General features: G+C 38.4%; 43 protein-coding genes and 2 riboswitches (2 of these 45 cut by a window edge). Of the genes, 30 read left to right on the top strand and 13 right to left on the bottom strand.

Annotated features, from left to right (window positions below; translation table 11 throughout):
- On the bottom strand, positions 1-252 hold the 5' portion of the coding sequence (locus ACSLUO_RS13185) for an SPOR domain-containing protein (protein WP_448249103.1). 324 nt of this gene lie to the left of the window's left edge; only the first 252 of its 576 coding nucleotides appear in the window; it begins with the start codon at positions 250-252; the stop codon falls past the left edge of the window.
- Positions 253-332: 80 nt separating this feature from the next.
- Positions 333-2,552 carry a primosomal protein N' gene (gene priA / locus ACSLUO_RS13180; RefSeq protein WP_448249157.1) on the bottom strand — a complete coding sequence of 740 codons (2,220 nt, stop codon included), beginning with the start codon at positions 2,550-2,552 and terminating at the stop codon, positions 333-335.
- Between the two features lie 281 nt (positions 2,553-2,833).
- Here priA and rpmE point away from each other — a divergent pair, with 281 nt between their 5' ends.
- From rpmE to alr, 3 genes are all read left to right on the top strand, one after another.
- Positions 2,834-3,046 carry a 50S ribosomal protein L31 gene (rpmE, locus tag ACSLUO_RS13175; RefSeq protein ID WP_448249101.1) on the top strand — a complete coding sequence of 71 codons (213 nt, stop codon included), beginning with the start codon at positions 2,834-2,836 and terminating at the stop codon, positions 3,044-3,046.
- 156 nt (positions 3,047-3,202) lie between these two features.
- The gene (gene dnaB, locus ACSLUO_RS13170) at positions 3,203-4,621 is read left to right on the top strand and encodes a replicative DNA helicase (RefSeq protein WP_448249100.1); all 1,419 of its coding nucleotides are present in this window, start codon (positions 3,203-3,205) and stop codon (positions 4,619-4,621) included.
- A 9-nt stretch (positions 4,622-4,630) separates the two neighbouring features.
- Positions 4,631-5,722 (top strand): alanine racemase, encoded by a 1,092-nt coding sequence (alr, locus tag ACSLUO_RS13165; RefSeq protein WP_448249155.1) that lies wholly within the window; start codon positions 4,631-4,633, stop codon positions 5,720-5,722.
- A 39-nt stretch (positions 5,723-5,761) separates the two neighbouring features.
- On the opposite strand, the gene ACSLUO_RS13160 is transcribed toward alr, so the two are convergent.
- The 4 genes from ACSLUO_RS13160 to ACSLUO_RS13145 are packed head-to-tail and all read right to left on the bottom strand — an operon-like array spanning position 5,762 to position 8,228.
- The gene (locus ACSLUO_RS13160) at positions 5,762-6,364 is read right to left on the bottom strand and encodes a DNA-J related domain-containing protein (RefSeq protein WP_448249099.1); all 603 of its coding nucleotides are present in this window, start codon (positions 6,362-6,364) and stop codon (positions 5,762-5,764) included.
- A 30-nt stretch (positions 6,365-6,394) separates the two neighbouring features.
- Positions 6,395-6,913 (bottom strand): CC0125/CC1285 family lipoprotein, encoded by a 519-nt coding sequence (locus ACSLUO_RS13155; RefSeq protein ID WP_448249097.1) that lies wholly within the window; start codon positions 6,911-6,913, stop codon positions 6,395-6,397.
- Positions 6,914-6,960: 47 nt separating this feature from the next.
- Positions 6,961-7,743: an anti-sigma factor family protein gene (locus ACSLUO_RS13150; protein ID WP_448249096.1), complete on the bottom strand. Its 783-nt coding sequence runs from the start codon at positions 7,741-7,743 to the stop codon at positions 6,961-6,963.
- Positions 7,740-8,228 (bottom strand): RNA polymerase sigma factor, encoded by a 489-nt coding sequence (locus ACSLUO_RS13145; protein WP_448249094.1) that lies wholly within the window; start codon positions 8,226-8,228, stop codon positions 7,740-7,742. Before ACSLUO_RS13145 ends, ACSLUO_RS13150 begins: the two co-directional genes overlap by 4 nt.
- A 118-nt stretch (positions 8,229-8,346) precedes the next feature.
- Here ACSLUO_RS13145 and ACSLUO_RS13140 point away from each other — a divergent pair, with 118 nt between their 5' ends.
- Positions 8,347-9,777, top strand: coding sequence for a S8 family serine peptidase (locus ACSLUO_RS13140; protein WP_448249093.1), 1,431 nt, complete (start codon positions 8,347-8,349; stop codon positions 9,775-9,777).
- A 229-nt stretch (positions 9,778-10,006) separates the two neighbouring features.
- Complete coding sequence (locus ACSLUO_RS13135) at positions 10,007-11,023, top strand: hypothetical protein (RefSeq protein WP_448249091.1); 1,017 nt, start codon at positions 10,007-10,009, stop codon at positions 11,021-11,023.
- A 117-nt stretch (positions 11,024-11,140) separates the two neighbouring features.
- Here the strand turns inward: ACSLUO_RS13135 and ACSLUO_RS13130 are convergent, their stop codons facing one another.
- The 5 genes from ACSLUO_RS13130 to zur all read right to left on the bottom strand — a co-directional run bounded on the left by ACSLUO_RS13130 (position 11,141) and on the right by zur (position 15,534).
- A complete protein-coding gene (locus tag ACSLUO_RS13130; RefSeq protein ID WP_448249089.1) occupies positions 11,141-12,055 on the bottom strand; it encodes a hypothetical protein in 915 nt (304 codons plus the stop codon).
- Between the two features lie 95 nt (positions 12,056-12,150).
- The gene (locus ACSLUO_RS13125; RefSeq protein WP_448249088.1) at positions 12,151-13,122 is read right to left on the bottom strand and encodes a hypothetical protein; all 972 of its coding nucleotides are present in this window, start codon (positions 13,120-13,122) and stop codon (positions 12,151-12,153) included.
- Between the two features lie 467 nt (positions 13,123-13,589).
- Positions 13,590-14,012, bottom strand: coding sequence for a secondary thiamine-phosphate synthase enzyme YjbQ (locus ACSLUO_RS13120; RefSeq protein WP_448249153.1), 423 nt, complete (start codon positions 14,010-14,012; stop codon positions 13,590-13,592).
- Between the two features lie 120 nt (positions 14,013-14,132).
- Complete coding sequence (locus tag ACSLUO_RS13115) at positions 14,133-14,594, bottom strand: chemotaxis protein CheX (protein ID WP_448249086.1); 462 nt, start codon at positions 14,592-14,594, stop codon at positions 14,133-14,135.
- Between the two features lie 502 nt (positions 14,595-15,096).
- On the bottom strand, positions 15,097-15,534 hold the full coding sequence (zur, locus tag ACSLUO_RS13110; RefSeq protein WP_448249085.1) for a zinc uptake transcriptional repressor Zur: 438 nt from the start codon (positions 15,532-15,534) through the stop codon (positions 15,097-15,099).
- 145 nt (positions 15,535-15,679) lie between these two features.
- Here zur and ACSLUO_RS13105 point away from each other — a divergent pair, with 145 nt between their 5' ends.
- The 8 genes from ACSLUO_RS13105 to ACSLUO_RS13070 all read left to right on the top strand — a co-directional run bounded on the left by ACSLUO_RS13105 (position 15,680) and on the right by ACSLUO_RS13070 (position 29,971).
- On the top strand, positions 15,680-17,296 hold the full coding sequence (locus ACSLUO_RS13105) for a methyl-accepting chemotaxis protein (RefSeq protein ID WP_448249083.1): 1,617 nt from the start codon (positions 15,680-15,682) through the stop codon (positions 17,294-17,296).
- Between the two features lie 163 nt (positions 17,297-17,459).
- Positions 17,460-18,590 (top strand): S-(hydroxymethyl)glutathione dehydrogenase/class III alcohol dehydrogenase, encoded by a 1,131-nt coding sequence (locus ACSLUO_RS13100; protein ID WP_448249082.1) that lies wholly within the window; start codon positions 17,460-17,462, stop codon positions 18,588-18,590.
- Between the two features lie 103 nt (positions 18,591-18,693).
- Positions 18,694-19,545 (top strand): S-formylglutathione hydrolase, encoded by an 852-nt coding sequence (gene fghA / locus ACSLUO_RS13095; protein ID WP_448249151.1) that lies wholly within the window; start codon positions 18,694-18,696, stop codon positions 19,543-19,545.
- 198 nt (positions 19,546-19,743) lie between these two features.
- Positions 19,744-20,622: a substrate-binding periplasmic protein gene (locus tag ACSLUO_RS13090; protein WP_448249081.1), complete on the top strand. Its 879-nt coding sequence runs from the start codon at positions 19,744-19,746 to the stop codon at positions 20,620-20,622.
- 245 nt (positions 20,623-20,867) lie between these two features.
- Positions 20,868-22,625 (top strand): sulfatase family protein, encoded by a 1,758-nt coding sequence (locus ACSLUO_RS13085; RefSeq protein WP_448249080.1) that lies wholly within the window; start codon positions 20,868-20,870, stop codon positions 22,623-22,625.
- Between the two features lie 18 nt (positions 22,626-22,643).
- Positions 22,644-25,469 carry a family 78 glycoside hydrolase catalytic domain gene (locus ACSLUO_RS13080; protein WP_448249078.1) on the top strand — a complete coding sequence of 942 codons (2,826 nt, stop codon included), beginning with the start codon at positions 22,644-22,646 and terminating at the stop codon, positions 25,467-25,469.
- Between the two features lie 434 nt (positions 25,470-25,903).
- Positions 25,904-27,742: a BNR-4 repeat-containing protein gene (locus ACSLUO_RS13075; protein WP_448249077.1), complete on the top strand. Its 1,839-nt coding sequence runs from the start codon at positions 25,904-25,906 to the stop codon at positions 27,740-27,742.
- Between the two features lie 180 nt (positions 27,743-27,922).
- On the top strand, positions 27,923-29,971 hold the full coding sequence (locus ACSLUO_RS13070; protein ID WP_448249076.1) for a TonB-dependent receptor: 2,049 nt from the start codon (positions 27,923-27,925) through the stop codon (positions 29,969-29,971).
- A 58-nt stretch (positions 29,972-30,029) separates the two neighbouring features.
- Here ACSLUO_RS13070 and ACSLUO_RS13065 read toward each other — a convergent pair whose 3' ends face one another.
- Positions 30,030-31,577: a carbon-nitrogen hydrolase family protein gene (locus tag ACSLUO_RS13065; protein ID WP_448249075.1), complete on the bottom strand. Its 1,548-nt coding sequence runs from the start codon at positions 31,575-31,577 to the stop codon at positions 30,030-30,032.
- Positions 31,578-31,900: 323 nt separating this feature from the next.
- On the opposite strand from ACSLUO_RS13065, the gene nhaA reads away from it, so the two are divergent.
- From nhaA to ACSLUO_RS13040, 5 genes are all read left to right on the top strand, one after another.
- The gene (gene nhaA / locus ACSLUO_RS13060) at positions 31,901-33,292 is read left to right on the top strand and encodes a Na+/H+ antiporter NhaA (protein WP_448249073.1); all 1,392 of its coding nucleotides are present in this window, start codon (positions 31,901-31,903) and stop codon (positions 33,290-33,292) included.
- A gap of 314 nt (positions 33,293-33,606) precedes the next feature.
- Positions 33,607-34,692 carry an efflux RND transporter periplasmic adaptor subunit gene (locus tag ACSLUO_RS13055; protein ID WP_448249071.1) on the top strand — a complete coding sequence of 362 codons (1,086 nt, stop codon included), beginning with the start codon at positions 33,607-33,609 and terminating at the stop codon, positions 34,690-34,692.
- A gap of 10 nt (positions 34,693-34,702) precedes the next feature.
- Positions 34,703-37,849, top strand: a complete 3,147-nt coding sequence (locus ACSLUO_RS13050; RefSeq protein WP_448249069.1) for an efflux RND transporter permease subunit — start codon at positions 34,703-34,705, stop codon at positions 37,847-37,849.
- A gap of 267 nt (positions 37,850-38,116) precedes the next feature.
- Entirely contained in the window at positions 38,117-39,232 is a 1,116-nt protein-coding gene (locus tag ACSLUO_RS13045; RefSeq protein ID WP_448249067.1) for a phosphoserine transaminase, read from the top strand.
- A gap of 159 nt (positions 39,233-39,391) precedes the next feature.
- Complete coding sequence (locus ACSLUO_RS13040) at positions 39,392-40,561, top strand: phosphoglycerate dehydrogenase (RefSeq protein WP_448249065.1); 1,170 nt, start codon at positions 39,392-39,394, stop codon at positions 40,559-40,561.
- 199 nt (positions 40,562-40,760) lie between these two features.
- Here the strand turns inward: ACSLUO_RS13040 and pgi are convergent, their stop codons facing one another.
- On the bottom strand, positions 40,761-42,395 hold the full coding sequence (pgi, locus tag ACSLUO_RS13035; protein ID WP_448249064.1) for a glucose-6-phosphate isomerase: 1,635 nt from the start codon (positions 42,393-42,395) through the stop codon (positions 40,761-40,763).
- A 385-nt stretch (positions 42,396-42,780) separates the two neighbouring features.
- On the opposite strand from pgi, the gene ACSLUO_RS13030 reads away from it, so the two are divergent.
- From ACSLUO_RS13030 to htpX, 12 genes are all read left to right on the top strand, one after another.
- Positions 42,781-46,686 (top strand): response regulator, encoded by a 3,906-nt coding sequence (locus ACSLUO_RS13030; RefSeq protein ID WP_448249062.1) that lies wholly within the window; start codon positions 42,781-42,783, stop codon positions 46,684-46,686.
- Positions 46,687-46,696: 10 nt separating this feature from the next.
- Complete coding sequence (locus ACSLUO_RS13025; protein ID WP_448249060.1) at positions 46,697-47,299, top strand: histidine phosphatase family protein; 603 nt, start codon at positions 46,697-46,699, stop codon at positions 47,297-47,299.
- Between the two features lie 44 nt (positions 47,300-47,343).
- Positions 47,344-47,545, top strand: a riboswitch (cobalamin riboswitch).
- 166 nt (positions 47,546-47,711) lie between these two features.
- A complete protein-coding gene (locus tag ACSLUO_RS13020) occupies positions 47,712-48,566 on the top strand; it encodes an ABC transporter ATP-binding protein (protein ID WP_448249058.1) in 855 nt (284 codons plus the stop codon).
- The gene (locus ACSLUO_RS13015) at positions 48,559-49,608 is read left to right on the top strand and encodes a FecCD family ABC transporter permease (RefSeq protein WP_448249056.1); all 1,050 of its coding nucleotides are present in this window, start codon (positions 48,559-48,561) and stop codon (positions 49,606-49,608) included. The genes ACSLUO_RS13020 and ACSLUO_RS13015 overlap by 8 nt, the downstream gene beginning before the upstream one ends.
- A gap of 29 nt (positions 49,609-49,637) precedes the next feature.
- A complete protein-coding gene (cobT, locus tag ACSLUO_RS13010; protein WP_448249055.1) occupies positions 49,638-50,744 on the top strand; it encodes a nicotinate-nucleotide--dimethylbenzimidazole phosphoribosyltransferase in 1,107 nt (368 codons plus the stop codon).
- Between the two features lie 3 nt (positions 50,745-50,747).
- Positions 50,748-51,554 (top strand): adenosylcobinamide-GDP ribazoletransferase, encoded by an 807-nt coding sequence (locus ACSLUO_RS13005; RefSeq protein WP_448249053.1) that lies wholly within the window; start codon positions 50,748-50,750, stop codon positions 51,552-51,554.
- A gap of 20 nt (positions 51,555-51,574) precedes the next feature.
- Entirely contained in the window at positions 51,575-52,159 is a 585-nt protein-coding gene (cobU, locus tag ACSLUO_RS13000) for a bifunctional adenosylcobinamide kinase/adenosylcobinamide-phosphate guanylyltransferase (RefSeq protein WP_448249051.1), read from the top strand.
- 13 nt (positions 52,160-52,172) lie between these two features.
- Positions 52,173-53,663 carry a cobyric acid synthase gene (locus ACSLUO_RS12995; RefSeq protein WP_448249150.1) on the top strand — a complete coding sequence of 497 codons (1,491 nt, stop codon included), beginning with the start codon at positions 52,173-52,175 and terminating at the stop codon, positions 53,661-53,663.
- A 26-nt stretch (positions 53,664-53,689) separates the two neighbouring features.
- A complete protein-coding gene (gene cobO, locus ACSLUO_RS12990; RefSeq protein WP_448249049.1) occupies positions 53,690-54,340 on the top strand; it encodes a cob(I)yrinic acid a,c-diamide adenosyltransferase in 651 nt (216 codons plus the stop codon).
- On the top strand, positions 54,340-55,203 hold the full coding sequence (locus tag ACSLUO_RS12985; RefSeq protein WP_448249047.1) for a cobalamin-binding protein: 864 nt from the start codon (positions 54,340-54,342) through the stop codon (positions 55,201-55,203). Before cobO ends, ACSLUO_RS12985 begins: the two co-directional genes overlap by 1 nt.
- Positions 55,200-55,356, top strand: a riboswitch (cobalamin riboswitch). Its footprint overlaps the gene before it by 4 nt.
- A gap of 61 nt (positions 55,357-55,417) precedes the next feature.
- Positions 55,418-57,295 (top strand): TonB-dependent receptor domain-containing protein, encoded by a 1,878-nt coding sequence (locus ACSLUO_RS12980; RefSeq protein ID WP_448249045.1) that lies wholly within the window; start codon positions 55,418-55,420, stop codon positions 57,293-57,295.
- Between the two features lie 152 nt (positions 57,296-57,447).
- Positions 57,448-57,671 carry the beginning of a protease HtpX gene (htpX, locus tag ACSLUO_RS12975; RefSeq protein WP_448249043.1) on the top strand. 649 nt of this gene lie beyond the right edge of the window, so the window shows 224 of its 873 coding nt (coding positions 1-224); its start codon is at positions 57,448-57,450; the stop codon falls past the right edge of the window.

Below are 57,671 nucleotides of genomic sequence, written 5' to 3'. Positions count from 1 at the left end.
AATTTCAACTTTGTCTGTTTTTTTAATGGTTTCAGCAACAGGAGTAGAAGGTTGATCCGTTGCTGAGCTGGGTACATTATCTTTAATTGACCATAAACCGTAAGCAAAGCTTAATAATAAGATCACGGTAACAACTGCGATAACTTTAGCTTTAAATGACATGCCACTTGGCTCAGCAGGGGCTTTTTTATATGGGTTATGCTTTTTGTTTTTTTGTTGCTTTGAGCGAGCAACGTAATCTTGATGAGCCATGGAAAATATACTAAAGGGAAAATTTCGCTCTCATTTTAACTAAGCGTTTTTTAAAAATCAGTAAAAGTTGTAACTATTTTTTACCAAGTCAATTCTTGCGGGTCAATATCTAAACTCCAACGGACTTTTTTCGCTAACGGGTTATCCGGAATATGGTGTAATAATTGGTGAATATAGCGGTGTAAATCGCGTCGGTTTTTACTTTGTATTAATAAATGAAAGCGAAACTTGCCAGCTTTTTTTTCCATCGGTGCCGGCATGGGACCTGCCACCATACAAGTATCATTGTATTGCTCAGTTAATGAGCGTAAAAACTGCTCAGGATAAGAAGGGTAATTTGCTTCGGCCCGAATAAGTACTTGATGGCAAAATGGTGGCAACAAGGCTTGCTGGCGTTCAATTAAGGCTTGTGCGGCAAAATGTGGATAGCCATTATGGATAAGGTCTTGCAACAGTGGATGATCAGGATATTGTGTTTGCAATAGCACCTTACCGGGTTTACTTGCTCGTCCGGCACGACCCGCTACTTGAATTAATAATTGTGCGAGGTTTTCCGAAGCTCTAAAGTCATAACTGAATAAAGCACCGTCAGCATCTAATACCGCCACTAAAGTCACATTGGGAAAATGGTGACCTTTGGCTAACATTTGTGTACCCACTAACAATTGATGTTTGTTGTCGGCAACTTCTTGTAAAATTTTCGCTAGTTCACCTTTTTTTCGAGTACTGTCACGATCAATTCGGATAGCTTGGTAGTCAGGAAATAAACTTTGTAAGTGTTCTTCTAACTGCTCTGTACCTTGGCCTATGCCAGCCATACGGACACTGCCACATTGTTGGCATTGTTTAACCACCCGCATTTGATGAGCGCAATGGTGACAAATTAGCAGCTGTTGTTTTTTATGTAAGGTATAAGGGTGATTACAGCGAGTACATTCCGCCACCCAATGACATTCTTTACAAGCAATAGCCGGCGCAAAACCACGACGATTAATAAATACTAATACTTGCTCACCGCGGGCTAAGGTAGTTTTGATTTGATGAATCAGTTGGCCTGATAAACCATTTTCAACCTGTTGTTGAGCTAGGTCGATTAATTCAATGGTTGCTTGTTTACTGGTGCCCGGCCTTTTTAATAATTGATGATAACGATATTTACCTGACTTTGCATTTTGTAAGGTTTCAAAGCAGGGAGTGGCACTGCCTAATAATATCGGAATATTGAGCTGGCTAGCCCTCATAACGGCAATGTCTCGACCGTGATAACGAAAACTGTCTTGTTGTTTAAAAGATGCATCATGTTCTTCATCAACAATGATCAAACCTAAGTTCTTCAATGGCGTAAAAATGGCTGAACGGGTACCAATAATTATCGCGGCACTGCCTTGTTGGGCCGCCAACCAAGTTGATAAGCGTTCGCTATCGTTTAAGCCTGAATGATGTAAGTGAATAGGGACATTAAAGCGCTGCTCAAAGCGTGAAAGCGTTTGTGGTGTTAAGCCAATTTCGGGTACTAAAATGAGCACTTGTTTGCTGGCAAGGAGTATTTTTTCAATCGCTTGCAGATAAACTTCGGTTTTACCACTTCCTGTGATGCCATCAATTAAATGGCAAACATATTCATCATTTGATTGATTAATGCCAGCTACAATACTGGCCTGCTCCGGTGATAGTACTAATTTATTGCTTTCGTTAATAGTTGTTTCTGTGGCTTTAAAAGGCTGTGTTTCTCGTGGCCTCGCTGAAATATAAGACTTGCTTTCTAAAGCCTTTAATTGTGCTTTACTAAAACCTAAGGTGCGTAATTCTGGCCAACTTAAACCTTGATGTTGCTCAATTAAACTTAATAAGCTGGCCTGTTTAGCGGCTTTTTTTGTCAGTTTTTCTTTCGCTTCATCGGCAATTGTTTGCGCCGTGATATATTCAATTTCAGGTGTAATATCAGGTTGTTCAATATCGCGAAGCGCTACCGGTAATGCTTGTTTAAAAACATCACCAATGGGGTGGTGATAATAATTAGCTGCCAACTTTAACAGGTTTAATAATTGGCTATCAAAATGATACTTATCAGCGACGCGGGCAATAATGGGCTTTATTTTAGATAAATCAACGTCTTTGCTAAGCTGATCGTGTTTTGGTGTTGCCATCACAATACCAACTACTTTGCGAGGCCCAAAAGGGACAATGACACGTTCACCTAAAGTTATTGGCGAGTTGACCATTTTTTCAGGCACAGCGTAAGTAAATAGCTGCCTTAACGGAACAGGAATAGCAACTTCAACAAAAATAGCATTGGGCATGTCAGACAAGAAATAATCGCAGCATTAGTGAATTTTATTTAGTCATTCTGACGATTAGCATGCTTGCTGCCAAGTAAAAATCGAATAAAAACCAAGAAAAGTTTCGATAAAGTGATGATTCGTTAAAAAAGGCTGATAAATAGGTTATTTATTTACCGTTTTCTATTGCGGTTAAGTCGGCGATCCTTTATTATTCGCCACCATTATTTTTAACTCGTATGGTGCTTAGCTGGAACAATGTCTAGACTAAGTGGCGATACGGCCTTAACCGAGGTTACCCCATGAAAGACGGAATTCATCCAAATTACGTAGAGATCAAAGCAAATTGTTCTTGCGGAAATGTTATTACTACACGTTCAACTGTAGGTAAAGACTTACACTTAGACGTATGTTCAGAGTGTCACCCATTCTACACTGGTAAGCAAAAATCTGCTGAAACTGGTGGTCGTGTTGATAAATTCAACAAGCGTTTTGGTGCTCTTGGTAAAAAATAAGTCATTATTTATTACCGATAAAAAGCGTCTTTATGGCGCTTTTTTTATACCTGAAATTTAAAAAGAACCACAAGCTTTCGTAGTGTTCAGGTAAATAATTTGCTACATTAATTGGCTTAGAATTAATCCCTATTTATCTCATCAAGGTAGTTCAATATGGCGGAAAAGTCGTCAACAGATTATAAGAAAAAAAATCCCGCCCAGCGTGATAAACAAGTTGAACAGCTACGTGTACCGCCGCATTCGTTAGAAGCCGAACAATCCGTGTTAGGTGGCTTATTACTCGATAACGAAATGTGGGATAACGTGTCTGAGGCGGTGGTTGCGCAAGATTTTTATAGTCGTTCACATCGGTTAATTTTTGAAACTATTGGTGCCTTAATTGAATTAGGCGACCCTGTTGATTTAATTACTTTATCTGAAACGTTAGAAAACGAACAACAGCTTGAAGCGGCCGGTGGTTTTGTTTATTTAGCGGAAATGATGCGTAACACACCAAGTGCTGCCAACATCATTGCTTATGCTAAAATTGTTCGTGAACGTGCGGTTACCCGTGAAATGATCCATGTAGCGAACGAAATAGCGGATGCGGGTTATGATACACAAGGCAGAACCAGTGCTGATTTACTTGATTTTGCTGAAACCAAAGTATTCCAAATAGCAGAAGCAAGAGCCAATAAATCAGAAGGACCTGAAAATATTACCTCGGTGCTAGAAAAAACCGTTGATCGTATTGAGAAGCTTTATCAGCAACCGCACGATGGTGTGACCGGTGTTTCAACTGGTTATTCTGATCTCGATAAAATGACTGCGGGCTTACAAAAATCTGATTTAATTATTGTTGCTGCTCGTCCTTCTATGGGTAAAACCACTTTTGCCATGAACTTGGCAGAGCATGCGGCGATGACGGAAGATAAACCGGCACTTATTTTTAGTTTAGAGATGCCGTCAGAGCAAATTATGATGAGGATGCTCGCTTCACTTGGCCGGATTGATCAAACTAAAATTCGTACTGGCCAATTAGGTGACGAAGATTGGGCGCGTTTATCGTCAACCATGGGCTTGTTGATCGAAAAAGGCAAAATGTATATTGATGATGCTTCAGGGTTAACACCTACTGAAGTACGTTCACGTGCACGACGTATTGCTCGTGATCATGGTGGTATTAGCCTGATCATGATCGATTACTTGCAGTTAATGCGAGCACCGGGTTTTGCCGATAATCGTACCTTAGAAATTGCCGAAATTTCTCGTTCATTAAAAGCCCTAGCTAAAGAACTTGAAGTGCCCGTTGTGGCTCTTTCACAGCTAAACCGTAGTTTGGAGCAACGTGCTGATAAACGGCCGGTTAACTCGGATTTACGTGAATCGGGTTCTATTGAGCAAGATGCCGATTTGATCATGTTTATTTATCGTGATGAGGTTTATCACGATAACTCTGAATTTAAAGGCATGGCAGAAATTATTATTGGTAAACAGCGTAATGGTCCAATTGGCCGTGTGCCACTAACTTTCCAAGGGCAATTTTCACGTTTTGATAATTATGCTGGCCCGCATGTGTTAGATGAAGAATAATTAATGACTATTCGTACGGCAACAGCAGTAATTGACCGCCAAGCGCTTTTACATAATTATCAAACTATCAAAGCAAAAGCTCCACATAGTCAAATATTGGCGGTGTTAAAAGCGAACGGTTATGGTCATGGTTTAGAACGCATCGCTAAAGCATTATCGAGCAGTGATATTCAAGCAGATGCTTTTGGTGTGGCTCGTTTAGACGAAGCTCTAGCGTTAAGAGCTGCCGGTATTGTTAAGCCTATCGTGCTATTAGAAGGTTTTTTTAATGCCGACGATATTGATATTTTATCGGTGAATAATCTGCAAACTATTGTGCATAACCAGCAACAATTAAACGCTATTTTAGCGGCTAAATTAACGCAGCCGCTAAAAGTTTGGTTAAAAATAGATACCGGTATGCACCGTTTAGGTATTGATACACAAGACTTCGAACATTTTTATCAAGCGTTGTTAGAAAGTGATAATGTTGAAAATGAACTAGTGTTTATGAGCCATTTAGCTTGTGCTGATGATGTTGAAAACCCTATGACAGCTCAGCAATTAGCGGTGTTTAGCAAGGTCACTGAGCAACTGTCGCCAACGCAAGCGAAAAGTATGGCAAATTCTGCTGGAATTTGTGCTTGGCCAGCCAGTCATTTTGATTGGATACGGCCAGGTGTTATGCTTTATGGTGTTTCTCCTATGGCGAATGAATCAGCCGAGCAGTTGAACATCAAACCGGTAATGACCTTGCAATCAAGTTTGATTGCTATTCGTAAAATCAAAGCGGGGGAGTCGGTTGGTTATAGCAGTTCATGGACATGTCAGCAAGATACCACAATTGGTGTTGTGGCTGTTGGTTATGGTGACGGTTACCCTAGGCATGCAGTGAATGGCACGCCGGTGTTAGTTAATGGTCGCATTGTACCTTTAGTTGGCCGTGTTTCTATGGATATGATCACCGTTGATTTAGGGGCTGATGCTAATGATAATATTGGGGATGTTGTTACACTTTGGGGGCAAGGGTTACCGGTTGAAGACGTTGCCAATTATGCCTCAACCATTGCTTACGAGTTATTGTGTAATATTAAAAGCCGCGTGAAAATACTGTTAAAATAATTTTCATTATTTGCTTGAATCATCTCATGGTGTCGCGCTTTAAAAGGCTTTATCTAAGGTCGATTTCGCTTGTTGAATTTTACTAAAGAGCTCAGCACAGCCACCTTTATCTGGGTGGTGTTTTTGTGCCAGCTTTAAGTATTGTGTTTTCACCATTTTAGCGTTGGCATCTATCGGCAGCTCTAACACAGCAAGCGCAGCTTGTTTATTGTCTTGAGCAATATATTTTTGCCAAAATGATTTTAACAGGTCATTTATTTCATCTTCTTGCGTGTCAAAATAGTGTTGTGAATTTAAGTAATAGCTTTCAAGTGGGTCGTTTGTCGTTAGCGCTGAAGTGGGAATTTCACTGATAGCTTGTGAGCCATTTAACGTCACTCTTTCTATTTGTACCGACTGAATGATCAGTTGGTATGTGTGTTCTTGCTGATATTGTTTTTTTAAATGATAAAGTGCGTGCATACAAAGAAAATGGGCACTGAATAAATCTTTCGAATTCGCTAACGAAAAATCAGCAAAAGGCACTATGTTACGCTTTTGTAAATGCGTAATAATTTGATACTCAGTGCTGAGCGAGTAGCAATTAAAAAATTGCTCCAGCTCAGCAAGTATCGGAGCTAAATAAGGATTTAACGTGTGCATATGGTTATCTACCTAGTTGCAGTTAATGCCTTATTCTTTCGCTTCATCTAACTTGTATTTAGTACGCATATTTTTGATGATTTCACGGGCTTCGTAGCTTTCTTGGTTTTCAGGGCGGATCCCTTTACCTAGCTTAATTTCTAAAATACTTTCAATTTCTTGCCCTTTATCACCTAAGTTAATACCAATGCCTAAGTGAGTGCTTGGTTGGCTACTACAGCCATAAAAACCACAATCACGACGAGTACCAAAACCGGTATGAACAGAGCTAGTTGGTTGGTTTTTACCATCAACTAAGACATCACGGCTAGTCACAATAAACCAATCATAGTTTTGTTGTACGGTTAACTCAGCGGCGCGTAAAAAGGTGTAATCAATCGCTTTCAGTTTATTGTCGCTGCGGGTTTTAAAGTGCACACGTACCTTGTCTTGATTCAGAACACTTTCTTGGTAGCCATAGCCGTTATTTTTGGCAGCACGATATTCAGGGCTTGATGAACAAGCGGATAATAAGCCGATAAGGCTGAATAAAATAATAACGTTTTTCATAATAAATTCCTCATTTAACTTCGGTATAAGAGAATAATTGTATTCGGTTATTTTTCCCAACGATTGTTAATTACTTGCTGCTCTTGTTGTTTATCAAAAAAATCACTAGCGGCAATATTGTCAATATGATCACGTAACACGCTGGTTGATGTTGCGGTTTGGTAATCTTGGCTTGCTTGCTTTTGTTCATGCACGGTAAGAGTTAATTGCCATTCTTGATTAACGCGACATGCAATATTATGTTCAACTGATTGTGCGCTATTAATATCAAACTGACGACAAAAATCCCCTTGTTGATTAGTAAAGGTTAGCTGGGTTGCTATTGCTTTACCATTTGTTAATTGTTGTTCACTACCACTGGTTTGATGTTCTAAAACTTGCGCTATTTCTTGCCAGTTATTATCTACTATTGAATTTGATTGTGTATAAACGGTAGCAAAAAATCCTACCGCAACGGCAATACTTGCCGCGAGGGCAAAAGGGCTATTGATGGCTTTTTTGCTGCGTTGCCACAAGCTAATAACATTGCTTTTTTGTGCCGGTATGTCCGAATTGGCAGAAAACTGTTCAGCTGCTTTTATTGTGGTTACGGGGGCTGACTCTTCCGGGATCGCCGCTAATAATTCATTAATTGCCGAAGGTAATGGACGTTGATTAATTTGTTCATATTCATGGGCAATAATTTCATCAACCATGGCTAAGTTAGCTAAACGATTGGCTAAGTCATCGTCTGTTAATAAGGCCGCTCTGATCTGTTCCATTTGTTGCTCAGGTAACTCAGCATCTAAAAAGGCAGATAAAGTTTCATCGCTAAAGGTGGTGTTATTCATGCCATTACTCCTGTGCTGGTATTTAAACATTGGCTGAGGCTAATACGTGCTCGTGATAAGCGACTCATGACCGTGCCTATTGGTATTTCTAAGGTTTCAGAGACTTCTTTATATGACATGCCCTGAATCGCCACTAAAGATAAAATTGAGCGTTGTTCGTCTGGTAAAACATCCATAGCGTTATTTACTTCTTGTAAGCTAATTCTATCGGTTTGTTGTTTTTCATCATTAATAATTTGGCCACTGGTTAATTCCGGTGATTGCGCCGCTGTTTGTCGAACTTTGCGTGAGCGGTATTCATCAATCCATAAATTACGGCAGACCCGAAACATCCATTTATTCAACTCAACATTATCAGGTACGCCTTTAGTTAATAAGCGTTCAATGGTATTTTGTAATAAATCATCAGCATCATGATGATTACCGGTTAGCGAATAGGCAAACCGACGTATCATTGGAACTAAAGCAATTATTTGATTTTTCATTTTATCTCTCCTTTATAATGAGTAGACGAATGACTATTAACTTTATTCCAAACTTTTTGGAATTTTTTTACTTTTAATACGTTTTATTAATATAGCTCGCGATTTTTTAGGAAAAATAATGTTCAAATTTACCCAAGCGCTATTGGTATTCTGTATTAGCATAACATCTTCAGCTTCACTTAAGGCTGATGGTTTGTTAGGTAAGCAATTGTCAGGTATAGAAAATTCAATACTGAACGAGCGCATTATTCATCGTCAAAATGAACTTATCAATCAAAGTATCACCAAATTACAAAAGAAAACAAAAAAAACACTCAATAACAAAAGTTTATTCACAGCACTGCCAGACGGTGAAGTGAGCTCGTTAATTTTACCAGTAAGTAACTTAGCCGAGTCGCTTAATATTGTCGATAATGCCGGTAATACCTTATTTCGTGATGTTGTTGTTGAAAATGGCTGGCGCGCCATTGAGCAACAATGGTTAGTGATGAGTTCACCTCAGGAGCTCAAATTATTACAACAATTAGCGCAAGATAAAGTTATTGAACTGGTTAAAACTAAAGAATTTAATGCACTAGCATTAACCTTAGTGCAATTTAAAGTGAGTGCCTCGCTTGATAACGCTAAGCAGTTAGCAAGCGTATTACCTGTGTCGTTACAAAAAAAATTAACCCGTGACTATGTATATCAGGCACAAGCTTCAACAGCTCAGACGTCCAAAACATCACTTTCAAGCACAAAACCAAAGCAAGTTTTTAGAGAGCTAAGCACAAGCACGTTAAATTATGCAGCATGTTTAGCACCACTATCTATTGGTATGGTTGATACCGCCATTGAAGATCAGCATCCAGTTTTTAAAAACAAAAGCTTAATAAGGCAAAGCTTTGTTGATAATAAGTTAACGTCACCAAAAGCTCATGGCACAGCCATTTCGGCATTATTTATTAGTAACTCGGTTGAGTTACCCGCGTTACTGCCAAATGCTAAATTATATGCCGCAGAAGTATTTTATGGTCAAAGTGATTTTAGCCAAGGGGCTAATTTATTTAGTTTAGTGGCGGGCATTAATTGGCTATTAAGTCAGCAAGTATCTGTGATCAACTTAAGTTTAGCGGGACCCGACAATGCCATTTTAGCAAGGGTAATTAAAACCGCATTAGCGCAAGATATTATTATTGTGGCTGCTGTTGGTAATGAAGGACCACATTCCCCACCGTTATATCCGGCCGCTTATGAACAAGTAATTGGTGTGACCGCTATCGATAAGAACAACAAGCTTTATCGTTGGGCTAATCGTGGTGATTATGTTGATTTTTCAGCGCTTGGTGTTTCGGTGAAAACAGCACGATTATCTGGTGATTTTGGCTATGAGAGCGGTACTTCAATGGCCGCTCCGGTTGTTAGTGCATATGCCGCTTGTGCTAAGCAGCAAGCTGTACAAACCTCTGATAACAAGACTGATTATTGGCACATATTAAGCGAGCAAGCGATTGATTTAGGCGAAAGAGGTTTAGATCCACTATTTGGCTATGGCCGAATAGGGCTTTAGAAAAGAGCTTAGTTAGTGCATTAAATTGGAATGTTTATTTTTAGTAAGTCGTACAGTTTTTGTATTACATACAGTAACTGTAACTCTTTGGATTAATTTCTATAAACAACTTTAGCTGTTCAAAGTAAATCATTGATGCTTAAAGGTAAGTTAGTTATATTATTTAGGTTCAAGCAGAATAAAATTTATAACAACTGTTTATCTGGTGTATTAGGCCAAGGAGTATTTAATGACGGAAGTAGTCGAATTTGATGGATATGAGAGCGAGGATAATAATGTTGTTGCGTTAGGTGATGAAAAAGCATCTACTAAAATTAGCTTCCAGTTAGCTCAAGATTTTTATAATGAAATTACAGGTAAGTCGGAGAGGCTAAGAGAATTATATAGCGATCCTTTTGTTCTTAAATTAGCCCATGTAGAACAGCTACATCATAGATTAGAACAATCAACAGAACAGTATAATGTATGCTCTTTTCATGAAACATACTCAGTAAATTATATTGATGATTCATCTGAACGCTTTAGTAGTTTAGAACGTTTAAAGTTACATGTTGGAAGTCGAGGGACAGCGGTTGAAGAGGTCATAATAAAATATAACATTCTTATTATTTTGCCAAAAACCAGCCGTCCTCAAGAATACATCATTTCTATAAGAATGGCTTCTCGTGTAGCAAAAATAGAGACTATGAGAAAGCAATTAGACTCTGTTCCATTTAATATTCCTTTATATCAAATGGAAACGGCCAAAGCGGCATCGTTTGCTATTGAGTATGTAGACAGTACAGTAGCTAACGCACTAATGAGTGTAATCAAAAGTTGGTTTAATACCGTAGATCGAAATGCAATTCCTTCAGCAGTTAAAATAGCTCGTAAATTTTCCCATTTCGCCCCAAGGTTAACAAAATACTCTCTGCTAAGTTTGATTTGTTATTATGTTTATGTGTTTTCAGATAAAATTTTGATTGAAAATATAAATACAAAAATAGCTGTCATATTTTCTTTGGCTTCAGTTTTGTTAGCTTATTTGTCAATTCGTATAGGTAGTTTTTTTGGTAATAGAATTGAGTACAACTTAGATAGTATTTATGAGCAATCATATATTAATTTTTCTGGAGCGGATGAAAATTATGTTTTGGAGTCAGCAACAAAAATTAAAAACAGTAAATTAAAAGCGGCAGCTCACTTTGTTACAACAATTATTATAGGTATTGGTTGTTCACTTATTGCTAATTGGATTGGGACTTAGTTACATTTTTCTAAAATTAATTATAAAGTTGAAATTAGCCGTTAAGTAAAAAACCGACCGGTTCAAAGTATGAAGCGGTCGGCAAATTAGGATGGGTATAAAGCGTGTTTTACAGAGTTAAAATGTGCCTTTTAAGCTCAATGAAGTGATGGTTTCATCGTAATTTAAGTTTTCAAGTGTTGATTGATAATTACCATATTCCACTTTAGTGTTTATTGACCAGTTTGGCGTTAGGTTGAATAACCAGGTTGCGTCAACCACTTGGCTATTGTCTTTACGTTGTGGCTGTTCCTCGGTACCGGCTTGTTGATAATCTCTTTTGTTATATTGCCAACCAAATTGTAGTTGTTGCTCATGCTGCCAGCCGACAAAACTATGAGAATATAACGCGCGAACACCAAAACCACGAAAATAAAATTGGTTGTCTTTGGCATTTTCATTATCAGCCGTTAAATTGAGCGAGACAAAACTTTTAGCTTGATTGAAAAAGTAAAAGTGTTGGTTGCTAACTGAAAAACTGCTGGCGTCACGTTCGGTTAAGTTAGCAAATTCTTTTTCTTTAATATCAGCAGAAAAACGCAATAAATAACGTTGCTGATATAATTTTGACCAATAAAGGCTGTTTTGACTAAATTGTAAAAAGTCGGCTTTATCGAGCTTGGCATCAACAAAATAATAACTTGTGCCTATGGTTGAGTCAGCTAAACGATAATCTAAATCGAAGGCAATTTTAGCGATATTTAAGTCGTAATTGCTGTACCTTTGATAGTCATTAATTTGGTAACTAGCGGTAGATTTTAAGGTTAATTTAGGGGTGATTTGCCATTTAACTTTTGCTTGGGCTTGTAAGGTTAAGGCAACGTCTGATTGCTGACTAACTTGATCAAGTTCGGCAATAGTTAAAGTATTGTCGTGCTTAACACCACTGTTAACTTCCCAAGTTAGGTCAACATCATCGGCATGTACACTGCTAGCAATGGCAGAGCCGATTAAGACGCTAAGTAGTAATAAAGGGGGGTTAATGTTTTTCATTTTGATGCTCCACAAACGTTGCATTAATAAAAGAGCTGGCGAGTGGTTAAAACTCGCCTTGTCTCGTTATTTACTATTGGCTTTGATAGTTAAGGTTAAATACCTAAGCCTGAGCTAGCGTTAATCGCATTTTCTACTGAATTATCAACGGTTAAGGTAACCGCATTGTCAATTTGTTCAGTTACGTTTTGCGTAACACTTTGCTCGACACTGTTATGAACACTTTGTTCTGTGGTGGCATTGATGGTGGCATCAAGCGTTTGGCTTAAGGCATTAGTTACTTCGGCATCAGTAAGTGCTTCTGTGTTACTTAATAGCTCCGCCGCCAAGTTGGCATTTACTGTGTTATCAATCGCTTGTTCCACAATAACACTGGTATTTTGCTCTACAGTTGCAGACAAGTTATTTATTACAGCCATGGCTTGCTGTTCGCTAGCCGTTAGAGCTAGGTCAATTGTTTCACTACTCGTTGTATTGACGTTTTGGCCCAGAGTTACCCCAGATGTAATACCTGAGTCGATAGTTGAAACAACCGATGAACTACCAGAGACAAGAGTTTCTTGTAACATGGTATGGCTTTCACCTACGTTAGCTTGTAGTTGCTGACCTGATTTTGTTAATGTTTCAGCGAATAATTTGCTACCAACTGACATTGACGCTTCACCATCAGCTTCTGAACCAGTTTTTGCTGTATCGCTGCTTTCATCCGAGTTTGTTTCTGATGTTGTTTCAGAGTTAGCTTCAGCCGAAGATTCATTTGATACTGAGCTATTTCCCGCTACCTTATCATCTTGTTCTGCACTGGCTTCAACTTCGCTGTTATTGCTAGCGGCTACTTCGTTATTCGCTTGAGCTGCTTGGCTTGTATCTGTATCGATGTTCTGCTCTGATGATGCATTTGCCTGGTTTTGCATAGTTGAAGCTGTCGTAAACTGAGCTTGTTCCATTTGATATTCAGCTTGCGCATTACTGTTTGTAGAGAAAGTTAAGTTCGCTTCAGTGTTAGCAAAAGCCGTTGTTGTTAATGCACATGAAATGTATAAAGCTGTTTTAGTTAAGTTCATCATAATCGTATCCTCATGGAGTTTTTAGTAAAGTCACTAAGGTAACGATTGACGAATGGAGTTTATTCCAAATTATTTTAGTTATTTTAAAATTAATGTTTAACTCGTTGTTTTAATTTGAATTTATTTTTACTTTTATTGAGAATGATTTTTAATTGTTACGGCATGGTTGGTAATAGTTGGTAAACACATAGCGCTTAGCTGTGGGACTTTTTATTCTAAGTTTAGGTTATTTAGCGACTCTTGAACGACAAGATCGTATTGCACTTTGAGGTGAATTTATCCAGAAAAAAGGGCAATACGCTTTGTTTTATACCAATTTCATTCAGTTTGTGATCTTGTTGTGCGTAGGAAAAATACATCATGGCAAGGCGCTTGATTGAGCAATACCTGGCTATTGGGATTGAAAACAACGCAGCGATGGAATATTTTAACCGGCACAAGTGGGCAATAATTGACTCAAATTGACCTTATTCACCAGAGATGGTGGCTACAATATGGCGACGGCCACCGTGATCACGGTGTTCACCCAAATAAATACCTTGCCAAGTACCTAAATTTAAACGGCCATTAGTAATCGGTATGGTGATATTTGCGCCTAATATGCTGGCTTTTATATGAGCGGGCATATCGTCATCACCTTCATAAGTGTGGAGATAATATTTCGCTCTTTCAGGCACAAAGTGGTTAAAGTGTGACTCCATATCGGTGCGTACCGTCGGGTCTGCATTTTCATTAATGGTTAAAGAAGCTGAGCTGTGCTGAATAAATAAATGCACTACGCCAACAGAAATTCGGCTGATATCGGGCAAGGCTTGCTCTACTTCACGGGTGATCAAATGAAAACCACGTTGCCTTGCTTTTAAAGTAAATTCACTTTGTAACCACATAATATACTCATTAACCTAGATTCAGGTTCATTAATAAATAGAAAATTTAGCTAATAAAAAACCCCATACAAAACTGTATTGGGGTTTATTAATTTAGTAATAGACGTCAGGCTTTAACGGCTTTTAGTCAAAGCAGAATTCAATATAGGCTTTTCCATCAGGTGAACTCAATGCAATAATGACGACAGGGCCTTCAGCTTTATGATGAATAGTATGGTCTTTACCGGATACAACCATAGGCGTTGCCATGTCAAACTCGAAACCTTTTTCGCTTAACATACGTTTTGCACCGCCAGTGACCATATTGGTGATCTCACCAACAAGATCAATTATTTCATCATTAACTTCATCAGGGCCTTCACCCACCATTTTTTTCATGGTGGCGATCGCTAAAGAACCTTCGTAAGTAATAGATAATGAGCCCTTGGCTTGCTCACTGACCATACCAATTAAACCTGAGACATCACCTTTGGCAATATCATCGCTTTTAAGCTTTGGTTTTTCGGGGGTTAATTCCATCTGCGCCATAGTTGACATAACATTTAGCATAGATGATAAAAATGGGTTAATAAACTCTACATTCATGAAGCTTTCCAAGCCCTTATTTTGTCTATTATTGCTTCATTCTGCATTGTTAAGAAACAAATGTAAATCAGAAGCAGATATTATTATTTAATTAATAAAATACGATGTTTTTTATCGAGGCATAAACTGCTCTTTTTTGCAGCGTCTTGATAATTCACAGTATTATTTGTTTAGCCTAAGTATCGACGAGTAAATCGTTTTTTACCAATAATCCTCGTAAAAAAATTGGTTTTTTGTTTTCGACCGTTAACAATTATCTTGCTTTAGTCACTTAAACGTTTAATGAAAATTAATATCTTCTAATGTTTTTATAACTAATTACAAGGTGTTGCGCAATATTTTCGGTAATTATTTGTGATCTTTCTTAGGCGATAAATCTGACTGTTTGTTATTGTTTGCTTAATTTTAAAATTTTCCAAATCATAGGTTTTAAACATTTCAGTTATTTTTATTGCCTGTATTTTGCTTTATTTAAACCTTATTAACTCATTTCATTAACGTGTTAACTTTGGCATGTTTGACATAAACCATGCGCTTCAACAATTTGATGGCTGATTTTAAAGCCGTTCGCATCAGCCATTGAACGTAAAGCTAAATCTAAATTTTCTGACTGAATTTCATCAACACTACCACATTCGTCACAAATCAAAAGCTGTACCGGATGACTACATTCACTGAAATGATCACACATAACAAAGGAATTAATCGATTCAATTTTATGAACAAAACCTTGCTGATTTAAAAAGTCTAATGCGCGGTAAATGGTTGCAGGTTTGGCAGAAGGGTCGATAGTTTGTAATTCTGATAATAAATCGTATGCCCCAACAGCGCCATGGTGTTTCGCCAGTAATAAAAAGACCTGCTCACGGATCGGAGTTAATCTAGCACCTCGGTTTTTACAGGCTAAATGCGCTTGTTCTAAAAGTTTTTTCTCGTTCATATGCTTTAAAAATGTAAGATTTTTAGGCAGTTTAGCATAGTAGCGTATAAGGTCTAGTTGAAGTGTTGTTAAAAATATTTTGTCATTGCCCCCATTTGATAAATTTCGTCTATAGTTTATGTAAATTGTGTTAAGAGTTAAATTTATGGATTTTAAATCATTAAGAGTAAAATACACCTTACCGTTAATTGCTGTTATTTCAGTGGTAATTGTTACTTATATTGCTCAAACGTACTTATTGGGCAAAAAGGATGATTTGATTAGTGATTACGATAAAAAGTACACACCTGCTTTGTCGCTGATATTAAATGCGGATAGGGATATTTATCAGGCTTTTGTGGCACAGCAAGCGGCTTTATCTGCCAACGATCCTGCCTTGGAAAATGAATTTACCGAAAATGCCCAGCAAGTACTTGATCGTTTTAATCAGTTTACCGCTATCATGAAGGGGTATAGTGAAGTTGATCAATATGTTACTGGTTTTAAAGGGGTTTATAATCAATGGTTGGCAGCGTCAACGAAATACTTTGAATTAGTGGCAAGCCAGCAAGATAAAGCGATATTAGAGGAGCAGTTGAGTAGTTCGCAAGTGTATTTTGCGCAGGTTCGAGATATTCTAGATAAAGCAGGTGAGGCTGTAGAAATTGTTGAAAATAATACCGTAGCCGCGGTGAATGAAGATATTAATACTATCGCCGGTATTGTACAAATCATCATCTTAGCAGTGCTTGCTTTTTCGATTGCTATTGCTTATTTGTCACCGAAGAAATTTTCTGAAGAATTATATGAATTAGCGCATTTAATTAAAGAAATAGGCCAAGGTGATGGTGATTTAACCCGTAAATTAAATTTTAGAAATAATTCAGAATTAGCTAAAGTGTCCGATGCTTTCAATGACTTTGTCGAAAACTTAGCAGCACTTATAAAAAATATTCAGCAAGAATCCGCTAGTTTAAGTAAAAATATTTTATCACTTGAAGCGATTGCAGAAAAAACGCGACAATCAGCGGAAGCACAGCAAACTTTTGTTGGCAGCGTAACTCATTCGGTGAATGAATTGTCGGAAGCAAATGCAGAGATCTCTGTGGTGGCAACTAATTCAGCGACTACAGCCAATGAAAGTAGACAAACAGCTAGTGATGGTAAAGCGCAGTTATTATCAGCAATTTCTGGCATTGATGAGGTTAATGCGGCGGTGGTTAGTGCTCATCAAACAACAGAAGTGTTAGTGGGTGACTCAAATCAAATTGCTTCGGTGTTAGATGTTATTCGTGGTATTGCCGAGCAAACTAATTTATTAGCCTTAAATGCAGCTATTGAAGCGGCACGTGCCGGTGAGCAGGGGCGTGGTTTTGCGGTAGTTGCTGATGAAGTAAGAACCTTAGCTAATCGTACGCAGGAGTCGACCAATAGCATTCAAGATATGATTGAAAAATTACAGGCAGGAGTCAGTAATGTTTCATTGTCAATTAATGCTGGCGCTGAAAAAACTCAAGCAGTTGTTGAAATAGTTAATAACGTTGAAAAGCAATTTGAAAACATGTTAACAATTGCTAATGAAGTAAGCGGTTACTCACACCAAACAGCAGCGGCAACTGAAGAGCAAACACAAGTTTCACAATCAATAACTCATACTTTGGAAGAGCTGCATTCAACTGCACAAGAAAATGAAGCGATTTCAGTTGAGTCGTTCACTATTACCGAAGAAGTGGCTAATTCAGCAAATCAATTGTCGAGCTTAGTGAGTAAATTTAAAACTTAATGTAAGAATATTTAGGAAAACGATTATCCTATTAATTGAAAGCAACTATGGTTAGTTGCTTTTTTGTATCTAAATATAAATTAGCTATTAATTTCAATTGGGTATATCCGTATAATGCGATAAGGTCATTAAAATTAGTAAACAATTAACATTTGAGAAACTTATGTCTGAGCAATTTATAAAAGCAAAAGCTGCGGTCGCATGGGCGGCTAATCAACCATTATCAATTGAAGAAATTGATGTAATGCTTCCTAAAAAGGGTGAAGTGTTAGTAAAAGTTATTGCTTCAGGGGTTTGCCATACAGATGCTTTTACTTTATCGGGAGAAGATCCTGAAGGTATATTTCCGGCGGTTTTAGGCCATGAGGGTGGCGGTATTGTTGAACAAGTTGGTGAAGGGGTGACTAGTGTTGCTGTTGGTGACCATGTTATTCCATTGTATACACCAGAATGTCGCGAATGTAAGTTTTGTTTATCAGGAAAAACCAATTTATGTCAAAAAATTCGTACCACCCAAGGGCAAGGTTTAATGCCTGATGGCACTACGCGTTTTTATAAAGATGGCCAACCAATTTACCATTATATGGGCTGTTCTACTTTTTCTGAATATACTGTTTTACCTGAAATATCGTTAGCTAAAGTTAATCCATCTGCGCCTTTAGAAGAAGTATGTTTGTTAGGGTGTGGGGTGACTACCGGTATGGGTGCGGTCATGAATACCGCAAAAGTTGAAGCTGGTGATACGGTTGCCATTTTTGGTTTAGGTGGTATTGGTTTATCCGCGGTGATTGGCGCGACTATGGCAAAAGCGAGTCGTATAATAGTTATCGATATTAATGACAGTAAATTTGAATTAGCTAAAAAGCTAGGTGCTACTGACTGTATAAACCCAAAAAACATCGAGGGGCCAATTCAAGATTATATCGTTGAATTAACCGATGGCGGTGTTGATTATTCTTTTGAATGTATCGGTAATGTTGATGTCATGCGCTCGGCGTTAGAGTGTTGTCATAAAGGCTGGGGTGAGTCGGTGATCATTGGTGTTGCTGGTGCTGGACAAGAAATATCAACGAGACCTTTTCAGCTAGTTACTGGTCGAGTATGGCGTGGTACAGCATTTGGTGGCGTGAAAGGTCGTACTGAATTGCCTGACTATGTTGAACGTTATTTACAGGGTGAGTTTAAATTAGATGATTTTATTACCCATACAATGGGTCTAGAAGGTATTAACGAAGCTTTTGACTTAATGCATAAAGGTGAAAGTATTCGTAGCGTTATTCATTTTAATAAATAATCCTCTCCCTTATTTTTTGTCTTTACACTCGTGATTCGTTTGAAGGCGAGTGTTAAAGACACAAAACAGCAGTTACCAATATTCAGTGACCAATAAGTTAAATATTATGTTAGAAAAAGTATCAGAAAACAAAGTTGCTGGTGGTTTTCATCAGCAATATCAACATCAATCAAATGTTCTTTCTTGTCAAATGCGCTTTGCTGTATTTATGCCGCCACAAGCAAGCGCACAACATAAAGTACCAGTGTTATATTGGTTGTCAGGTTTAACTTGCAGTGACGAAAATTTTATGCAAAAAGCGGGTGCCTTTAAAAAAGCGGCAGAGCTTGGTATTGCTATTGTTGCGCCAGATACTAGCCCGCGTGGTGAAGGTGTACCTGATGATAGCGAGGGCGCTTACGATTTAGGTTTAGGTGCAGGTTTTTATGTAAATGCAACCGAGCAACCTTGGTCTACACATTATCAAATGTATGATTATATTGTGAAAGAGTTACCGGTATTAATCGAAAATAACTTTCCTGTATCAAAAAATAAGTCGATCAGCGGACATTCAATGGGGGGGCATGGAGCGCTTACTATAGCGTTAAAAAATTCAACCATGTATCAATCGGTTTCGGCGTTTAGCCCAATAGTGAACCCTATGAATTGCCCTTGGGGGCAAAAAGCATTTACCGCTTATTTGGGAGTGGATACGGCTAATTGGCAGCAATATGATACTTGCCATTTAATAAAAAATACGGTTAGTAACATTCCAATGCTGGTGTCACAAGGTAGTCAAGATAACTTCTTGGAAGAGCAATTAAAGCCTGAATTATTACAATTAGCAGCACAGCAAGTGGGGTATCCGCTGACCTTAAATATGGAAGAGGGTTATGATCATAGTTACTTTTTTATCAGTAGTTTTATTGACCAGCATTTAAGCTACCATGCTAAACATCTAGGGTTGATTGATTAAAATTTACTATAATGGCACCAGTACTGTTATTGTGATTTTTTATTGGCAGCATGATAAATGCGCGCATTTAGGTTTATTTTTTATTCTGCACCATGTTTTATCAAATGGTGCTAAGGTTACATATTAAATACTCAGGAATGACTTTTTATTAGCGTTTTGTATTAAGATTTGTTTACTTAGTAATAAGTGGTAGGTGTTATGCGTTTTTTAGTTGTGAGTTTTATCTTTTTCTCGTTCAGCACATTGGCGATTGATGTTGTTAAATTTGGCAAGCCGAGAATGCATAATGATCCACGCATGCCATATAAATATGAGATTTTAGAACAAGCACTGATTGCTACCCAAGATACATACGGTGCTTATAAAATTGAGCAAACGGTGCCTTATCGTGTGCCACAACGTGCCATTTTAGATATTCAATCAGGTAAAGAGATAAATCTTTTTATGGCAATTACCAAGCCTGAATTGGAAGCCAAGTCATTAGCGATAAAAATCCCGTTAAAGCGTGGTGTAATGAACTACCGGTTATTAACCATCAACCAAAATAATCAAGCTGACTTCGCTCAAATAGAAAATATCAATCAATTAAAAAATAAGCTGGCCGGCCTTCGTCAGGGTTGGACCACTTCTGACGTTTTTAGAAAACACCAGTTTAATTTTTTTGAAGTTAGTACCCTTGATGGGCTTTTTCCTATGTTAGCGTCAGGACGGATTGATTATATTCCACTTGCGGTTAACGATATTGCCGACGATTTACTACTGCGCAAAGAAAAATTTACTGAGTTGGCGGTGGAAAAAACGATAGCACTTTATATTAAGTCACCCTTTTATATTTTTGTTTCTCCAAAAGAGCCAAGGTTAGCCAAGCGCATTGAAGAAGGCTTAGAAAGAATGATCGCCGATGGCACTTATAAAAAAATATTTTATCGCCATTTTGGTGACAAACTAACAAAAGCAGAATTAAATAAGCGCAAAGTGTTTGTCATAGAAAACCCTTATCTACCTCAAGATACTAAACTAAACAGAGCCGAATTGTGGTTTGAGTTTGATGAAGAATTAGCAATTAAGCCTAAATAATTTGTTTCATCTTGTTTCTTTATAAATCCTCAAAGCAATATTGTTTTATTACCTCATAACTAATAATCCCATTATTTATATTGAATCTTTGTGTTTAAATTTGATTTTATTTAACATATCATGATTAATATTGATTTTATTTTGCTTTTTATCTGCTAAAGAGCTGTGCTTTTTTAGTAAGTAAATAAAGCTATAAAACTCATACTAAACATGAGTAATAACCATAATGCTATAAGATTAAGAATATGAAATTTTATTTAAAATGGGGTTTGATTTCCTTTTTGTTCGTTGGAATAAGTGCCTGTGAACAACAAAACCGCAAAAACTTAAGCGTAGAAAATACATCTTCAGTTGTAAAAACTGAGAAGGTAAAACCTAATATTTTATGGTTAGTTGTTGAGGATATGAGCCCAATCTTACCGGACTATGGCGACAATACCATCAGTACACCAACGATAAGCAGCTTAGCCAAAGAAGGGGTTAAATATACCAATGTTTATTCTACTTCGGGTGTTTGTTCACCAAGTAGGGCTGCTTTAGCACTTGGTATGTACCCATCGGCTATTGGTGCTAATCATATGCGAACAACATCTAATACTGAACAAACAGGTTTACCAAAGTACGAAGCGGTACCACCCGCTCAAGCTAAAATGCTAAGTCAGTACATGCGTGAGCAAGGTTATTACACCACCAATAATTTAAAAACCGATTACCAATTTGAGGCACCTAAAGCGGCTTGGCATGAAAGTGGTCCTTACGCCCATTGGCGTAACCGCCCAGCCGATAAACCATTTTTTGCAGTTTTTAATTTTACTACTACCCATGAGTCAGGTTTGTTCGAACCTTATGGTTTTCGAAAAATAGAATCTCGTCACTATTTTTCAGATGATGCCAAACGCATTGCTGAATTGCCTCAACATCATTCCATAAAAACCAAAGAAAGCGAAACAGCTGTTCATTTATCTAAAGATACGCAGTTTAATATTCCACCGTATTTACCTGATACAGATGTTGTTCGTCGCGACATGTGGAAAATGTATAACAATTTGGCTGAAACTGATCGACAAATGGGGGCGATTTTACAGCAGTTAAAAGACGACGGTTTATACGACAATACCATAATTGTCTTTTATTCTGATCATGGTGGTCCTTTACCTCGTCAAAAACGCTTAATTTATGACAGTGGCTTAAAAGTGCCAATGATCATTCGTTTCCCTGACAAAAACCAAGCAGGAACGGTTGATGATCAGCTAATAAGTTTTATTGATTTTGCCCCAACAACGATGGCATTAGCGGGTATTTCAGTACCTGAATATATGCATGGCCGTAATTTTATTAACAACCTTAATAAACCGCGTGATTATATTCATGCCGCTGCCGATCGTTTTGATGAAGTCACTGATGCTATTCGTGCGGTTAAAGATAAGCGTTTTAAATACATACGTAATTATCGTCCAGAGCAAGGTTATTATTTACCACTAGCGTACCGTGAAAAAATTCCAACGATGCAAGAGTTATTACGTTTAAAAGCTGCAGGCCAATTAAATGAATTTCAAGCACAATGGTTTAGAGAGAAAAAACCGAAAGAAGAGTTATTTGATACGATAAATGACCCTCATGAATTACATAATCTGGCGACAGATCCTCAGCATCAAAAGACGCTTAATCGCCTTAGTGCGGAAATGGATAGATGGTTAGCAGATATCGGTGATACGCCTAATAAACCAGAGAGACAATTGATTGATAATTTGTGGCAAGGCCAGACTACTAAGCCGCAAACAAAAGCGCCACAGGTTGAGTTTGTTGATGGTGTAGTAACCATTAATAATGAAACTTTAGGTGCAACTATCGCGTATCAAATTATTAAAGAAGGTGTTGAACCAAGCTTGTGGCAGTTGTACCAAGCTCCATTTACAGCACCAGCAGGTACCGAAATTAACGTACTCGCGCATCGAATTGGTTACCAAGAAAGTAAAACTAACAGTTATACCGTTAGTTACTAATTATTCAACGGAGTATTCATGTCAACTTATCTATTAAGTTATCAAACAACGAAAAAAAGTTTTAGCTATTTTTCGAAAGCACTCGGTGCAACAGCACTTTTGTTGTTAAGTGCCTGTGGTGATAAAACACCAGAAAACGCGTCACAACCAGTGGCAATTGTTGCTGAAACGTTAGCATCACCAAATGCATTAACTGTTGGTGAAGGCTTTAATGAGCCGCTAGGTTATTATGAATCAGCACCTCGTTTTTCATGGAAAATACCCGCTAATGCAGAGTCGGAATTTCAATCAGCTTATCAAGTGCAAGTGGCTTCGTCTCCTGCTTTATTAGACAGTGCGGCTGATCTTTGGGATAGCAAAAAAGTGCTTTCAAGTGAAACTTCTTGGATCAAATACCAAGGGCAAGCGTTAGCATCACGAGCACAGCTATATTGGCGGGTACGCATTTGGGATGAAAATTCGCAAGTATCAGCTTGGAGCGAACCACAAAAAATCGAACTGGGTTTATTAACGAATACTGATTGGCAAGCGCAATGGATTGGTCATCCCGATACAGAACTTGCTAAAAAGCCTTCGAAAGCAACATTGGCAACACCGCAATACTTCCGTAAATCATTTGAACTTACAAAAGAAATAAAACAAGCACGTTTATACATTACCGCCAAAGGGTTATTTAAGCCGTTTGTTAATGGCGTTGAAGTGTCAACTAAAGATGTAATGACACCAGGTTGGACACCATATCAAAAACGCATTGAAACGCTTACTTACGATTTAACAGAACAACTTAATCAAGGCGCAAATACCTTAGCGGCAAGTTTAGCTGGCGGTTGGTATTCTGGTCGTGTTTATAAATTAGAAGAACAAGATCACGTTTTACCACCGCGATTTTTAGCGCAGTTAGAAGTAACTTACACGGATGGCCAAACAGAAGTAATTGCTACAGACAGTAGCTGGAAAGCATCGCAACAAGGGCCTATTCGTTTTGCTAGCAATTATGATGGTGAACGTTACGAGCAAGCTTTTGAAATGCCTGGTTGGAACAACAATCACTTTGACGATAAAGCTTGGGCGTCAGTTGTTACTGAGCCACTAGATGAAGCCGTGCAATTACGCCCTAAACGTCATGAGCCGATCCGTTTTATTGATGAGTTGCCGGTTGATACAATTGTTAGCCATAAAGATGATGTTGTCATCTTTGATTTTGGTCAAAATATGGTTGGTGTACCACGCGTTAATATTCCGGTAATTGCTGGGCAAGAAGTGCGAATTCGTTTTGCTGAAGCACTTCATAAAGGCGAGTTTTACACAGAGAACTACCGTAGCGCTTTATCGACTGATTATTATCTACCTAATCAAACGGGTGTGATTGAATATCAGCCAACTTTTACCTATCACGGTTATCGTTATATCGAAATAACAGGTTTTGATGCTTCAAAAGTACCAACAAAAGCTTGGGCAACAGCGTTAATTCAGCATTCTGATGTCGAACTATTTAATAACTTTGAAAGTTCACATGCAAAATTAAACAAGCTTTCTGAAAATATCGTGTGGGGCTTACGCAGTAATTTTTATGATATTCCACTTGATTGTCCGCAACGTGACGAACGTTTAGGTTGGACGGGTGATGCTAACGTATTTGTTACACCATCTATGTATATGGCAGATGTTTATGGTTTTTGGTCTGCTTGGTTAGAAAGTGTGCGTGAAGATCAAACCGACGACGGCATGATCCCGTTATATATTCCATTTGTTAAATGGATCAACTGGGCTTCATCAGGTTGGGGTGATGCGGCTACCATTATTCCTTGGGAACTTTATGTCGTAACGGGCGATAAAACAATTCTTGCTGATAACTATGACATGATGAATGGTTGGATTAACTACCACACTAGCCAAGCTAAAAATCATATCTCTAATATGAAAACCTTTGGTGATTGGTTACAGCCATACCCAGATGAAGGTCGTTTAAAAGATGGTGAAGGGGGTAACCGTGGTGACACTGATTATTCACTGATCTCAACAGCCTTCTATGCTCGTTCAGTTGAACTGACAATAAAAGCGGCAGAAGTATTAGGTAAAACTGACGATGTTAAATCACTAACGGCATTACATAACAAAATTGTTAGTGCTTACCGAGCACACTTTTTTGATGATAACTTATTACCTAAAAAAGGTTTAGCTACCCAAACAAGTTACTTATTGGGCTTAGAATTTGGTTTATTTAAGCCGGAAGAAAAAGCACTCGCGTTAGAAAAGTTAATTGAATTACTGAAAAAAGCGGATAATCATTTAAGAACTGGTTTCTTAGGTACGCCGTTGTTAATTTCAGTATTACAAGCTGCCGATCGTAGCGATATTATTTATGACTTATTGTTTAAAGAAACATATCCATCTTGGTTTTATTCTATCAATAATGGGGCAACGACAACTTGGGAGCGTTGGAATTCATATTCATTAGAAGATGGCTTTAACCCACAAGGGATGAACTCTTTAAATCATTACGCTTATGGCACAGTATCGCGTTGGTTTTATGAAGGTATTCTTGGAATAACACCGGCTGAAGCAGGCTTCAAACGTATTCATATTGAGCCACAGTTCGGTGATAAATTGACTCAAGCTAGCGGTAATTACCGTACACCACAAGGTGAAGTTAGTGTTGATTGGCAGATCAGTAACAATAAGTTAATGATGACGGTAATTGTACCTAAAAACACGACAGCTGACGTTGTTTTGCCTAAGTTACAAGACAATACACTGAGCATGAATGGCAAGGCGCAAGCGAGCAAGCAAGTCACTAACTTAACGCCAGGTCAATACACCTTTGAAGGTACATTAAACCTGTAACAAAATGCTAACCTGAACTCGAGATAAGAAATTAGCTAACAATATGAAATAAACATACTTTATGGTATTTCACCTATTCTAGCTTGATGTTTTTTCTTAGTACAAGGCAAATTTGAGCGTCAATAGCGAGTCTATTGCAATCAAATTTAACGCTGTAATAAGGAAAAACAGCTGCTAGAAAGCAAGTTGTTATCCCGAGTTCAGGTTAGGTATTTTAAAAGGCGCTGATTGTTATGATCAGCGCCTTTTTTATTTTGTCATTTCCCTCTTATCAACAGTTATCAATCAACGCATCAATAGCGTATCGAACAAAATTCATACATTGAATAACAGACAATAAACTGCAATAATGATCGTAAATAATCATAATCAGCCTTATTAGGTCGGTTGTGTTAAAAATTAACAAAATCTTATCAAAAGATTGAGGGGAAATAATGAGCAAAAAAATAACGCACTTGCTGAATAAAGTAGCTAAGTTCAACAAGCTGTTGTGTGCGTCGAGTTTATTAATTGCAGTTAATTACAATGCGGTAGCTGAAGTAACACTAAAACAGCAAGTTAAAATAGCTGATAATGGTTTACATTTTGATGGTTCAAAAGATACAGCCAACAATGTCAAAGCTCAAAGTGAGCAAGAACGAATAGATGACGCAACTTATCATTATCATTTTGGTAGAAACATTTCTGCTCACGGCGATGCAGTAAAAACGTATAAACATTATGTGTTTATGACTTGGTATCGTGGTGGTAAAAACGATCGCCATGTTATGTTGTCTCGCTATAACACAATATCAAAACAGTTAAAAACTATTGAATTTCCTCATCAACATACCGGCTATCAAGGTAACTGGTGGATAGGTGAGTCTCACAATACCATTGGTTTAGCGGTAAGCCCAATTAACGGTACTATTCATATGGTGTACGACATGCACGCTTATGATGACAATAACTATGGCGGTAATTTTAAAGATGACTTTTTCCGTTATTCTTATAGTGTTGCTGGTGCTGCAGATCTTGCTGATGACGACTTTACCTTAGATAAATTTGTTAAAGATACCAGCAGCATCAGTCAAGGTGCTGATGACTATAAGCATATTACGATGACGGGCGATATTGCAGATAAAAGTAACTTTGCTCGTTTAACTTACCCAAAATTTTTTGAAACAGATGACGGCACACTTTTATTGTATATGCGCTTAGGTGGTAATAATAACGGTGCTTATGTTTTTAATCGCTATGATGCCGCTGAACAGAAATGGTCAACTTTCACTCAATTTAATGAAAAAGATCAAAAATCTAAAGGAAATGCTTACAACTGGGGTCTGTACGGAAATATGAAGTATGTTAATGGCAAACTTCGTGTCGGTTTCCAGCAGCGCAGTGGTGATAATAACGATAAATATTTATATCAAAATGGTGTTTATTACGCCTATTCAGATCATCCAGAAGGTTTTGGTGATTGGAAAAACCATCAAGGTGAATCAATAACTTGGCCGTTAATTGATTCCGATGAAATTAAAGTATTTGAACCTGGTGATTACATTACGGGCCATACTGATGCCAACTCCGTATATATTGTGAGCGGTTTCGACTGGACGGTAACGGAAAACGAAGATATTCATATTATTAGTAAAGTGCGCTCAACTGATAGAAGCCGTGCCGATTTCCAAGATGTTGCTTTGCATTCATATAAACCAGCAGGTGCTGATGACTTTATTATTACCACTGAATTTGCTGGTGCCGATGAAATTTATACGGCAGGCGAAAATATTTATATTGTTGGTTTAGACAACGGTCGTCCGTATGTTGAAAAAGCGCAAGGTGGTACCAATGATTTTACCCGTGTTTATCATGCGACCTCTGGGCCGATTTTTGATCACGGAACCATACATATTGAAGATGGTATTTTATATTATTATTTAATGGAACGTACTTCGGGTAGTTCAATGCCGTTATATCTTCAACTGATTGATTTAGATGTTAATAGCGTTGAGCCAACGCCTGAACCAGAGCCAACGCCTGAACCAGAGCCAACACCTGAGCCAGAGCCAACACCTGAGCCAGAGCCAACGCCTGAGCCAGAACCAACGCCTGAACCAGAGCCAACGCCTGAACCAGAGCCAACGCCTGAACCAGAGCCAACACCTCAGCCAACGCCACAACCAGAATCAGGCAATGATGCTGCTAATACAGCAAGTAGCGGTGGTGGTAGTGTTAATATGCTGTTTCTTTTAGCATTATTCAGCTTAGTACTCGTTAGAAGAAAGTATTAATAGCCAATATACGCTAAAAAAACCGTGCTCAAATTATTGAGCACGGTTTTTTACTTTTAAGCTAAATACGACGCAAATATAGCTAAGCATTTTTTTAAAGCGACTTAGCTAATCTTCTGTTTTTTTTTGATATAATCAATCAATTACATATCTCCCCAAATTATAGACTGTTAAACAATAATGAAAAAATATTCGCTTTTATTTAGTGCTTTTTTAGTGGCCATTCAACCAGCTACCGCACATGAGTTACCCGAACAAACACCTGACGAAACTATTTTAATTGAGGGCTATCGTGCCAATAACTTAGGTCAAACCATCTCAGTTTCTGAGGGAGAGATCAGTGATATTGAAATTGAAGTAAGACCAATGTTACGTACCGGCGAATTATTAGAGTTTGTACCTGGGATGGTGGTTACACAGCACAGTGGTTCAGGTAAAGCGAACCAATATTTTTTACGTGGCTTTAATCTTGATCATGGTACCGATTTTAATACTCAAATTGATGGTATGCCGATTAATATGCGCACTCACGGTCATGGTCAGGGCTATACTGATTTAAACTTTATTATTCCTGAGTTAGTGAAAAGTATTCATTATCAAAAAGGCACTTATTATGCTGAATTAGGTGATTTTTCATCGGCTGGTGGTGCAACCTTTAATTTAAAAAATCAGCTAACACACCCTCAAATAAGTTTGTCGCTTGGTGAAGATGATTACCAACGAGTATTTGCGGCTGATCAAGTTAAAATTGCTGACGGTACTTTATTGCTTGGGGTTGAACATCAAACCTATCAAGGACCGTGGACGGATATTGATGAAGATATTCAAAAATTAAATGCTAATATCCGTTATGTCACTAAAGTTGCTGACGGTGATTTATCTGTCACCTTTATGGCTTATGATAATAGCTGGAATTCAGCTGACCAAATACCAACTCGAGCGGTTGAGCAAGGCCTTATTGATCGCTTAGGGTCAATTGATAACGATGTTGGTGGTAGTGCTAGCCGTTATAGTTTATCGGCACAGTGGCAAAATAAACACTGGCAAACATCAGCGTATTGGATCCGCTCAGAGCTAGACTTATTTTCTAACTTTACTTACCTACTTGATGATCCGACGCAAGGTGATGAATTTAAACAAGTTGATAGTCGCGATATTTTTGGCGGTTCAGTAAGTTATAACCAGCTGATAAAACTTGCCGGCTATAACGTAAAGCAAACGGTGGGAGCACAGCTACGAATCGATGATATTGCCGATGTTGGTTTATATCATAGCCAAGATGCGCAAGCGACAGCGGCAATACGTGCGGATGAAGTTGATGAACGTTCACTTGGTTTATTTTATCAGTTACAAGCCGATTTAACTGAGCAGCTAAGTGCAACTGCAGGTCTTCGTTATGACCACTTTGATGTCGATGTTAACAGTGATCTTGCCGCTAATAGTGGCTCTGCCAATGACGGTTTAGCAAGTTTAAAACTTGCTTTAAATTATCAAATTAATGAGCAATTAGCATCTTATTTTAATATTGGCCAAGGTTTTCATTCAAATGATGCGCGTGGTGCTACTATTGCGATTGATCCGCAATCAGGTGAGGCCGCAACACCTGTTGATTTATTAGTGCAGTCAGAAGGTGCTGAAATTGGGCTTCGTTGGTTTAATAATCAAAAGTTTAATATTTCAACCGCACTTTGGTTATTACAATTAGATTCTGAATTATTGTTTGTTGGTGATGCCGGTAACACTGAAGCTAGTCGTCCATCTCGACGTTATGGCTTTGAAGTTAGTGCTTATTATTGGTTTAACCCAAGTTGGAGTTTAGACACTGAGCTTGCTTGGAGTCACTCTCGTTTTCGTGATCAAGTTGCAGATGAAGGCAATTATATTGATGGTGCTTTACCGTTTGTTGCAAGTATGGGCATTAGTTATACACCTGCAGATTTAGGCTGGCGAGGTTCGGTACGTTATCGTTATTTTTCAGCTAGGGCGCTAGAAAGCTTTAATGAAGTAAAAGCCGATAGTACTCAAACGGTAAATTTAGCCGTTGCCTATCAATGGCAACATTTTAAATTAGGTTTAGATTGTTTGAATGTTTTTAACAGTACCGATCACGACATTGATTATTATTATGCTTCACGATTAAGTGGTGAGCCAGAAGCTGGCGTTGAAGATATTCATTTTCATCCGTTAGAGCCGAGAACCTTTAGATTACATTTAAGCTATTTATTTTAATAAAATTTTGTGAAGTTGCTAGCTAAACTAAGTTTAGCTAGCAAAGGTTAGATTTAGGTTATTTCCCTAACCAGTCAATTTTATAAAGATCTCGGCGGCGATCTAAATAATTTCGAACTGAACCTTCATTTTGCAGCTTATTAAGTTTGGCTAAGTCTAAATCAACAATTAGCGTCATTTCAGTATTTGGTGTCGTTTCTGCCATAATTGCATCATGAGGAAACGAAAAGTCAGAAGGTGAAAAGACCGCGGATTGTGAATATTGAATATCGGCACCATCGACCTTGGGTAAATTACCAACACTGCCAGCGATAGCGACATAACATTCGTTTTCAATGGCTCTCGCTTGGGCGCAACACCTTACTCTGAGGTAGCCATTTTTAGTGTCGGTCCAAAACGGCACAAACAATATTTGCATGCCTTCTTCTGATTGCAAACGGGCAAGTTCTGGAAATTCAACATCGTAACAAATTAGAATGCCAATTTTGCCAAAATCAGTGTCGAATACTTTAAGTTCATTACCACCTTGCATGATCCACGCTTTCTTTTCATACGGCGTTGGATGCAATTTATATTGTGAATCTACAGTACCGTCACGACGACACAAATAGGAAATATTTAATAGTTCGTCATCTTCAATAATAGGAATAGAGCCGGCGATCACATTAATGTTATATGAAACCGCTAATTTAGAAATGGCTTCCACAATTTCGAAACTATATTCGGCCAGCGCTTTAATTGAATCTATTGAGGTTTTATGGCTTTCGATCCCCATTAATGGTGCGTTGAAAAACTCAGGAAATAACGCTAAGTCGCATTGATAATCTGATAACGCATCAATAAAAAACTCCACTTGTTGGATAAGCTCTTCAACCGAGTTAAATGGTCGCATTTGCCATTGCACACAGCCTATTCTAGCGGTGGTTTTGTCTGCGCCAATCAGTTTGGCCTTTTCAGGATCATAATATAAGTTTGTCCACTCTAATAAGGTAGCATAGCCATGCGACTCTTTATCTTCGGGCAAATACCCTTTAATAACGCGTCTTACTTCAAATTCATTAGAGAGTTGAAAAGTTAAAATAGGATCATAAATTTCTTTTCGCTTCACTTGCTCAATATAAGCTTGTGGCGTTAAGGTTTTTGAATGATGTTTGTAATTAGGGATGCGACCACCAGCAACGATTGATTTTAAATTGAGGTTTTGGCAAAGCTCTTTGCGCGCTTCATATAAGCGTCTACCAAGACGCATGCCATGATATTTTGGTGATACAAAAACATCAACGCCATAAAGCACATCGCCTAAAGGATCATGTGTGGTTAAGTAAGCGTCACCAGTGATTTCATCATAAGTATGCTGATCACCAAATTTATCGTAATCAACAATTACACTAAAAGCGGCGGCAACAACTACGCCATGGTCTTCAATGCAAATTTGGCCATCAGGAAAGACGGTAAGTTGAGAACGGAATTTTTTCTCCGGCCAAGCACCGCCTAAATCAGGATAGACGGTATCCATTAAGCTTTTTACATAAGCAAAATCATCAAGAGTTAAGTGGCGAAGATTAAGCTTGTGCTCCGGTTCTTCTATCAAAGTGTCATCTGTCATTTTATTTCCTCATCTCACCTATATATTAGGTGCTGCTTGCTTTTGAATTAACAAGCAAAATAAATTTCTTATAAAAAGAAAGCATCAAATACGTTAACTGACAATGTAAAACAGACAAAATTCATTGGCGTATTTTCTTCTGCATATTAGCGCGAATTATTTCCTTTTGGATAGCAATATTAATGCAAAAAAGTGTTATTTATTTTTGTTTTTATAGGGGCATGGCAAGAACTGGCTTAAGTGGTATATATTTAAGTGAATTAAAGGAATTTATAGCGCTATACTTAATAAAAATTTAATAAAAATAATCATGGAATTTGCTTATGACCAATGCTTCAGAAAAATTTGAACATGAAAAAGTAAGAATGTTATACGCACCTTGGGAGCGTAATTTAGATCTTTTACTTACCCCTTTTGAAAAGTTTGTTAGACATCAAGCAACCTCAGGGTTAATTTTGATGTTTACCGCGTTATTTGCATTATGTTTGGCCAACTCCGCATGGGGAGATATCTACCGAGCAGTACTGCATTATCCCGTTTCATTTGGTTTTGGTAACCTAGTCATTGAAAAGTCGTTACAGCATTGGATTAACGATGGTTTGATGACCTTGTTCTTTTTTGTTGTTGGTTTAGAGCTTAAACGTGAGTTTTTAGTGGGGGAGTTGTCAACCATTCGTATGGCAACCTTACCTGCGGTTGCCGCGCTTGGTGGTATGTTGGTACCGGCACTTATTTATTTTGCTATTAACCCTGAGGGAGATGCAGCTCGTGGTTGGGGAATTCCCATGGCAACCGATATTGCTTTTGCCTTAGGTGTTATTGCCTTATTGGCAGGGCGAGTACCTAAAGCTTTGATTTCTTTTTTAGTCGCTTTAGCGATTGTCGATGATCTTGGTGCGATAATTATTATTGCCTTTTTTTATACCGAACAACTTGTTTGGTCAGCGTTATTATTTGCGCTGTTATTTACCTTATTGATGGTGATTTTTAATTTACTCGGTGTTCGTCGTACTGTGCCCTATTTTATATTAGCGGTGCTGTTATGGATGGCGTTAATGGCTTCGGGCATTCATGCAACATTGGCCGGTGTGATCACCGCTTTTACCATTCCGGCGTTACCACGTTTTGATCCATATGCATTTTTAGATCGAGTAAAAGAGTTAGTACAGCAATTTGATAACAGTTTTGAAGAAGGTGAAAGTATCTTAAAAAATCACCGAATGATTTCAACTTTACAAGCACTGCGAAAGGGGGTTGATGGTGTTGAACCCCCTTTGCAACGGATAATACATCAAGCGCATATGCCAGTGGCCTTTTTTATCTTACCTTTGTTTGCTTTGTTCAATGCTGGCGTTGAAATTAATTTCAGCGGTTTTACCGAAGCTTTGAAACAGCCTGTGGTTATTGGGGTGAGTTTTGGCCTATTATTTGGCAAATTTATTGGTATTACTTGCTTTAGCTGGATCGCCTTGAAAATGAATATCGTGTCTCTACCTAATGGCGTTAATATGAAACATATTGGTGGTGCGGCCGTCTTAGCCAGCATTGGCTTTACAATGTCGATATTTATTACAGAACTTGCTTTTGGCCAGCAGCCTATTCTGATGCAACAAGCTAAATTAGGGATCCTTATTGCTTCTATATTAGCTGGAGTTGTTGGTTATCAGTGGTTATATAAATTAGGTGGTGCAACTAAGTCTGCCAAAAAAACTTAGTTTCTCTATGTAAACTTGCGGCGTTAAATCTTACCTTTATGGTTGGCGATAAAATTACATAAAGCCCCTAAAGTTGTTTTCTCTTCGTTGTGGCATTTTGCTTAGCTCGTTAAGCAAGATGCCATATCGTGAGCAAGTCGCTTTGAAGATGGGTGCGATTTATATAAAAAAGATCATCATCTCCTAGTGTTAATTTTAAGTTAAGTCATTTACAATTTCGTTCGAATAATAGTTGTATCAGTTGGTATAAGGCCAAATTAGCCAATATTTAGTTAGAAAGGAACGAGGCAATAACAGTGAAACAAGGAATATTAATGAATTTTAAAAAGTGGCTAATTACCTTAGTTATTTTAACCGTGGTAGTTTTTGGCCTATTTACTTATAAAAGTAATTTGCAGGCAGCACAAGCAGAACAAGGTGCTAATATGCCTGAGCCTGCGTCTTCGGTAAGTGCTGAATTAGCTGCGGCTATTGCTTATCAACCAAGAGTAAAAGTGAGCGGTGAAGTACAAGCATTTAAACAACTAACTATTGCTAATGAATTAGCCGGTAAAATTACGGCCCTTAATGCCCAATCAGGTGGCTTCGTAAAGCAAGGGCAAATATTGTTAGAGTTAGATTACAGTGATGAAGCTGCCCGTTTAATTGCCGCAAAAGCACAACTTGTGCTCAATGAACAAACGCTTAAACGCTATATTAAGCTACAAAAAAGCAAAGAAATTAGTGAAGAACTTGTTGATCAAGCACAAGCATCAGTCGATATTGCTAAATCGAATGTCGCGGTGTTAACCACGGCTATTGATAAGAAAAAAATTACCGCGCCGTTTGATGCCAGAGTTGGTATTCATAACTTAGAAGTTGGTCAGTTTTTAGATAAAAACAATCAAATATTAACCTTAACTGGCGTTAACGAATTTATTTGGGTTGATTTTTATTTACCACAAGCTTATCAGGAAATTAGCTTGGGCACAGAGATTGAAATTACTCCGATTGGCAGCAATGAACAATTAATCGCTGAGATAATCGCGATTAATCCACAGCTTTCACAACAATCACGCCACCTGAAATATCGTGCGCAAATCAGCAAGGCTGAACTTTCACTAAAACCACATACTTTATTAAATGTTTCGGTACCGGTTGGTGTTGAGCAAACATTAGTGTCAGTACCTGATTTAGCAATTATTCGTGATCAACTAGGTAATTATATTTTTGTTTTAGAGCCGGCAGAAGCAGGGGCATATCGTGCGAAAAAAGTGAAAGTTGAATTAGCTGATCGCAATGGTGATACCGTGATGATTGCATCAGGTGTTTCAGCTGGCCAATTAATTGCTACCAAAGGGGCATTTAAACTATACCCGAATAAAAAAGTGTTTATTGCGCCACCAGCGCCTAGCGTATAGGTGACAACAAATGACAATTACTCAAAATAGTAAAACATCGGCAATGGACATTTTTGTTCGCAAGCCGGTTATTGCCTTAGTGTTATCAATTATTATTTGTTTAGCTGGCTTATGGGCAGTTTTTAAAATACCCGTATTGCAATTTCCTAAAATTGAAAGTTCATCACTTGTCATTGACACTTATTATATTGGCGCGTCGGCAGATGTTGTGCAAGGGTTTGTTACTGAGCCGATTGAACGTGTAGCAGCCACGGTACCAGGAGTTGAATATGTTGATTCAACAACAACGTCAGGCTCAAGTAAAGTCACCGCTTGGCTAAAGCTTAATCAAGACAGCACCCGCGCCTTAGCTGAATTAACCGCAAGGATCAGCCAAATTCGATATGAATTACCACAAGGATCGCAAGATCCCGTGGTTTCGGTTAGTCGTGCCGATCGACCGTTTGCTGTGTTTTATTTGAATGTTCATGCTAATGGCAATGATTTATCACGCATTACTGATTATTTAACCCGTCAGGTTAATCCGATCATCAACGCCATTGAAGGTGTTCAAAAAGTTGGTATTGAAGGCGCTAGAACACCGGCAATGCGGGTATGGCTAGATGAAAACCTGTTAAATGTTTATAACTTAAGTGCTGCTGAGGTTTATCAGGCTTTAGCCAGTAATAACAGTATTTCGACTATGGGCTATGCTGAAAATAGTCGTCAACGCATTGATATTGTTGCTAATACTCAGTTAACGTCGGTAGCTGAATTTGAAGAATTAATTGTGGCGGAAATAGACGGCGCAATTATTTATCTAAAAGACATTGCCAAAATAGAGTTAGCTTCAGAAGAAGCGAGTGTTACGGCTCGCTTAAATGAAAATGATACGGTTTATATTTCGGTGTGGCCATTACCGGGTTCGAACGAAATTGAAATTGGCGATCGTTTATATCAAGCAATTGAGGAAATTAATCAGTCGTTACCTGAAGGTATTAGTATTGATTTTGCTTATGATGGCACCCTGTATATGCGTGATGCCTTAAAAGAAATTTTTACCACCTTAGGTGAAACCGTTTTTCTTGTTGGTATAGTGGTGTTGTTTTTAATGGGCTCCTTTCGAAGTGCTATGGTGCCTTTAGTCACTATTCCTATTTCGATCCTTGGTGCTGTGGCTTCGATGTCGATGATGGGCTTTTCACTGAATTTATTAACGGTATTAGCGATTGTGTTATCGGTGGGCTTAGTGGTTGATGACGCGATCGTGGTAGTGGAAAATGTTGCTCGTTTAATGCGTCAAGGGATGTCAAAAAGGCAAGCGGCGTTAGCGAGTTCTCGTCAGTTATTGGTGCCAATTATTTCCATGACCTTAACCTTAGCCGCTGTTTATGCGCCGATTGGTTTTTTGTCTGGCCTAACGGGAGTGTTATTTAAAGAGTTTGCTTTTTCGCTGGCGATTGCCGTGATTATTTCCGGTATTGTTGCTATCACCTTATCTCCTATTATGAGTGCTTATGTAGCCCCCGAAGGCGGGCAAGAAGGTTGGTTTACTCAAAAAGTAAATCAAGTATTTGATAAAGTACATGATGCTTATGGCCGCTTGTTAGACCGATTATTTCAATGGCAAGGACAGCTATTTTTGGTAGCGTTTGTTGTTGCGATTTTAAGTATTCCTTTTTATATGAATTCGGTAAAAGAGCTGGCACCTGAAGAAGATCAAGGCGGTGTGTTTTTTATGGTGCAATCACCACCTGATTCGTCACTAACTTATAATGTTGAGCAAATGCATGCTGTTGTTGATGCTTTAGATGATGTTGAAGGTGGTAAACAAATTTGGCAGATTGTTTTCACTAATGGTGGTTTTGGTGGCTTAGAATTAGTTTCAGCTAAAGAACGTGATTTCACCTCAAGTGAACTTATCCCGAGAGTGTATGGCGACTTAGCGCAAATACCGGGCGTTGATATTATTCCTTTTGTCCCAGGTTCTTTGCCGACACCAGGCCAGTTACCGGTTGAAATGGTAATTAAATCATCGGCACCGTATGAAGAAATGAAAGCGTATGCTGATCAACTCGTTGGTGCGGCTTTTGCCAGTGGTCATTTCCTATTTGCGCAAACGGATTTAAAAATAGATCTGCCACAAGTGGAATTACAGCTAGATCGCCAAAAAATTGCCGACTTAGGCATGAATGTCGCTTATGTCAGCGAGCAAATGGGGGTGTTGTTATCCAGTAATTTTGTTAACCGTTTTGATGCTCGTGGTAAAGCTTATCGTGTGATCCCTATGGTTGATAAAGAGGTGCGTAGTAAAACCGAAGCTTTGTTATCACTTAATATTAAAACACCAGCAGGTGAGCTAATTCCTGTTTCTGCGGTTGCCAATTTAGCATGGAAAACCGTGCCAAGATCCTTAGGTACCTTTGCGCAACAAGGCGCTTTTCGCATTACTGGTTTAGTAGCGCCAAATTCAACCAAAGAAAACGCCCTAAATGCGATAGAAAAGGCGGCCAAAGAAATGCTACCAGCAACTTATAGTATTGATTATGCTGGTGAATCACGTGAGCTACGCAAAGAAGGCAATACCTTAGTGATGGTGTTGGCCATTTCATTATTAATTGTCTTTTTGGTCTTAGCGGTGCAATTTAATAGCTTTAGAGATCCGTTAGTGGTGTTATTAGGTTGTGTGCCATTAGCTCTTTCTGGGGCGTTATCGCTTGCTTATGTTGAATTGACAACCATTAATATCTATTCACAAATTGGTTTAATTACTTTGATAGGCTTGATCGCTAAAAATGGTATTTTAATTGTTGAATTTGCTAATCATGTGCAAGAACAAGGTCGAAGCAAATTAGAAGCGGTAAAAGAAGCGGCGACGACCCGTTTACGTCCTATTTTAATGACGACAGCTGCAACGATTTTAGGGCATTTTCCGCTGGTATTAGTTACCGGTGCTGGTGCCGAAGCACGTAATAGTATTGGTATTATTTTAGTGGCGGGTATGTTTATTGGCACTATTTTTACTTTGTTTATTTTACCGAGCTTTTATTTATTGTTAGCGGAAAAACGCCACGCAATAGTTGATGCCGATGATGAGCTTTATACCTATATTGAAGAAGGTCACCCGTTAGATGCAGCAGAGCCTGATGGTGCCGAAACGGCAGCGTTGACTAAATAGGCGGTAGTGAGCTTATCGCTCAATGTGCTTAAATATCCAGAGTTCAGGTTAAATAATATGAGACAAAAAAGCGAGCAGTATAATACTGCTCGCTTTTTTATTGGCCGTTATATTTGCTTTTTTGTTCATTATTTTTTTAACTATTTTCACATCGCAATAGTTGAGCATTGACCGAAATTCAGGCACTATCGGTTAACTTTTTTGAATCTGCTTATGCAAAAAATTAGCGCGATCGTTCCCGCTAACTTTACTTCTTGAGGAATATCAATGAAACCTAGCCTTAAACCCGCTAATCCAAACTTTTCATCTGGCCCATGTACTAAACGTCCGGGTTATAATTTAGCTGCGTTAAATACGGCTTCATTAGGGCGTTCACACCGCAGTAGTTTAGGTAAAAACCAATTAAAACTGGCGATTGATGAAACTATTCGTTTATTAGAATTGCCTGAAGGTTACAAAGTAGGGATAGTACCTGGTTCTGATACCGGCGCTATGGAAATGGCAATGTGGTCTTTATTAGGCCAACGTCCGGTTGATGTTTTTTATTGGGAATCATTTGGTGCTGGCTGGGCAAGCGATGTTGCTAAGCAACTGAAGTTAGAAAATGCGACGTCATATTCGGCTGATTATGGCCAGTTACCTGATTTTAGCCAAGCTAATCCCGACCACGACATTATTTTTACTTGGAACGGTACCACCTCGGGCGTTAAAGTAAATAATGCCGATTGGATCAGTGATGAGCGTACTGGCTTAACCATTTGTGATGCAACTAGTGCTGTTTTTGCTATGGAGATGGCGTGGGATAAAATTGACGTTGCAACTTTTAGTTGGCAAAAAGTGCTTGGCGGTGAAGGTGCTCATGGTATGTTAATTTTGAGCCCACGTGCGGTTGAGCGTTTAGAGTCTTATACACCAAGCTGGCCAATGCCAAAAATCTTCTCTTTAACTAAAGGCGGAAAACTTGTTGGTGGTATTTTTGAAGGTGCAACCATTAACACACCTTCGATGTTATGTGTCGAAGATTACCTTGATGCTTTAACTTGGGTCGATAACATCGGTGGTTTATCTGCTGCCATTGCTAAAAGTGAAGCTAACTTAAAAGTATTTACTGATTTTGTTGCTGAAAATGATTGGATTGATTTCTTAGCTGAAAGTGCTGATATTTGTTCAAATACCAGTGTTTGTTTTCAGTTAAAAGCCGATGAAGCACAAGTAAAAGCAATTGTTAAATTATTAGAAGCGGAAGAAGTAGCTTTTGATATTGGTGCTTACCGCGATGCACCAGCAGGTTTACGTGTTTGGTGTGGGGCAACGGTTGAGCAAGCTGACCTAGAAGCCTTATTACCATGGTTAACTTGGGCTTACCAAGAAGTAACCAAATAAACGTTACCGTTTAACAGGAACACTGTCTATTGAAGCAGGTATTATTCAGTTATGGTGATGTATTATCACTATAACTGTCTGCGCTTCGACTAACTCTATAAAACGTTTATAACCTAAAAACAAAATTATAACGATAAAAATAAATAAGAAGTCGACAATATGAAAACAATTAGAACGTATAACAATATAGCCAGCAAAGGCTTAGATCATTTCCCAAAAGATACTTATCGTGTTTCTGCTGACGAAGCCGCTCCTGATGCCATTTTATTACGTAGCCATAAATTACACGATGAAACCTTGCCTGACTCAGTCTTGGCAATTGCTCGTGCAGGTGCCGGCGTAAATAACATTCCCGTTAGCGATTATACCCATCAAGGTATTGTGGTATTTAATACCCCAGGCGCGAATGCTAATGCCGTGAAAGAATTAGTTTGTGCTAGTTTATTATTAGGCTCACGTGGTATTACCCAAAGTATGAATTATGTTGACTCATTAGCCGGTGAAACCGATGCCCATGAGCTACATAAAAAAGTAGAAGCCGGTAAAAAACAATACGGTGGTGGTGAGTTAGAAGGCAAAACCTTAGGTGTGGTTGGCTTAGGCGCAATTGGTGCAAAAGTGGCTAATCTTGCACTAAGTTTAGGGATGAAAGTTATTGGTTATGATCCTAAATTAAGCGTTGAAGCGGCTTGGCGCTTATCAAGCCAAGTTAATAAAGCTGACAACTTAAACTCATTATTAGCACGCTCTGATTTTGTTACTTTACATGTTCCAATGTTAGAAGCAACCCGTGGTTTTATGAATGACGAAGCCTTTGCTGCGATTAAAGATGGCGCTAAATTAATTAACTTAGCACGTGGCGAATTAGTTGATGAAGCGGCGGTGATTAATGCTTTAGATACCGGTAAATTAGGCGCTTATATTGCCGATTTTCCTAGTGAAGCATTGATTAAACATGAAAAAGCGATTTTGTTTCCACATTTAGGGGCAAGTACTGTTGAAGCCGAAGAAAACTGTGCGGTAATGGGCGCGCAACAATTGGTGGATTTTTTAGACAATGGCAATATTGTTAATTCCGTTAACTTTCCAGCAGTAAGTATGGAGCGCACCACAGGTTATCGTATAACGTTTGCTAACGATAACGTTCCTAAGGTTTTAGGTACGGTACTTAACTTATTAGCCGACTTAAACATTAATGTTTTGGATATGGTGAATAAGAGCCGTGATGATATTGCTTATACTATTTTAGATATTGAACAATTACCAACTCAACAATTGTTAGATGCAATATCTGGTGTTGAGCATGTTTTTCATGTTCGTCATGTTTAAGCTTTAATAAGCTGCAAGATACAAGATACAAGGTACAAGGTACAAGGTACAAGGTACAAGGTACAAGGTACAAGGTACAAGGTACAAGGTAGAAGTTGCGAGATTGAGTTTGATGTGTAAATTGTAATCTTAGTGAATAAAAAAGCCCGATAACATTGCTGTTATCGGGCTTTTTTAATTTGCTTTAGTGTCTGTTTTATTAACCGCGAGATTTACGGTAAATATCAACTAAAGCATTAGTTGAACTATCCATTGTCAATTCAGCGTTTTTATCAGAAATTTTAGCTAATACTTGGTTACCTAAAGCTTTACCTAATTCAACACCCCATTGGTCAAATGAGTTAATTTGCCAAATTACCCCTTGAACAAATACTTTGTGTTCGTATAAGGCAATTAAGTTACCTAAGGTTTTCGGGCAAAGTTCGTTAAATAATAAGGTATTACTTGGCTTATTGCCTTTCATTTCTTTGTGTAATGATAAGGTGTTAATTTCAGCTTCAGACAAACCGGTATTGCTTAATGCCGCTTTAATTTGCGCTTGAGTTTGCCCTTCCATTAACGCTTGTGTTTGACCAAAACAGTTAGACGCTAACATGTCATGATGATTAGCGACATCATGAAATGGTTTTAACGGCAACATAAAATCAGCTGGAATTAAGGTATCACCTTGGTGAATTAACTGATGGAATGAATGCTGGCCATTAGTACCTTCGCTACCCCAAATAATTGGGCCAGTTGCATAATCAACATTTTCATCATTGGTAGTAACTGCTTTACCGTTACTTTCCATGTCTAATTGCTGAACGTAAGCTGGTAAACCGCGTAAATAGTGGTAATAAGGTAATAACACATGTGATTGTGCACCGTGAAAGTTACGGTACCAAATACCTAATAACGCCATGATTACTGGCATGTTTTGCTCTAATGGTGCACTTTGAAAGTGCTCATCCATTTCAAAAGCACCTTCAAGGAAAGCTTGGTAATTATCAAAACCTACTGATAATGCTAATGGTAAGCCGATAGCAGACCATACTGAATAACGACCACCAACCCAGTCCCACATAGGGAAAATATTTTCTTCTAGAATACCAAAATCTTTAGCGCCGGCAATATTTGAAGAAACACAAGCAAAATGTTTTGCTACCGCTTCAACAGGGGCATTGGCTAAGAACCAGTCTTTTGCGGTATTGGCATTACATAAGGTTTCTTGAGTTGTCATAGTTTTTGATGAGGTGATCACCAAAGTCGTTTCAGGGTTTAATGTTGCTAAAACATCGCTGATATGACAAGCGTCAACGTTAGCAATAAAGTGTACTTTTAGTTGCTTTTGTTGATAAGGCTTTAACGCCTCAGACATAATTTTTGGCCCTAAGAACGAGCCACCAATACCAATACTGACGACATCAGTAAATGCTTTGCCGGTATAACCGGTTAAGTCACCATTTGAAACCGCTTCAACATAAGCTTTAACTTTCGCTAAGGTTTCCGTAACTTCTGGCATAACGTCTTTGCCATCAACTAATACTGGCTTGCCTGAAAAGTTTCTTAATGCGGTATGTAAAACAGCACGTTGTTCAGTGAAGTTGATTTCTTCACCAGCAAACATCTTATCGCGCATGTTTTCAAGGTTAGCGTCTTTTGCTAATTGAATTAATAAAGGTAATGTTTCATCCGTTAAACGATTTTTGGAGTAATCTAGTGAAATTGCGCCTGCGGTTAAAGAGAAGTTAGCAAAACGCTTGTCATCTGCTTTGAATAGGTCGCGCATATGAACTGATTCCGTTGCTCTAAAGTGAGCTTCAAGTTCTTGCCACGCAGTTGTGCCGGTTAACATATCGTCAATCCTTAAATTAATTTTTGAGAGTTTTTGTCTGAAAATTGATAACCGTTTATGTTTTATTAGTATTATTAGGTATCAAAAACAGTACACATTATAACAACTATTTTTTATCTGTCTGCATATACTTAATGATCGAGAGAAAAAGCCATAAGTATAGCTATGCCTTTTAAAATAAGGTGTTAGCGTTAACTTGCTTTTAGTCTTTTATATATGAAATAGCTGGGTTTTTTGTCAGGCCATTTTACCAGTTGTTGATTTTAACTTAACTTAAAAGGGAGAGCCATTATTTTATAAAGGTTCAGAATAAAATCTGGAATAAATTTGATGTAAATGCAATAGTAAACAGAGTTGGTTAGTGTGTAGGAATTAGGGAATATAAATGCTGGGTTTACAACATTTACTATTAAAAGTAAAAAAATCATACGTGTTGAGTTTGCTTTTGGTTTTACTTTTATTATCCGGCGCCTTTATTACCTTAAAACAGTGTATAAATGATCAAAAAAAAGATGCCTCATTGATTAACATCGCAGGACAGCAGCGGATGTTATCTCAAAAACTTAGCTTGTCTGTTTATCGCTACAAAGAGTCATTACTTACCGGTGAAAATATTGCAAGTTACGCCAATAAAATCATTATGGTTGTTAATCAGCTTAAAAGTAATCACCATCAATTAATTAGCGGAAGTGAGCCATTATTGGTGAATATTCGTGGCTTATTTTTTCAATCGGCAGATCCCCTACATCAGCGGATAATGCAATTTTCTGATAATGCGATAAAAATAGCGCAAACGAAAAACTTTACGGATGTAAATTTCTATATTCAATTAGAAATGCAAGAGCAACAAGTTGAAGCATTACTTGAACGTTTAGACTTTATTGTTAAAACCATGGAGACAGAGTCAACAAAACATATTTATGCCATTGAAAAAGCAATTATGATTTTATGGTTCCTGACATTGTTGTTTTTAGCCTTTTTTACCTATTTTTCTTTTCAACGTATTTCCTCTATTGTTAGCGAAAGTTACCTAAAATTGAGAAAAGAAAAAAATAAAGTTGCAGACTTTGAATATGCCATTAATAAACATTCTATTGTTTTTAGGGTTAGCCTTGAGCATAAAATTCAATATGTTAATGAAAACTTTTGCCAGTTATACGGCTTTAGCCAACAAGAAATATTAGGCCAACACCAAGGTGTTTTGGGTTCAGGTGAACATCCAAAAACCTTATTCGATGAAATGCATGAGCATATTCAGCGAGGGGAGGTCTGGAAACATGAATTATGTAATATGGATGCCAAAGGTGGTAAATACTGGTTAGATACCACGGTTGTGCCAATTTCGCATCGCGATAAAGTGATCAGTTATATGGTGATTCAAAATGAAATTACCGAACAAAAACAAATGAGCTTTGCCTTGGGCGAAATTCATGGCGTTATTGCTGATCCCAAACTTAATTTAACCGATAAAGCGCAGCAGTTATTAGCGCTAGGTTGTGAATTTTTTCATCTTCCCTTTGGTATTATTAGCGAAATCGCTGATAACACTTACACCATTAAATATGCGCAATCACCAAATAATGAATTAGCCACCGGCGCTACTTTCGACGTTGATAATACTTATTGTATTCACACTTTATTTGCTGACAAACCGATAGCCTTTGATCATGTTGGTGAAAGCGAGATAAAAAATCACCCTTGTTATGAAAATTTTGGCTTGGAAAGTTATATTGGTTGCCCAATTGTTGTTGATGGTAAGCGCTATGGAACCCTTAATTTTAGTAGTCCAGATGCTCATAATAGGCCTTTTAGCCGTAATGATTTAGAGCTTATTCAGCTGATTTCTCAATGGATTGGCAATGAGCTATTACGGGAACAAAATCAACAAAAGATGATTTCTCAAAACATCTTAATGGAAGAAATGAGCCACCAAGGGCGCATTGGTGCTTGGGAGGTTGATTTAATTAGTAATGAAGTTGTTTGGTCAGATGTAACCAAAGAAATCCATGAAGTGCCGCTTGAATATCAACCAGACTTAGCTACCGCTATCAATTTTTATAAAGAAGGTGAAAGTCGAGATAATATAAATGCCCTAGTCGCAAAAACGATTGAGGATGGTATCCCTTTTGAAACAGAATCTGAATTAGTTACCGCCAGAGGAAACTCTATTTGGGTAGCTTCTTATGGTAAAGCGAAGTTTGAAAACGGCAAGTGCGTTAAACTTTATGGTTCATTTCAAGATATCAGCGAAAAGAAAAAAATCGCCCAAGAAATGATCGATAAAAATCGCCGGATGAACTTAGCGGCAGATTCCGCCGGCATTGGTGTTTGGGAATTAAATGTATTAACGCAAGAGTTGTCTTGGGATGATTGGATGTTCCGCTTATATGGCGTTGATAAAACTGAATTTACCGGTGTTTATGAAGCTTGGGAAAAATGTTTACATCCAGAAGATATTGAACGAGCGGCACATGAATTACAGTTGGCCATTAAAGGTAAACAAAAGTTTGATACCCAATTTAGAGTTATCCAACCGAATGGCAATATTCGTTATATCAAAGCTTTAGCTATGGTTATAAAAAATAAAGCAGGTGTTTCTCAAACCGTTGTTGGCTTGAATTACGATATTACCGATAGAGTAGAAACGGAAATAGCCTTAACCAAAGCGAAAGAAGTTGCAGAGCAAGCTTCAAAAGTTAAAAATGAATTTTTAGCTAGCATGAGCCATGAGATCAGAACGCCAATGAATGGTGTGGTTGGCATGTTAGATTTATTAGCTGACAGTGAGCTTGAACCATCACAGAAACATCAAGTGGCGGTTGCAAAAAGTAGTGCTGATTCTTTATTGTTTTTAATTAATGATATTTTAGATTTTTCTAAAATTGACGCCAACAAACTTGAATTAGAAAAGATTAATTTTGATATCAATACGCTGTTAAGTGAATGTGTTGATGCTTTAATACAACAAGCAGAACATAAAGGCCTAGAGTTAATTGTTGATAGTGTTGCTGTGGTTGAGCCTTTAATTATTGGCGATCCTAATCGTATTCGCCAAATCATCACTAACTTAGTCAGTAATGCGATTAAATTCACCCAGCAAGGGGAAGTACTTATTAGGTTGGCATTGATACCGGATGATGCCGAGCATTGGCGTTTGCGTATTAGTGTTAAAGACACCGGGATTGGTATTTCAAAAGCAAACCAGCGGCATTTATTCGAAAGTTTTAACCAAGTAGATTCATCAACAACACGAAAGTTTGGCGGTACTGGTTTAGGATTAGCTATTGTTAAAAAGTTGTGTCAGTGCATGGCTGGCGACGTTAGTTTGATTAGTGATGAAGGACAAGGCTGTCTTTTTATTTGTGATGTTCAAGTAGGAAAATCATCGCAAGTTATTCCTTTGATGCCGTCGGTTGAGCTTAAAAATTTGTCGGTTTTGGTGGTTGATGATAATCAAACTAATCGTGAAGTATTAAGTAAACAATTAACGAGTTGGCAAATAACAGCTTCATGTGTTGAGAGTGCAAAAGCTGCGCTTGAGCTTTGTACTGAACGAGTAGAGTCAAATACGCCTTTATTTGATGTTGCTATTGTTGATATGCAAATGCCAGATATGGATGGCGCTCAGCTTGCTAAAGCGTTGCAAGCAGATCTACGCTTTAATGCTATGAAGTTAGTGATGATGACGTCGATGAACGCACAAGGTGATGCCAAATTATTTGCCGACCTAGGCTTTAGTGCTTATTTTCCTAAACCGACAACGAGCTCTGACTTATTTAATGCGTTAAACATTATGGTCGATGATGGTTTAGCGTTATCAAATGCTGACCCTTTGATCACCAAGCACTATATAAAAAGTTTAAATAAAACGATAGACAAACCAGATGAGCTAACCATCAATTGGCCTGATAATAGTAAAGTTTTATTAGTTGAAGATAACCGCGTTAATCAGATGGTGGCAAAAGGTGTTTTAGATAAAATAGGTATGCCATGTGAAGTGGCAATCAACGGTCAAGAGGCACTTGATAAGCTGAACCAAGATCATAGCTTTTCATTAGTTTTAATGGATTGCCAAATGCCTGTTATGGATGGCTACCAAGCTACTGAGCAAATAAGACAAGGGCAAGCAGGTAATAATAATATCGGTATTCCTATTGTCGCGATGACAGCAAATGCGATGCAAGGAGACCGAGAAAAATGTCTTGCTGCCGGCATGAACGATTATTTAACTAAGCCGATTGATAAAGACTTAGTGCTTGAGAAATTAACCTACTGGTTAAAACAACAATAAAGGTATTTATTTGCAAAATACACTCTATTTATTGCGCCATGGTGAGCTTGAACAAAAGCATGTTTTAGCCGGTCACTCTGACCTGTTGTTATCAAGTGTTGGTGAACAGCAATTAGCTGCAACAGCAAAACAGTTACCTCAAATCAATCAGTTATTTAGTTCGCCCTTAGCTCGTTGTTGTACTTTTGCACAGCAGTTTGCGAAACAACAGCAGCTGATCTTACAAACATCGTCATTGTTAAAAGAAATGAATTTTGGTGACTGGGATGGACTGCCGTTTGAATTTTTATGGCAATCAACCTCAACTGAACAAATTAGGTTAGGTGATTTTTGGCAAAACCCTTGGCAACATACACCTCCAAATGGAGAAAGTATGGCTGAATTTAGTCAGCGCATTGATTCATGGTGGCAAACTTGGCTAACACAAAAACCAGCGGGTAATAGTTTAGCGATAACTCATGCTGGTGTGATCAAACATGTATTGGCGCGAGTGGTAGGGTTAGATATAAAACAAAGTCAGCATTTATCGGTATTTGATATCCCTTATGCCGGCCTTATTCGTATTGATGTCTTTCATGAAGAACAACAGGCTTGGCCAAAAATAATTTTTTAACCATTCATTTCGCAAAACTTGCTATCTCATCGCAAGCTAGGGATAATTGCCGCCATCGTTTTGGTGAGCTTTACTTAGCAAATTTAATTGAAGAGTAAACTCAGGGAATGTGGTGAAACTCCACAACTGTGCCCGCAACTGTAAACAGAGCAGCGTATATATATTAAACCACTGATGTGTCAACATTGGGAAGGAATGCGCCGGGAAGCTGTCAGTCAGGATACCAACCAAAATACCATCATCAAGAGGCTTAAAGCTTCTAACTAACAAGGTCGAGCGGGTCACTCGGACATTGTATTCAAAAACATTAACTTAATTTTGCAGTTATTTGAGTGTTTTTGTTTTGCTGTCAGCCTGTGCTTGTTTTGATGATTTACGTTTTTAAACTATTAGCACATTAAGCACCCGATACGTGACAGAAACACAATTACCAACGCAACAGCAAATACCATTATTAACTTGCCAGCATTTGTCGTGGCAGGCTGAGCAACATCTGATTTTAGATGATATTAATTTTGCAATTAACGCAGGTAGCTTTACTGGCTTGTTGGGCCCCAATGGTGCCGGTAAATCAAGTTTATTACGTTGTTTGTACCGTTATTTAAAACCGAACCAAGGCGCGGTGTTGTTTCAGCAACAAAATATTTGGCAAATTAGCCCGCGTGATTATGCTCAACAAGTTGCTGTTGTGTTACAAGAATCACCAAGCCAATTTAATTTGTCGGTTTATGATGTGGTTGCTTTAGGTTTAGTACCACATCAAGGTTTATTTACCGCGAACAAACAGCAAGAACAACAAGAAGTTGATACCGCACTTGAACAGGTAGGTTTGCTAAATAAAAGTCAGCAAGCGTTTGAGCATTTATCCGGTGGTGAAAAACAACGTGCTTTAATTGCCCGGGCAATTGTGCAAAAGCCAAGTTTGCTAATTATGGATGAGCCGACTAGTCATCTTGATGTTAAATATCAAATTCAAATCATGGAACTAGCTAAATCATTAGGTATTACGGTGCTGGCGTCGTTTCATGATCTCAACTTAGCTAGCGCCATGTGTGATCAATTATTAGTTTTAAACCAAGGGAAATTAGTCAGCCAAGGAACACCATCTGAGGTGATCACCAGCGAGATGTTGTCGCAAGTTTTTGGTGTTTGTGCCCAAGTGAGTGTGCATCCACAAAGTGAGCAGAAAACTATTCCTCATATCACCTATTTTTATGGTTATCAGCAAGGATTAGAAAATACACCAAAAGGGGAAAGCCATGCTTAAAGCCTCTTCGGTGAATATAAAAGCCAATATTTTTGTGGTTTTATTAATAGTGATGAGTTTGTTGAGTTTTATCTTGGCCTTATCCTTTGGTGCCGCGCAAATATCCTTTGTGGAAGTGATCGAAAATTTATTCAGTAACTTCTCAACTCAACTACTCAATCAAGCTGAAACTAGCCCTTATGTTTTTGTTGATAAAATCATTTGGCAACTGCGTATGCCGCGTACTTTATTAGCCTTTTTAGCTGGTGCTGGCTTAGCGATGTCTGGGCTAATTTTGCAAACGGTGACCCGTAACCCGCTGGCCGATCCTTATTTGTTTGGCATTTCATCAGGAGCCTCATTTGGGGTGGTGATTTTGGTGGTGCTTTTAGGAATAAATAGTGGTATTGCCATGTCAGTAGCGGCTTTTTTAGGCAGCTTAGTGGCAATGTTATGTTTGTTGCTGATTGCCGGCTCAAAACAATCACATCAGGTTGAGTCGATGTTATTAGCAGGGGTTGCACTTTCTTTTTTGTTTAGCTCTTTTACCTCGTTAATGCTTTATTTAACAGATCCGCAAGCGGTCACCTCTATTTTATTTTGGACCTTAGGCAGCTTTGCTCGGGCCAGCTGGGATAATTTATTGTTTCCGGCAGTTGTTATCTCTTTATGTATTATTTTTATGTTGGCGTATCGTCGCCAATTAAACGCCATGTTATTAGGTGATGAAAGTGCAACTACCTTAGGGATCAACGTGAACCGTTTTCGCATGATGATGTTGATATTAAGTTCGTTATTAACAGCTACTTTAGTGTCGTTATGTGGAGGAATTGGTTTTGTTGGTTTGATGATCCCACATATTGTACGTTTTTTTATTTCTCAAGGTACCAGTGCCGGCTTGTTATTAACCGCCTTAGTGGGTGGTATTTTTATGATCTGGGTAGATGTTTTATCTCGGGTAATTTTAACCAATCAAGAACTACCTGTTGGTGTGATCACGGCAGCCATTGGTAGCTTGTTTTTTTTAAGCTTATTGTATTTTCGTAAGCATAAATCGACTTAGTTTTTTGAATCATTATTTTTTGGAATTGTATGTTTTTAATTGAACCATTAACTCAGGCTTATAATAGTCAGCTACAGGCGAAAATTGATGATAAAACCAAGCCGCTAGGCGCATTAGGTGATTTAGAAAATTTAGCTAAACAGTTGTGCCAAATTCAATTAACTAAAAAGTTAGCGCAACAAAACAATATTTCGTCAGAGCCGATAGCTTTCAGCGATTTTACAGCTCAAATTAAACAGCCGGAATTAATCGTTTTTGCTGGCGATCATGGTGTTGCTGCTGAAGGCGTTTCAATTGCTCCAAGTGAAGTAACCAGCCAAATGGTGGCTAATTTTGCGCATGGTGGTGCCGCTATTAATGTTTTTTGTCGGCAGTTAGGTTGGCAAATGACCGTGGTTGATGCCGGTACCCTGATCCCACCCAAGTCTGGGTTAGCGGTGGTTAGCCAAAGATTAGGCGATATTACCCAAGCAATAAATTTAGCGCCAGCGATGAGCCAATCACAAGTTGAACAAGGCTTTAGTTATGCAAAAGCGCTAGTTACAGAAAAAGTTAACAACGGCTGTGATCTTATCGCGTTTGGTGAAATGGGCATTGGCAATACGACAGTGGCTGCCGCCATCATGTCAGCAATCATGAATTTACCGGCGAGCAAAACCGTTGGTAAAGGTACTGGCGTAACTGAAGAAGTAGTATTACGTAAACAACAAGTGGTGACACAAGCATTAAGTTTACATGCTCAGCAGTTAGCGGATCCCTATGATTTATTGGCCAGTATTGGTGGTTTTGAAATAGTGCAAATTACCGGTGCTATGTTAGCGGCTGCCGAGCAAAAAATTGCGGTAGTGGTGGATGGTTTTATTTGTACTGCCGCCGCTCTAGTGGCGATAAAAATTAACCCCAATATTAAAGAGTATCTTATTTTTGCTCATTGCTCTGGTGAGCAAGGGCATCAAAAAATGTTGGCTTATTTAAATGTTAAGCCTTTGTTAAATTTAGGTTTACGTTTAGGCGAAGGCACCGGAGCGGCTTTGTCTTTACCTTTGTTGCAAGCGGCTGTTGGTTTTTATAATGAGATGGCCAGTTTTTCTCAAGCGGCGGTTACCAATGTGGTTGATAACGAAAGGGTGAGTTAATTAGTGTTAAATAACTCAATTGTCATGTTAAAACAGCAATATCAGCTTTGGCTGTTAGCATTGAGCTTTTTTACCCGCATTCCTGTGACATTACCTGAAACGGTAAAACCGGCGATGTTATCAGAGGCGAGTCGTTATTTTGCCTTGGTCGGCTGTTTTATTGGTGGGTTGTTGGCGCTTGTTTTTTACTTAACCCAATTAATTTTACCACTAGAAATTGCGCTTATTTTAACAATGGCTTGCAACTTGTTGTTAACAGGGGCTTTCCATGAAGATGGCTGGGCTGATGTCTGGGATGGTTTTGGTGGTGGTTGGAGTGTAGAGCAAAAGCTGAATATCATGAAAGACAGCCGCTTAGGAACTTATGGCGCTGCAGCTTTAGTTTTGGTTTTATTATTAAAATATCAAAGTTTGTTGGTACTTGCTAACTCGGCCGTTTATATTGGTTTTGTCTTGTTACTTGCTAATACGCTAAGTCGTACACTGGCTACCAGTTTGATTTTTAGTATGGCTTATGTGAGTGAGGATGCTAAATCAAAAGTTAAGCCAATAGCGAATCAGCTATCATTGACGAGCTTACTGGTTTTATTATTCACCAGCTTAGTGGTGTTATTTGTGGCTGTTTTTTGCCAGCAAGTTAGCCTAGAACAAGCGCTACTTTTGATTGTTTTTTTATTGATAACTCGGCTGTTATTGATAATTTGGTTTAACAAGCAACTCGGTGGTTATACCGGTGATTGTTTAGGGGCTGCGCAAATAGGCAGCGAACTTGTGATTTATTTATCGCTTATTATTTTTAACTCTATTTAGAATAAACAACAGGAATTTTCATGGCTAAAGTACACCTTATCATTGGTGGTGCCCGTTCAGGTAAAAGTCGATTAGCAGAGCAGTTAGCAAAAGCGTCAAAACAAGAAGTGGTTTATATTGCGACAGCTAAAGCCGATGATGAAGAAATGGCGGCTCGTATCGCACACCATCAAGCTAATCGACCGGATACTTGGCGATTAATTGAAAGCCCGTTGCGGTTAGCTGACACCATTAATCAGCATAATAAAGACAACACTTGTTTGTTAATTGACTGCTTAACCTTGTGGTTGAGTAATTGCTTGTGTCAGCATGATTTAGCTTATTTTCAGCAGGAAAAAGCCGCATTATTAGCCGCGTTAGAAGCCTCAAACAGCAATATTATTTTGGTGAGTAATGAAGTTGGTCACGGTATTGTGCCATTAGGGGAGTTATCGCGAGAATTTGTTGATCAAGCGGGTTGGTTACATCAAGAAATTGCGCAACTGGCTGTGCAAGTGGATTTTGTTTTTGCCGGTTTACCGTTAACCATGAAGTCACCGTTACAAATTAAACCGTCAGTGACAGCGGTGAAACCCTGGTGGGGAAAAGTGATTGAAAACAAATAAATCGCTGGCCGCTATGAAAACGTTAATGGTGCAAGGTACGACATCGGATGCCGGTAAAAGTACTTTGGTAGCTGGCTTGTGCCGCGTTTTTTCTGACTTAGGTTATCAAGTTGCGCCGTTTAAACCGCAGAACATGGCGTTAAACAGTGCCGTAACAGAAGATGGTGGTGAAATTGGCCGTGCGCAAGCGTTACAAGCGGTGGCGGCAAGAGTACCTGCGCGAGTTGATTTTAATCCTATTTTATTAAAGCCTAACAGTGATACTGGCGCACAAGTGATCATTCATGGCAAAGCTATTTCGAACATGGAAGCACAAAGTTATCACGACTATAAAAAAGTCGCGATGTCGGCGGTGTTAGCGTCTCATCAACGTTTAGTTGATGACTTTGATCTGATCATGGTGGAAGGGGCGGGTAGCCCAGCTGAAATTAATTTACGAGAAAATGACATTGCCAATATGGGCTATGCCGAAGCGGTTGACTGCCCAGTGATCATCATTGCTGATATTGATAAAGGTGGAGTTTTTGCCCATTTAGTTGGCACCTTAGCGTTATTAAGTGAGTCAGAGCAGGCGCGAGTTAAAGGTTTTGTGATCAATCGTTTTCGTGGCGATATTGCACTTTTACAATCAGGGCTTGATTGGTTAGAAGCAAAAACCGGTAAGCCAGTACTGGGAGTTTTACCTTATTTACATGAGTTAGCGCTGGATGCTGAAGATGCAATTGCCGTTGACAATGTTCTAGCGAAACAAGCAGAGCAAGTGAAGTTTCACCTCTGTGTTTTATTGTTACCACATATCAGTAATCATACCGACTTTGACAGTTTACGGTTAAATCCGCAGGTGAATTTAAGCTATGTTCGTGTTGGTGAAAAAATTCCAGCCTGTGATTTGATCATAGTGCCCGGCAGTAAAAATGTGATTGCCGATCTAAGTTTTTTAACGTCACAAGGTTGGCAACAGCAAATTCAGCAGCACTGTCGCTATGGTGGCAAAGTATTAGGCATTTGTGGTGGATATCAAATGTTAGGTCAAACAATTAGTGATCCTAATGGTATTGAATCTGCTACCCAAGTAATCAACGGTTTAAATTTATTGGCGGTGACGACTGAACTTACCGACAATAAAACTCTGACTAAAGTGTCAGGGACATTAACTATTAATGCCAAAAGCTGCCCAATAACCGGCTATGAAATTCATTGTGGTGTTACAACCAATATCGGTGATTTAACACCTATCGTCAGTTTTGATAATCACCCTAACGGGGAGCATATTGACGGCGTAATTTCTACTGATGGTCAAATCATCGGCACGTATTTACATGGCTTGTTTGACTCAGTTGCCGTAACAGAACTGATCTTAAATTGGCTAAAACCCGATTGTAAACTTGATAGCTATGTTGACTTAGATAGTCATCGAGAACAGCAACTGAACAAGCTTGCTGATGTTTGTCGTGACTATTTAGCGATAGATAAAATCAGCGACATTATTAAAAACGAACATTAAGCAAATCGATAATTATTGGAATGACCATGACAGAGAAAAAAAACGAGCAAGCTGATATTGATGAAAGCCAAGCTAACAGCGATGCCAATAAAGCCGATAAACACCAAGCGCGCCAACAACGTTTAAAAGAAAAAGTTGATGAACGCATTGCCAAAGCGCAAACCGAGCAAGGGGTTTTTCAAGTGATCACCGGCAATGGTAAAGGTAAATCTACTTCAGGTTTTGGTGTTGTTACTCGTGCTGTTGGTCATGGTTTAAAAGCGGGCGTTGTTCAGTTTATTAAAGGTGGCTGGGAATGTGGCGAGCGTAACTTATTAGAAAGTGTTGGCGTGCCTTTTACTTATATGAAAACTGGTTTTACTTGGGAAACACAAAACCGTGAATCAGACACAGCCGCGGCACAATTAGCTTGGCAAGCCGCGAAAAAATTACTTGCCGATGAAAGCGTTAATGTCGTGTTATTAGACGAGTTAACTTACATGGTTACCTATGATTATGTTGATTTAGAAGAAGTGCTTACGGCTATCGCTAATCGTCCAAAAATGCAGTCAGTGATTGTTACTGGCCGTGCCGCTCACCGTAAATTAATTGAATTAGCGGATACTGTCAGCGAAGTCCGTAATGTTAAACATGCCTTTGATGCAGGCGTAAAAGCGCAAAAAGGCTTTGATTATTAATGCGTGTTTTTCTACTGCTTTTTAGCCTGTGTTTGGGTTTTAGCCAAAGTACATTAGCACAAGCATCGGCAGATAAAACAGCATCTGCAATGCGAATAGTTGCGTTAGCACCACATATTGTTGAAATGTTATTTGAACTGGGTGTTGGTGAACAAATTGTTGGTACAGTTGATTATGCTGATCATCCTGAAGCAGCAAAAGCTATTCCCCGTGTTGGTGGTTATTATGGCATGCAGGTTGAAAATATTTTAGCGTTAAAGCCCGATGTTATTTTTGCTTGGCGATCTGGCAATAAAGCGACAGATCTAGAACAACTTGCAAGGTTAGGACTGAATATTGTTTATAGTCAGCCTGATAAAATTGACGATGTTGCCAAAGAGTTACGTTATTTTGGTGGCATTGTTAATAAGCCTGAAGTGGCAGAGCAAGTTGCGGTTAAATTTGAACAAAAATTAGCTAAGCTGCGTCAGCAAAATGCAGGTAAACAGCAAATTAAAGTGTTTTATCAGTTATGGCCTGAGCCTATGATGACGATCAATAAAAATACTTGGATCCATCAATTAGTTGAGATCTGTCAGGGGGAAAATGTTTTTGCCAACAACCCAACCGATTATCCCTTGATCAGTATTGAGAATGTCATGGTGGCACAACCGCAATTGATTATTCTACCGGATGAAAAATCAAAAACCGTGCAGCCTAAAATTGCATGGCAAAACTGGCCGGAAATTCCAGCGGTAAAAGCCAATGCTTTTATTCGCGTAAATGCCGATTTACTGCATAGATTTAGCCCCAGAATGTTAACTGGCGTTGAACAATTATGCCGTGATATCGATTTAACGAGATCAGCGTTATCTGATCATTAGTCTATGGGCAGGATGCCTGTTATTAATTGAAAGTAGTAGGGGAAGTTGATGAAATTTCAACGCTGCCCCCGCAACGGTAATTATTGTTTTTAACGTGTTTTATGCCCGTTGAAAAATATTAGCCCGACTACCTACAACTTTCTTCATGTAAATAGTGATTAAGAAAATCATTATTTACCAACATGATGCGGTGGGCGTCATAGGACGAGGTAAAATGAACTTACATAACTTAAATAGTAAACACAGATTAAAAACGCAAAAAACATTAATTTCTTCAGCGCTTATTAGCGTACTAACCTTATCTTCGTTTGGTGTCATAGCAGAAATATCAAATGATAAAATAGAACAAATGACGATTACTGCAACGCGCTCGGCAATTAACGCTGAAGATGCCTTAGCGAGTGTAATTATCATTACTCGCAGTGACATTGAAAATACTCAAGCACTTTCACTTACCGAAGTTTTATCAACAGCTGCTGGTATTGATTTATCCGAGCAAGGCGGTAAAGGCCAGCAATCTTCTATTTACATGCGCGGTGCTAATTCCAACCATACCTTAGTGTTAGTTGATGGTGTTCGAATTAGCTCAGCTACGCTTGGTTCGACGAACATTAATAATATATCGCCAGAAACGGTTGAACGTATTGAAATTATTAAAGGGCCTCGAGCCGCTTTATGGGGTTCTGATGCTATTGGCGGTGTGATTCAAATATTCACACGTAAACTTGAAGGTGGTGAGTACTTTATTGGTGCGACCACAGGCACAGATAACTTTAAACAAGCGCGTTTAGGCTTTGGTGTTCAGCATGGTGATGGTCAAACAACTATATCGTTTAACCACGAAAAATCAAATGGTTTTAATGTGTTAGAGACCTTTGAAGATGATGATGACGGTTATGATCAAACAACGGTTTCAATTAAAGGTCAACAGCAGATAAATAAAGGCTTATCTTTACATTGGTTAGCTTCAGCTGTTGAAGGTGAAAGCGAGTATGATCCTAAATATGGCTCGGGTACTAATATTAATGAAGTTAAAAACCATGTTTGGCAAGTTAAAGCTAACTATCAAGTCAGTGAAAAAAACCATACTTCGATTTCTATAGGTCAAAATCGTGATTCAGGAAAAGATTTTGGTGGTGAAGTGGCTAGCTCATCATACATTGAAAAAGGCGATGCTAACTTAATTCAAACACGTCGAGATCAATTATCTATTGTCAATAATTATCAACATAGTAATGAATTGCAATTAAACTTAGGTGTTGATTTTTATAATGAAAGTATCTCAAGTGATACATCTTACGCTGAAGATGAGCGAGAAGTACTTGGTGCATTTGTCCATGGTTTTTATCAACTTGAAAGCTTTGATTTTGAATTAGCGTTAAGGCACGACGACGTTGAATTTATTGACGAAGAAACGACTTACAATGTTGGTGCTGGTTACAATATCAACTCAGAACACAGGTTTATTGTTAATATTGGTACTGGCTTTAAAGCACCAACCTTTAATGATTTATATTGGCCAAGTGCAGGTAACCCTGATTTGATTGCGGAAACGTCTGAAACCATAGAAGCGGTTTACACAGGTAAAGTAAATAGCATTGAATTTGGTTTTACGGTTTATCAATCTGATATTGAAAACTTAATTAACTGGGCGCCAAATGATACAGGCGCTTGGCAGCCTCAAAATGTTGATGAAGTTGAAATATCAGGCGCTGAATTTACAGCGCAATACTCACAGGGTGATTTCAGTCATCAAGTGAATGCAAGTTATACCGATACAGAAAATGTAGCAACGGGTAAACAACTTGATCGCCGTGCACGTGAACGTTTCAGTTATGCCGTAACTACAGATATTGTCGGTATTGCACTAAACGCTGAATATCAATTCAATGGCAAACGTTATGACTCAAGTGGTTTTGAAAAACTAGGCAGTTATCAATTGGTAAACCTTCGTGCTAGTTACCCAATTAATGACAAATTAGCCGTACAGTTAAAAGTTGAAAATGCGTTTAATAAAGAATATCAAACAGCTAAGTATTATAACACTCAAGATCGTGCCTTTTACCTAGGAATAACCTATAGTCAATTTTAAGGTTTATTGATTTTATTTTACTTAAAAATGCCACGTCTGAGTTCGTGGCATTTTTATTTTTAAAGAATGAAAATATAAATCAAAATAATGTTGATTTTGTAAAAATAAGACATATTATGTCATTGTTGTGCTTACCTTATTTGGAGTTAAAAATGCAACGTATTGTGTTATTTCTATTAACTAACTTAGCCATTATGGTGGTGCTAAGTATTACCATGAGTATTTTAATGTCAGTGTTTGGCATTAACCGTCAAGGTTTAGGCGGCTTACTTGTGATGGCCAGTGTTTTTGGTTTTGGTGGCGCGTTTATTTCATTATTTATGTCAAAATGGATGGCCAAACGATCAGTAGGTGCTTATGTGATTGAACAACCACA

Source organism: Thalassotalea agariperforans (assembly GCF_053470345.1).
Note: the sequence above shows the minus strand (reverse complement) of the source record. Positions and strands in the feature narration are given on the sequence as shown.

Bases quoted from the DNA above. Each gene is read 5' to 3' on its own strand.
- priA (WP_448249157.1), bottom strand. From the start codon at position 2,552: ATGCCCAATGCTATTTTTGTTGAAGTTGCTATTCCTGTTCCGTTAAGG.
- rpmE (WP_448249101.1), top strand. From the start codon at position 2,834: ATGAAAGACGGAATTCATCCAAATTACGTAGAGATCAAAGCAAATTGT.
- dnaB (WP_448249100.1), top strand. From the start codon at position 3,203: ATGGCGGAAAAGTCGTCAACAGATTATAAGAAAAAAAATCCCGCCCAG.
- ACSLUO_RS13160 (WP_448249099.1), bottom strand. From the start codon at position 6,364: ATGCACACGTTAAATCCTTATTTAGCTCCGATACTTGCTGAGCTGGAG.
- ACSLUO_RS13155 (WP_448249097.1), bottom strand. From the start codon at position 6,913: ATGAAAAACGTTATTATTTTATTCAGCCTTATCGGCTTATTATCCGCT.
- ACSLUO_RS13150 (WP_448249096.1), bottom strand. From the start codon at position 7,743: ATGAATAACACCACCTTTAGCGATGAAACTTTATCTGCCTTTTTAGAT.
- ACSLUO_RS13145 (WP_448249094.1), bottom strand. From the start codon at position 8,228: ATGAAAAATCAAATAATTGCTTTAGTTCCAATGATACGTCGGTTTGCC.
- ACSLUO_RS13140 (WP_448249093.1), top strand. From the start codon at position 8,347: ATGTTCAAATTTACCCAAGCGCTATTGGTATTCTGTATTAGCATAACA.
- ACSLUO_RS13135 (WP_448249091.1), top strand. From the start codon at position 10,007: ATGACGGAAGTAGTCGAATTTGATGGATATGAGAGCGAGGATAATAAT.
- ACSLUO_RS13130 (WP_448249089.1), bottom strand. From the start codon at position 12,055: ATGAAAAACATTAACCCCCCTTTATTACTACTTAGCGTCTTAATCGGC.
- ACSLUO_RS13125 (WP_448249088.1), bottom strand. From the start codon at position 13,122: ATGATGAACTTAACTAAAACAGCTTTATACATTTCATGTGCATTAACA.
- ACSLUO_RS13115 (WP_448249086.1), bottom strand. From the start codon at position 14,594: ATGAATGTAGAGTTTATTAACCCATTTTTATCATCTATGCTAAATGTT.
- zur (WP_448249085.1), bottom strand. From the start codon at position 15,534: ATGAACGAGAAAAAACTTTTAGAACAAGCGCATTTAGCCTGTAAAAAC.
- ACSLUO_RS13105 (WP_448249083.1), top strand. From the start codon at position 15,680: ATGGATTTTAAATCATTAAGAGTAAAATACACCTTACCGTTAATTGCT.
- ACSLUO_RS13100 (WP_448249082.1), top strand. From the start codon at position 17,460: ATGTCTGAGCAATTTATAAAAGCAAAAGCTGCGGTCGCATGGGCGGCT.
- ACSLUO_RS13090 (WP_448249081.1), top strand. From the start codon at position 19,744: ATGCGTTTTTTAGTTGTGAGTTTTATCTTTTTCTCGTTCAGCACATTG.
- ACSLUO_RS13085 (WP_448249080.1), top strand. From the start codon at position 20,868: ATGAAATTTTATTTAAAATGGGGTTTGATTTCCTTTTTGTTCGTTGGA.
- ACSLUO_RS13080 (WP_448249078.1), top strand. From the start codon at position 22,644: ATGTCAACTTATCTATTAAGTTATCAAACAACGAAAAAAAGTTTTAGC.
- ACSLUO_RS13075 (WP_448249077.1), top strand. From the start codon at position 25,904: ATGAGCAAAAAAATAACGCACTTGCTGAATAAAGTAGCTAAGTTCAAC.
- ACSLUO_RS13070 (WP_448249076.1), top strand. From the start codon at position 27,923: ATGAAAAAATATTCGCTTTTATTTAGTGCTTTTTTAGTGGCCATTCAA.
- ACSLUO_RS13065 (WP_448249075.1), bottom strand. From the start codon at position 31,577: ATGACAGATGACACTTTGATAGAAGAACCGGAGCACAAGCTTAATCTT.
- nhaA (WP_448249073.1), top strand. From the start codon at position 31,901: ATGACCAATGCTTCAGAAAAATTTGAACATGAAAAAGTAAGAATGTTA.
- ACSLUO_RS13055 (WP_448249071.1), top strand. From the start codon at position 33,607: ATGAATTTTAAAAAGTGGCTAATTACCTTAGTTATTTTAACCGTGGTA.
- ACSLUO_RS13050 (WP_448249069.1), top strand. From the start codon at position 34,703: ATGACAATTACTCAAAATAGTAAAACATCGGCAATGGACATTTTTGTT.
- ACSLUO_RS13045 (WP_448249067.1), top strand. From the start codon at position 38,117: ATGAAACCTAGCCTTAAACCCGCTAATCCAAACTTTTCATCTGGCCCA.
- ACSLUO_RS13040 (WP_448249065.1), top strand. From the start codon at position 39,392: ATGAAAACAATTAGAACGTATAACAATATAGCCAGCAAAGGCTTAGAT.
- pgi (WP_448249064.1), bottom strand. From the start codon at position 42,395: ATGTTAACCGGCACAACTGCGTGGCAAGAACTTGAAGCTCACTTTAGA.
- ACSLUO_RS13030 (WP_448249062.1), top strand. From the start codon at position 42,781: ATGCTGGGTTTACAACATTTACTATTAAAAGTAAAAAAATCATACGTG.
- ACSLUO_RS13015 (WP_448249056.1), top strand. From the start codon at position 48,559: ATGCTTAAAGCCTCTTCGGTGAATATAAAAGCCAATATTTTTGTGGTT.
- cobT (WP_448249055.1), top strand. From the start codon at position 49,638: ATGTTTTTAATTGAACCATTAACTCAGGCTTATAATAGTCAGCTACAG.
- cobU (WP_448249051.1), top strand. From the start codon at position 51,575: ATGGCTAAAGTACACCTTATCATTGGTGGTGCCCGTTCAGGTAAAAGT.
- ACSLUO_RS12995 (WP_448249150.1), top strand. From the start codon at position 52,173: ATGAAAACGTTAATGGTGCAAGGTACGACATCGGATGCCGGTAAAAGT.
- cobO (WP_448249049.1), top strand. From the start codon at position 53,690: ATGACAGAGAAAAAAAACGAGCAAGCTGATATTGATGAAAGCCAAGCT.
- ACSLUO_RS12985 (WP_448249047.1), top strand. From the start codon at position 54,340: ATGCGTGTTTTTCTACTGCTTTTTAGCCTGTGTTTGGGTTTTAGCCAA.
- ACSLUO_RS12980 (WP_448249045.1), top strand. From the start codon at position 55,418: ATGAACTTACATAACTTAAATAGTAAACACAGATTAAAAACGCAAAAA.